Annotated in this window: 34 protein-coding genes; 23 read left to right on the plus strand and 11 right to left on the minus strand. The window is 55.3% G+C overall.

The window, feature by feature from the left end:
- Positions 1 to 225: hypothetical protein (locus tag ABYP39_RS02310; protein WP_372780955.1), on the minus strand; the 225-nt coding region annotated here is incomplete at its 3' end.
- 386 nt (positions 226 to 611) lie between these two features.
- On the opposite strand from ABYP39_RS02310, the gene ABYP39_RS02315 reads away from it, so the two are divergent.
- From ABYP39_RS02315 to ABYP39_RS02350, 8 genes are all read left to right on the plus strand, one after another.
- On the plus strand, positions 612 to 2141 hold the full coding sequence (locus tag ABYP39_RS02315) for a nitric oxide reductase activation protein NorD (protein WP_372780957.1): 1530 nt from the start codon (positions 612 to 614) through the stop codon (positions 2139 to 2141).
- Between the two features lie 19 nt (positions 2142 to 2160).
- On the plus strand, positions 2161 to 2952 hold the full coding sequence (locus ABYP39_RS02320; RefSeq protein WP_372747347.1) for a CbbQ/NirQ/NorQ/GpvN family protein: 792 nt from the start codon (positions 2161 to 2163) through the stop codon (positions 2950 to 2952).
- Positions 2953 to 2987: 35 nt separating this feature from the next.
- Entirely contained in the window at positions 2988 to 3125 is a 138-nt protein-coding gene (locus ABYP39_RS02325) for a hypothetical protein (RefSeq protein WP_372747346.1), read from the plus strand.
- A gap of 6 nt (positions 3126 to 3131) precedes the next feature.
- Positions 3132 to 3845: a hypothetical protein gene (locus ABYP39_RS02330; protein ID WP_372758263.1), complete on the plus strand. Its 714-nt coding sequence runs from the start codon at positions 3132 to 3134 to the stop codon at positions 3843 to 3845.
- Positions 3846 to 3870: 25 nt separating this feature from the next.
- The gene (locus ABYP39_RS02335; RefSeq protein WP_372747344.1) at positions 3871 to 4305 is read left to right on the plus strand and encodes a hypothetical protein; all 435 of its coding nucleotides are present in this window, start codon (positions 3871 to 3873) and stop codon (positions 4303 to 4305) included.
- Between the two features lie 107 nt (positions 4306 to 4412).
- Positions 4413 to 6884 carry a TonB-dependent receptor gene (locus ABYP39_RS02340; protein WP_372780959.1) on the plus strand — a complete coding sequence of 824 codons (2472 nt, stop codon included), beginning with the start codon at positions 4413 to 4415 and terminating at the stop codon, positions 6882 to 6884.
- 218 nt (positions 6885 to 7102) lie between these two features.
- Positions 7103 to 7885 (plus strand): spirocyclase AveC family protein, encoded by a 783-nt coding sequence (locus tag ABYP39_RS02345; protein ID WP_372747342.1) that lies wholly within the window; start codon positions 7103 to 7105, stop codon positions 7883 to 7885.
- Between the two features lie 102 nt (positions 7886 to 7987).
- The gene (locus tag ABYP39_RS02350) at positions 7988 to 10594 is read left to right on the plus strand and encodes an RND family transporter (RefSeq protein WP_372780961.1); all 2607 of its coding nucleotides are present in this window, start codon (positions 7988 to 7990) and stop codon (positions 10592 to 10594) included.
- A 59-nt stretch (positions 10595 to 10653) separates the two neighbouring features.
- Here the strand turns inward: ABYP39_RS02350 and ABYP39_RS02355 are convergent, their stop codons facing one another.
- The 6 genes from ABYP39_RS02355 to mnmC form a co-directional block, all read right to left on the minus strand.
- A complete protein-coding gene (locus ABYP39_RS02355; RefSeq protein ID WP_372780963.1) occupies positions 10654 to 11241 on the minus strand; it encodes a TetR/AcrR family transcriptional regulator in 588 nt (195 codons plus the stop codon).
- Positions 11231 to 12559 carry a hypothetical protein gene (locus tag ABYP39_RS02360; protein ID WP_372780965.1) on the minus strand — a complete coding sequence of 443 codons (1329 nt, stop codon included), beginning with the start codon at positions 12557 to 12559 and terminating at the stop codon, positions 11231 to 11233. Before ABYP39_RS02360 ends, ABYP39_RS02355 begins: the two co-directional genes overlap by 11 nt.
- 14 nt (positions 12560 to 12573) lie before the next feature.
- The gene (locus tag ABYP39_RS02365; protein ID WP_372780967.1) at positions 12574 to 13458 is read right to left on the minus strand and encodes an outer membrane lipoprotein-sorting protein; all 885 of its coding nucleotides are present in this window, start codon (positions 13456 to 13458) and stop codon (positions 12574 to 12576) included.
- A 25-nt stretch (positions 13459 to 13483) separates the two neighbouring features.
- The gene (locus tag ABYP39_RS02370; protein WP_372780969.1) at positions 13484 to 16045 is read right to left on the minus strand and encodes an RND family transporter; all 2562 of its coding nucleotides are present in this window, start codon (positions 16043 to 16045) and stop codon (positions 13484 to 13486) included.
- 114 nt (positions 16046 to 16159) lie between these two features.
- On the minus strand, positions 16160 to 16909 hold the full coding sequence (locus ABYP39_RS02375; protein ID WP_372765688.1) for an SDR family NAD(P)-dependent oxidoreductase: 750 nt from the start codon (positions 16907 to 16909) through the stop codon (positions 16160 to 16162).
- Between the two features lie 65 nt (positions 16910 to 16974).
- The gene (mnmC, locus tag ABYP39_RS02380) at positions 16975 to 18978 is read right to left on the minus strand and encodes a bifunctional tRNA (5-methylaminomethyl-2-thiouridine)(34)-methyltransferase MnmD/FAD-dependent 5-carboxymethylaminomethyl-2-thiouridine(34) oxidoreductase MnmC (protein ID WP_372780971.1); all 2004 of its coding nucleotides are present in this window, start codon (positions 18976 to 18978) and stop codon (positions 16975 to 16977) included.
- Between the two features lie 56 nt (positions 18979 to 19034).
- On the opposite strand from mnmC, the gene ABYP39_RS02385 reads away from it, so the two are divergent.
- From ABYP39_RS02385 to ABYP39_RS02405, 5 genes are read left to right on the plus strand one after another with little or no spacing between them, the layout of a single operon-like run.
- Positions 19035 to 20645: a peptide ABC transporter substrate-binding protein gene (locus tag ABYP39_RS02385; protein WP_372759420.1), complete on the plus strand. Its 1611-nt coding sequence runs from the start codon at positions 19035 to 19037 to the stop codon at positions 20643 to 20645.
- On the plus strand, positions 20645 to 21592 hold the full coding sequence (locus ABYP39_RS02390) for an ABC transporter permease (protein WP_372764197.1): 948 nt from the start codon (positions 20645 to 20647) through the stop codon (positions 21590 to 21592). The genes ABYP39_RS02385 and ABYP39_RS02390 overlap by 1 nt, the downstream gene beginning before the upstream one ends.
- Positions 21589 to 22899 (plus strand): ABC transporter permease subunit, encoded by a 1311-nt coding sequence (locus ABYP39_RS02395; protein WP_372764199.1) that lies wholly within the window; start codon positions 21589 to 21591, stop codon positions 22897 to 22899. The genes ABYP39_RS02390 and ABYP39_RS02395 overlap by 4 nt, the downstream gene beginning before the upstream one ends.
- Positions 22896 to 23867: an ABC transporter ATP-binding protein gene (locus tag ABYP39_RS02400; RefSeq protein WP_372780973.1), complete on the plus strand. Its 972-nt coding sequence runs from the start codon at positions 22896 to 22898 to the stop codon at positions 23865 to 23867. Before ABYP39_RS02395 ends, ABYP39_RS02400 begins: the two co-directional genes overlap by 4 nt.
- On the plus strand, positions 23864 to 24772 hold the full coding sequence (locus ABYP39_RS02405; RefSeq protein WP_372759653.1) for an ABC transporter ATP-binding protein: 909 nt from the start codon (positions 23864 to 23866) through the stop codon (positions 24770 to 24772). The genes ABYP39_RS02400 and ABYP39_RS02405 overlap by 4 nt, the downstream gene beginning before the upstream one ends.
- A gap of 1 nt (position 24773) precedes the next feature.
- Here ABYP39_RS02405 and ABYP39_RS02410 read toward each other — a convergent pair whose 3' ends face one another.
- Entirely contained in the window at positions 24774 to 25745 is a 972-nt protein-coding gene (locus ABYP39_RS02410; protein WP_372780975.1) for a hypothetical protein, read from the minus strand.
- A gap of 633 nt (positions 25746 to 26378) precedes the next feature.
- Between ABYP39_RS02410 and ABYP39_RS02415 the strand changes: the two genes are divergently transcribed.
- The 8 genes from ABYP39_RS02415 (at position 26379) to ABYP39_RS02450 (ending at position 36880) form a co-directional block, all read left to right on the plus strand.
- Positions 26379 to 28076 carry an AMP-binding protein gene (locus tag ABYP39_RS02415; RefSeq protein ID WP_372748887.1) on the plus strand — a complete coding sequence of 566 codons (1698 nt, stop codon included), beginning with the start codon at positions 26379 to 26381 and terminating at the stop codon, positions 28074 to 28076.
- A 62-nt stretch (positions 28077 to 28138) separates the two neighbouring features.
- On the plus strand, positions 28139 to 32038 hold the full coding sequence (hrpA, locus tag ABYP39_RS02420; RefSeq protein ID WP_372780977.1) for an ATP-dependent RNA helicase HrpA: 3900 nt from the start codon (positions 28139 to 28141) through the stop codon (positions 32036 to 32038).
- 201 nt (positions 32039 to 32239) lie between these two features.
- Positions 32240 to 32731: a hypothetical protein gene (locus tag ABYP39_RS02425; protein WP_372758162.1), complete on the plus strand. Its 492-nt coding sequence runs from the start codon at positions 32240 to 32242 to the stop codon at positions 32729 to 32731.
- Positions 32732 to 32743: 12 nt separating this feature from the next.
- Positions 32744 to 33577 (plus strand): DUF692 domain-containing protein, encoded by an 834-nt coding sequence (locus ABYP39_RS02430; RefSeq protein ID WP_372747274.1) that lies wholly within the window; start codon positions 32744 to 32746, stop codon positions 33575 to 33577.
- Positions 33574 to 34308 (plus strand): DUF2063 domain-containing protein, encoded by a 735-nt coding sequence (locus ABYP39_RS02435; RefSeq protein ID WP_372747273.1) that lies wholly within the window; start codon positions 33574 to 33576, stop codon positions 34306 to 34308. Before ABYP39_RS02430 ends, ABYP39_RS02435 begins: the two co-directional genes overlap by 4 nt.
- A gap of 83 nt (positions 34309 to 34391) precedes the next feature.
- Positions 34392 to 35117 carry a VacJ family lipoprotein gene (locus ABYP39_RS02440; RefSeq protein ID WP_372747272.1) on the plus strand — a complete coding sequence of 242 codons (726 nt, stop codon included), beginning with the start codon at positions 34392 to 34394 and terminating at the stop codon, positions 35115 to 35117.
- An 85-nt stretch (positions 35118 to 35202) separates the two neighbouring features.
- Positions 35203 to 36390, plus strand: coding sequence for a PP2C family protein-serine/threonine phosphatase (locus tag ABYP39_RS02445; RefSeq protein WP_372747271.1), 1188 nt, complete (start codon positions 35203 to 35205; stop codon positions 36388 to 36390).
- 4 nt (positions 36391 to 36394) lie between these two features.
- Positions 36395 to 36880, plus strand: coding sequence for an STAS domain-containing protein (locus tag ABYP39_RS02450; protein ID WP_372747270.1), 486 nt, complete (start codon positions 36395 to 36397; stop codon positions 36878 to 36880).
- A gap of 4 nt (positions 36881 to 36884) precedes the next feature.
- Here the strand turns inward: ABYP39_RS02450 and ABYP39_RS02455 are convergent, their stop codons facing one another.
- From ABYP39_RS02455 to ABYP39_RS02465, 3 genes are all read right to left on the minus strand, one after another.
- The gene (locus ABYP39_RS02455; RefSeq protein ID WP_372758161.1) at positions 36885 to 39389 is read right to left on the minus strand and encodes an acyl-CoA dehydrogenase; all 2505 of its coding nucleotides are present in this window, start codon (positions 39387 to 39389) and stop codon (positions 36885 to 36887) included.
- A 121-nt stretch (positions 39390 to 39510) separates the two neighbouring features.
- Entirely contained in the window at positions 39511 to 40734 is a 1224-nt protein-coding gene (locus ABYP39_RS02460; RefSeq protein WP_372747268.1) for an MFS transporter, read from the minus strand.
- An 85-nt stretch (positions 40735 to 40819) separates the two neighbouring features.
- Positions 40820 to 41590 carry an acetoacetate decarboxylase family protein gene (locus ABYP39_RS02465; protein WP_372780979.1) on the minus strand — a complete coding sequence of 257 codons (771 nt, stop codon included), beginning with the start codon at positions 41588 to 41590 and terminating at the stop codon, positions 40820 to 40822.
- A 226-nt stretch (positions 41591 to 41816) separates the two neighbouring features.
- Between ABYP39_RS02465 and ABYP39_RS02470 the strand changes: the two genes are divergently transcribed.
- Together ABYP39_RS02470 and ABYP39_RS02475 are read left to right on the plus strand one after the other, a co-directional pair.
- Positions 41817 to 42311, plus strand: coding sequence for a 6-pyruvoyl tetrahydropterin synthase family protein (locus tag ABYP39_RS02470; RefSeq protein WP_372747266.1), 495 nt, complete (start codon positions 41817 to 41819; stop codon positions 42309 to 42311).
- 11 nt (positions 42312 to 42322) lie between these two features.
- The gene (locus ABYP39_RS02475; RefSeq protein ID WP_372780981.1) at positions 42323 to 43027 is read left to right on the plus strand and encodes an SDR family NAD(P)-dependent oxidoreductase; all 705 of its coding nucleotides are present in this window, start codon (positions 42323 to 42325) and stop codon (positions 43025 to 43027) included.
- Positions 43028 to 43114: the final 87 nt, after the last annotated feature.

Genomic DNA, 43114 nt, shown 5'->3' on the forward strand with positions numbered 1-43114 from the left:
GCCGAATACCAGCAGGGCAAAGCTTATGGGACCTGCCATAAACAGCGAGAAAATGGCGGCGCCCTGAGGGGGGCTGTCGGTGGCAGCTGCAATACCTCGCTCGGTGCCGGCAACTCCAATATCTGCACTGCCAGCCACTATCGTACCCACCAGAAAAACCGCCAACGCAAAGTACAGCCAGCCGTTTCGGGCGAACGAGGAACGGAGTCTGTTGGCTAATGGCATTCCTAACTCTCTGTTATTAAATAATTTATCCCTTCCTGATCTTGCCGGCGCTCATCGCGGACAGATCTGCCCCTTTGATTATCCTTGCATGTGTGGTTACTGACTGGCAAGTAGAAAAAATACTTGCGAGTAAGTAAGCAAGTCGTTATCGTGATTTTGCTGAGGGTGATTTGCGCGTTTCAATGCATTGCCTGAACGCCAGTCAAGAACCTTTTTTATCGGTAAATGGAGTGCGAAGCATGTGGGACATCATCTGGACAGAGGCCGTGCGCCTCGGATTTGCCTTTGGTTGTACTGGCGTTGTGATCTGGTGCTGGTACTGGCTGATGGACAACACCGGCACGTTTTAACGCGAGTCTAACGCACGGATAAGGGAAGCAGAACTGATGGCGGGTGCAGGTCAAGCCCTGAAAATTGAGCGTAGTTGCACGATTGTGGCCTCGGCTTTTTCTGCTGGGCGCTGCGAGCGGGTGCGCCTGATGTCGGGTGAGCGGCGCCGTTTTGGCATGAACCCGCGCCGTACTGTGGTACATGTACCTTACCCGCCCAGCTCGCCCGGGTGGACCTTGCGGACATGGACTTGCGGTATCGCCCTGCAATGTTCGCCGTCTAAACAGCGCATCGCGGCATTCACTCTGAAAGCACTTTCTGCGAGACAGACGGTTGCGTTGTCGCTGGTGGAGGGGGGCGTAGCGCTGGGCTGGATCAGTGCTCGCTGGCCGGGGCTGGTGCCAGAAATTCGACGCTTTCTTCCAGCGCTTGAAATATTGGACGAAAACCTCGACGGCGAGTCTATTCTGCAGCGGGCTATCGCGTTAGCCGCGACAGACGCCGCGCTCGAATTGCATCCCATTCTGGGTGAGCTTCCTGTTGGTCTGGCAGCAAAAGAGGGTATTCTCGCTGCGCTCAAACGTGCGCAGGGGCGTATGCCCTGGTCCACCAACAAGCGCTACGTATCTCCGGGCTACGAATCCATTCCGGCCGGCGGCGAAAGCAATATCAAAAGCTCGCGCCTGCCGCCACCGAGCAACCCGGAAGAAGACGATATTGAAATCCGCGCCGATCAGCGCGCCGGCATTCCCTATCCTGAATGGAATATGTGGACGGAGAAGTTTCTGCCCGACCACGTGGCCGTGCTAGAGCGTAAAACCCAACCCGGTAAGAAGGCTGCCAAACCGGTGTCCGCCAACTTGCGTCGCTGGTTTGAGGAACATACTCACCGAGTGATGAAAAACCGTCTTGAAGATGGCTCTGATCTGGACATCGATCAGTACATTCAATTTCACGTAAATCGCCTGACCGGCAAGCAATCCGAAGCCCGCGTATTTCGCGATCTGCAGCCGGCTTTTCGCGACGTGACGACCGCGTTGCTGCTGGATGGCAGTGCGTCACTCAGTGTTGGTGGCGGCAGCGTTTTCAAGCTGGAGCTGGCCTGCGCCGATGCGCTGTGCCAAGCCATGGCACTGGCCCACGAGCGTCACGGACTTTTTGTTTTCAGCGGCAAAACACGTCATCGGGTCGATATTACCTGTCTGCGGGATTTTAACGACCGCCACTCGGTGGAACCCAGCGATCTGGGGTTGCGTACCGGTGGTTATACCCGACTGGGTGCGCCGCTGCGCCACTTGACCAGCCGCTTGCTAGAACAACCTTCGGAGCGCCGCCTGTTGATCATTATCGGTGATGGTCTGATTTCTGACGAGGGTTATGAAGGACGCTACGCCTGGGCTGATTCGGCGCATGCGGTGGAAGAGGCCGAAGCGGCGGGCGTGTCACTGTTTTATATCGGGGTGGGGCAGACCACTGTCGACCCCTTGCCGGATGTGTTTGGCGCGCGTCGCTCAACCCGAATCCGGCGTGTTAACGAATTACCTCAGGTGCTGGCCCGCGTTCATCGCGAGCTGGTGGCTGCCTGATAGATGATGTGGGGAGACCATGACCGATAACCTTTACTACAGCAATGGCAATGAAGTGGCGATGTTCACGCTGGCGGCCCAGCAGAAAGTTCCGTTGATGCTCACCGGCCCAACAGGCTGCGGCAAAACCCGCTTGATTGAACATATGGGGGCGGTATTGCAGCGAGATGTGGTCACCATCAGTTGCCACGATGACCTGACCAGCTCCGATCTGGTGGGCCGTTTTATGGTGACCGGCGGTGATGTGGTGTGGAGTGATGGTCCGCTGACCCGTGCGGTAAAGGAAGGCGCCATTTGCTATCTCGATGAAGTGGTTGAAGCGCGCCACGATTCACTGGCGGTGTTGCACTCCCTTACCGATCACCGTCGCACGCTGTTTCTGGATCGCTCCGGGGAGGTAATTCAGGCGCCGGATTCTTTCATGCTGGTGTGTTCCTACAACCCTGCTTATCGCAGTTCTCTCAAAGAGCTGAAGCCGTCTTTTCGCCAGCGCTTTGTCACCGTCGCCATGGATTACCTGCCGCCCGAGCGAGAGGTTGATGTGCTGGTGAGCGAGGCCGGTGTCGATAGCAAAGTGGCCGAGCGCCTGGTGCAGTGTGCCACCAGTATTCGCAACGCCGACGATGTTTTTCATTTCGAGCCGCCTTCCACTCGCGCACTGGTCACCGCAGCCAAGATGGTTGCCGCGGGCGCCAGCGAGCTGGATGCGGCCGAAGTGTGCATCCTCGCGCCCTTGAGCAACGACGGCGCCATTACTGACGGATTGAGTGAAATTGCCGCAGCGAGTCTGCTTGGCGACAAGGCCGCATAAATACCAACACCACCGTATAACGAGGGAGTTTAGCTATGAGTAAAAAGCCCGTGATTTCCGATCAGGACCGACGCCGCCGCAAAGCCATGGTGGCTTTTCAGATCGTGCTGTATTCCTACCTGATAGGTCTTTTCCTGTATCAAATGCATATGTATTCCAACAGCAATTGGTGATTCATCATGACAACAACAGCAAATAGCTCCGGCCCTTTTGGCGGCTACGACGTTCACCAGACGGACAGCAAAGCGGCCCAGTGGCAGGCCGATAAATGGATGATTGGCGGCACCCTGCTGATGGGTACCGGTGTACTTGGTGTTTTCGGGTTGCCGCTGTTTTTCTACGGTCTGCACTTGCAGCACATGGCGGCGAAATCCGGCCTCTCCATGCGCCCCTTGATTGTGACCCTGATCGGCTATCTGGTGATTATCGACTCATCGCTTAACAGTTTGGGCTGGTCTATGGATTTGCTCGCCAATCACTCGCTGATTAACCGCGTACTGACGGCAGGCTGGGGCGCGGTATTTGATGGTGGCTATTTCTGGCACTACAACGAGCTGATGCTAGGTGACACCCCCATTGGCGGTGCCGGCGCGCCGGGCGAAAAAGCCTGGGAAATATCCCTGATTATCGGCTGTTTTGCGCCGCGAATGGCGGCCGCGATTGGTCTGTTGCAGATGAAGCGCTGGGGCCAGCAGTGGCTGATCGTAACCTGCTGGATGGGTGTCATCGTATGGCTGGGCTACAACCTGAACATGACCTTCTACGCAGATATCCGCTATTCCGGCGTTACCTTCCCGGTACTGGGCTGGTGGATTTACGATATTTTCTACATCACACCCTTTCTGGCGCTGCCGTATCTGCATACGGTCAATCGCGAAATTTTTTCCGAATAAACCGGCGTGAGACGAGGACAAGAGCATGAGTGAGAAAGACAAGGAATTACCGGTAGGAACCACCGAACCCTTTGCGCGAATGCACCGCTGGTTGCAGCGCGGCCTGTTTGTGTGCTTGGTGGCATTGGTAATCGAAGCCTCTTTAAGCCTGCCGGGGCTGCTGATCTGGTTCGGCTGGCCCACGCTGTCAGTCACTGAGGTGTGTCACGAGTTGATGAAAGTGCGCTGGCACAACGACGACGCCGAGTGTCTGGTGCCGCATCCCTTGTGGGGCGACAACGAAGGCACAATCTATCGTGACACGGCTTACGATGAGTGGGGTATTCAACCGCGACCCAAGTATCGCGGCATTCACTACCGTGATCTGGTGACCTTTCGTGACGAACGACTGGCGCGGGAAGCAGCCGCGCGGGAAGCGGCCGAGGCGCAAGGGATTGATGTGAGCGCAGTTGCGCCCTAGGGCGGCAATTCGCGGGCGCGGCAAGCTTTGCCCTGCCCGCGAATGATCTGTGAAAGGGCCTCGGGGGGAGGGCAGTTCGCCAGTTGTTATCAACGAGACTGAATGTCATGAGAGTTATCGCAGTACACAATAACGACAAAAATAAGATGTTAGTGAAAAGCCTGCTTGTTCTGTCGTGCGTGGTTTTTGGCTCCCGGACAGTATTAGCACAACAGACCCCGGCAGACAGCGCCCAAGCGTCCGTCAGCAGCAGCGCAGTGATCGAAGAAGTTATTGTCAGTGCGCGTCGAACCCAGGAAAGCCAACAGGATGTTCCCATCGCTGTCACCACGATGAACTCGGATGTGCTGCAGCGCGAATCCATCGGCACCTTGCAGGATCTGCAGGGCAGAGTTCCATCATTGATCATGTCGACCGGTGGTCAGCAGCGAAACACTGAGGCGCCGACCTTACGCGGACAGGGTGGAACCTACGGCGGCGGTTCGGGTGTTGCTCAGTACTATGCGGAAGTGCCGCTCCCGGCTGATACCACCGAAAGCAACGTCGGTGGCCCCGGAAAGTTTTTCGACATAGCCGATATTCAGATATTGAAAGGCGCGCAAGGCACGCTGTTCGGAAAAAACACCACCGGCGGAGCCTTGTTGCTGACACCCAACAAACCGAATGAAAATTTTTCTATAGATGTCGGGGTGGAAAGCGGTAACTACCATCTGAATGGATACGAAGTGGTGGTCAACCTGCCGCTGCTGTCGGAGACTTTAATGCTGCGCCTTGGCGCCAAGTATCAGGATCGCGACGGTTTTACAGAAGACGTTGCCAACGGCACCCGTTATGACGACCGTCACTATAAAACCTACCGTTTTGGCTTGTTGTGGCGACCCACCGACCGCTTGGAAAATTACCTCTTGGCGTACGATACCGAGAGCCGTACCAATGGTACCGGCACGGTGATCAAGGCGGCTCGGCCGGAGCTGCTGAACGCCCTGATTATTGCGCAGGGCGGGTTGAGTCCGCTGCCTATACTGCCGGCTGAGGCCCAGCCGGGCTGTCTGGCGTGGGATGCATTGCTCACAATGGAGAATTCCCGCTGCGGGCAACTCTACCCGGAAGAACAAAGCCAGCGCGACAATCGACACGTTGAGCTGAGTGCAGATCCGACCGATTTCACTGCTACCGGCGCGGTGATCAACACGCTCACCTACGAGTTCACCGACAGTCTTTCGTTGCGTTATATCGCGAGCTACTCCTATCTGGAGCACCAGTATCGCTGGGATACGGATGGCTCTCGTGCCGAGTGGACCGAGTTTGTGACATCAGATGACGATCGGCAAACCGATATCACGGTTCACACCGAAGAGCTGCAGCTACAGGGGCTGGTTCTGGACGGCAATATGGAATTTTCCACTGGTCTTTACTATGAAATCCAGAAACCGGATGGCCCTGAAGGCACCCAGATCCGCGCACTGTACAACGATATTTCCGTCGACTGGGAGATAGAGAAGGAGTCTTATGCTGCGTACGCCCAGTCTACCTATAACTTGGCTCATGTCGCGGAGGGGCTGGATCGTTGGGAGATTACCGCCGGCGTCCGCAAAACCTATGACCGCGTGGAAGGTGAGTCGGTATTTGTTCAGTCAATCTTCGGCGTGCCCTCAGAGCCTGCGCTACTCGACGGTGAACTCAGGGATTCGGCGATTACCTGGACGCTGGGAGTGGACTATAAAGGTGACCATTCCCTGCTTTATGCCAAAGTCAGTCGTGGCTACAAGGTAGGTGGCTTTACGATAACGGCAGCCAACCCGGATAACGCCCAGTATGAATCCGAGTATGTTTTTAACTATGAAATAGGTAATAAACTGGATTTCTCTGTCGGTGAAGTTCCCATTCGTCTGAACACGGCCGCCTATTACACCGACTATACGGATATGCAGCGCCATGGCGTGGACGTGTTCGTTGACTCCAGCAATACCTCGGTAGCGCCACGCCTTGGTGCGGCTGTTTTTAATGCAGGGGAGGCTTCCATAGCCGGTGTGGAGATGGAAGCAACAATCATTCCTTTGCCACGTCTAATGCTGCTGATTGCCTACAGCTATACGGATGCGCAATACGACGAATACTTTCTGAAAAACGGGTCGAGCCTGCCGGTGCCGAGTTGTACCGGCGAACACGTGGGTCAGGGTGAAATGGTCGATCTGTCGTGCATGCCGTTTCTCTATACCCCGGAGCATCAGTACAGCGTGACGGCGATCTATGACGTTGTGCAGAGTATCGATTGGGGTAACGTCAGCGCTTCGCTCACTTGGGCATGGACGGACGAAAACTATACCTCCGCAACCACCCTGCCGGAAACCGAACCCGGTGCCTGGCTTGATCCGATTGGCCTGCTTACCGCTAGCCTGAGTTGGGACAACATGTTTAATCAGGATCTCAGCTTGCAGTTGTTCGGCACAAATCTGTTGGACAAGGAATACATTATGAGCAACCAAAACGTGTGGAATACGCTGGGTTATCGCACCGTTACCTATGGTGAGCCGCGGATGTTTGGTGCGCGTTTGAGTTATCACTGGGGTAGCCAGTAGTTCGCCGACAGGGCAAAACTCGCCGCTCCCGCTCCCCCCCCGTTGCTACAAAACCACGTGGGAGCGAGTTCGGCTCGCGAATGTCGCGATCAGAAAGTTAACGAGGATAGAATTGTGGGCGCAGTGATCATGCTAGGCACGCTGTTCAGCGTATTGTTTATTATTGTCGGATTAGTTCTAAAGTTTGATCCGGAAGCTAAAGCCGGAGGGCGCAAGTAATGTCTGACCTCCCGCTGGTATTGAAAGTCGGCGTATATTTCGCCTATCTCGGTGGCTTTTCCTTTATCGCTGCCGGATTGTATTTAAGCTATCGCCAGGGCCGCATTCACCCCTTAATGCTGGTGTGCATTTCAGCAATGGCTACCTCATGGATAGAAGCCCCCTATGACTGGGCTGTGTATGCGCAGTTCCCCCCAGAACTGCCACGCATGCCCGCGTGGTGGCCGTTGAATATGACTTGGGGCGGCTTGCCCTCAGCGGTACCGCCAGGCTATATCGCCTACTTTATTCTGCCAGCGATTATTGGGTCGGTGCTCGCCCGCAAGCTGTATCTCAAACACGGTTGGCGTCGGCCGCAAACCTTACTGTGCGTCGGTTTTGCTGTTGGCAGCAGTTGGGCCTTTTTCTTTAATGCCTATTTTGGTGCGCAGTTCGGTGTTTTCTATTACGGCTACGTGATTGAAGGTCTTGCGATTTGGGAGGGCACGCGCCACCAATACCCCTTGTACGATACTCTGGCGATGGGCATCCAGATGATGACTTTTACCTATATTCTTGGTCGGGTGGATGCGCAAGGCAGAACCGTTATCGATATCTGGGCGGACTCGCAAACCCGCAGTCGTTTGAAATCTTCGCTGCTGTCGGTCGCGGGTATTGTGGTAATTGGGCATGCGGTGTATCTGTCGGTCTTTGCGCCACACTACGTCACTAAAGTGATGGGGTTGGTGAATGTGGGGGTGGGCGAACAATTGTTTGAAGGTGTGCCGAACCAGCCGCTGTAGAGTGGTGGCGCACGCTATCGTGGGGCGGAATTTCTGGCTATTTCGCGGTGAGATCTCAACTGGCTGGGCTGCCAGAAATTTTCTTTTGTCAGGAGTGCGTCTGTGCAGTCTCTGCTCTTTAGTATGAATCATTATTTTGAAAAGTTGCCTGCATTTCTGCGTCGCTGGCGCTGGCCGGTTATGCTGGCGCTTTTTAGTTTCACGGTATTTGTCGGCGCAGGTTTGGTAACACGCTTGCAGATCGATATGTCGCAGGATATCTGGTTTAAAGACGATGCTCCGGCACTCAAGAACCGGGCGCAGTTTCGTGCTCAGTTTGGCAGTGATGAAAGCGTATTTATTGTCTACCGCCCAGAATCCGGTGACGTGTTTTCAGCGTCTGCACTGCGCACCCTAGCTCAGTTGCATCAGGATATAGAGCAGACGTCGTACCGTGCCACTGCTATGAGTGATGGCGCCAGAAACCTGTTATCACGTATTGAGCGTGTAAACAGCCTCTTCAATGCCCGCTACCAGATTGCCGATGGAGATACCCTGATTGCCAGAAAACTAATTGGCGCAGAATATCCCCGAACTGATGCAGCACGTGAGGAACGGCGTGCGATAGCGGCCTCGCAGGAGAGTTTTCGGCATGTTTTTTTCTCCGACGATTTCCGGTACGGCGTACTGCAACTGAAAACCGATTTCGGTGCCGTTCCCCTTGATACGACGGCATCCTCGGTGGTTATGGCCGACGAAGGTGCGCTGCTGGATGATTCTCTGACCCTGGGCACTCTAAGTAGCGACCCCTTCGCGGTAAATCTAGAGGTTACGCCTCTGGCTGCAGATCAGTCGGATGAGACGCCAGTATTCGCAGAGGATACCGTGGACGAATACGATCGATTTATGAAAGCGCTCAAGGCGCTGACCGATCAGCCAGCCTACAGCAATTTCGAATTCTACTTCGCTGGCAATCCGGTCATGATGGAGTCTCAATTGGCGGCGGTTATGGAAGCCAGCTCGGCGCTGCTGATCATGCTTGTCATGATTATGGTGGTATTAAGGGTACTACTACGATCCTTCAGTGCAGTCGTGTGGTCGATGTTAGGGATTGTATTGTCGTTATGCTGGGCGATGGGTTTTGGAGCTTGGCTGGGTGCATCTTACTCAACGATGCTGGTATTGACCACGATGCTGGCGATCGCCGTCGGTATTGCCAGCATCGTGCACGTTTTGAGTGCTTATCTGTTCTTTCGCCGGGCAGGTGAGGATCACGTGCAGGCTATTGCCTCGGCATACCGGAAAACGGGTTTTGCTATCTTGTTGACCGTAGTAACGACGATGGTAGGGATGTTGTCGCTAACGCTCGCGGATATGCCGGCAGTGAGTTCCTTCGGCTTTGTCTCGGCGCTTGTGGTGGCCTTTATATTTGTGTACATCGCCTTTTTGCTGCCACTGTTGCTTGACCTTTGGCACCCGGAATCTGCGCCAGCGGCCAAGACAAGTCGCCCACTGTTCAGGTCAAAACTACCTAGCCTGCAGCCATTCTTGCGTGCGGTTGCAAACGTCTGTCAATGTCATGCTAGGAAAATTGTGGTCAGCTACGTGGTCATCTTTGTTGCGCTACTGGTTGGCGCCGTACAGGTAAAAACCAATTCCAACTTTGTCGACCTGTACAAGGATGGTCACCCGGTTCGCGTAACCACCCAGCTGGTCGATGAAAAATTGATGGGTGCGCTCAGTCTGGAAGTGTATCTGGACTTTAACCAAGCTGATGCCCTGAAAGACCCGCAGGTACTGAAACAGATTGATCAGTTTCAACAGCACCTTAAGGCCGCATACTCAGACAAGTTGATCAAGTCACTCTCGTTGGCGGATGTGGTCAAGGATACCCACCGGGTGATGAATGAAGGCAAGGCTACCTTTCATTCCATACCTGATGATCCGCGCCTTACGGCGCAATTGCTTTACCTGTTTAACAATGCGAATGCCAGCGACCGCCGCAGTTTGGTGAGTGACGATTACAGTCGCAGTCATATTACGCTATTCCTGCGCAACGGCGGCAGCCATGAATACATTGAGATGTTCGAGAGTTTGCAGGGTGATATCTCGACCTATTTTGATCCGTTGATATCCAGCTATCCGGCGATGGAGCCAAAGTTGACCGGTGTGTTTCATCTGATGATGGAGCTGATTCGCCATATCGCCGTAACCCAACTGAAAAGTTTTGGCGCAGCATTATTGATTATTACGGCACTGATGATGGTGACGCTGGGGTCAAAGCAGGCAGGCGTTATTTCCATTCTTCCCAATCTTATTCCCGCGGTTTTTACCTTCGGGGTGATGGGCTATCTGAATATACCGCTGAATACGGATATGCTAATCATCGCGCCGATTATCATCGGTATCGCGGTGGATGACACCATTCACTTCCTAACGCACTATCGAAATGCCTGGTATGAATATGGTGATGTAGACAAAGCCATTCGTAGTACGTTGAGCGAAGTAGGACAAGCTGTGATACTGACTACCGCGGTATTGGCCATCGGCTTTGGAGTGCTGGGCTTTTCTGACTATCTGGGGTTGGCGAAACCGGGGATCGCGGGTGCGGTGGCAATTGTGGTGGCGCTTCTGTCTGACTTGCTGTTTTTACCGGCGTTGATTTACTGGGTTAAACCGGAGCTGGGACGTAAGCAGGCATTGGAAAAGATGCCGGTGGGAGCGGTCTAACGTTTCTTTGTTGGTGATCGCAGGCAGGGGCGCTGTATTCCGGGTCTTGAACACGGGGCTCAGTGCTGGCGAATCCCTTCTATCATCGCCGTCGCGCAGTCAATTGCATAGCCGGGGAAGGTGATTTTTTCGGGGACAATCAACCGCGCTATGCCCATACCATCAAACAGTCCGAGCAAGCCTGAAGCGATCGCATCGGAGTGTGTGTTTTTTCTGAACTCTCTCTGTTTAACTCCAAGCTTGACCAACTCGGAAAGTGCTCCGTGAAACATCTCATAGTGCTGCCGCATCAGTTTGCGAAAATGGGGCAGATACGGTGCCTGGGAGAAAAAGTCCAGAAAAAGCTGGTTGTATTTGCCGAGCTCAGCCATGAGCTCTTCGTGGTTGCGCAAAATGGCCATGAGCTGGTCGTATGCAGATTGATTCGGATCGATAGACAGGTGAATGCGATCCAGGTTGTTTTCCAGAAAGCTATTCAGTACCCCGATCAGCAGATCTTCCTTGCTGTCGAAATGGTGATAGACACCGCCCTTGCTCAGGCCCGAGGCTTCCACAAAATCATTCATGCGACTGGCCGCGACACCCTTTTCCAGTAGTACGGTGATGGCGGCTTCAAGAATTTTCTGCCGGCGTTCGTCAGAATTCATACGTGATACTCACAGTGGCTGATTCTTCGGCCGGAATGATGGGGAGGGGAGTATCCAGCTCGCTCAGGTCTGCAACACTCAGCGCCAGTGAAGTTTTCCAGAAGTCGTTCCACCGGTACTCTGCGAGAACCGTAACCATGCCAAAGCGTGGACTTGAAGCCCAGTTGCCAAGCAGGCTCATCACAAGGTCGTCGTTGAGGTAGGTTTTCCGCCAGCCGACACTGACAACCTGAATGTCGTCGTCCTCGGCAGCATCGTTTGATAAGTGCATGCCCCAAACGCCGGCATTAAACAGATGATTGCCGCTGGTGGTGTATTCGAAGCCCACCGCAGCATCAATTCGTTCGCTGGTTGCACCACTGATAGGGAGTAGCTGATTGTCCCGGTGAGCCACTTCAGCTTTCAGTAACAGTCTTCCTAGCGCGATGGAAGTCGCCATACCCACCAGATCAAATCGCGCGAGTTCCGGACGAATGCCAAAATCCGGCATCCCGTTTATTGCGACAAACGCGGGTGTCAGCAGGGCTGTTATCGGATTGGCGGAATTGTTGCCGGAAAAGTCCGGGCCGAAATAGACCGGTGTCGGGGTGTTGTCGTAGAGCCTTGCGTACATGAAACTCCAATCTACCCGGCTGCCGTGGAGTTTGTAGCGCAGCCCCCATTCTTCATCCGGTTCGATGCTCAGATCGACGGGCGGGAAACCGGGCGCCACGTCGAACACTAGCCGGTGATGCTGGTAAACATCGGTGCGCGCTTCGGGTGTGTAGAATGCCTGTAACTGGCCAGCGGGCAAAAAGCATTCAGCCACCAGCATGTCCTGCGGCAGGCGCACGTTGCCATAGTCGGTCAGAAGCTGCTCGGTGTAGTCGAAGGGTGTCACAATGTCGGTTACGAAGGTACCTTCTACAGCGCCCCAGATCAGCGTTTGCCGGCCGGCTGTGGCTGTGCACGAACCTTTGCTGTACTGGAGCCAGGCGCGCTGCCATTTGTTTTTGCCGTAGGCGCCGCCGCGACGTTCTGCCAGATCATCGTCTTCCCAGAAATAGCGGTAGCGGGTATCCAGCTTCAGATACCAGCCTTCGGCCAAATTGCCTTCGTAGATAAGTTGCACACTGCTTTGCGAGCGGTTGGGGTCGCCGGGGATCTGGGTGTGGGCGTGCTCTAACGCAGTTTTAAAACCGTCCGTCCAATGGGGTTCGCTGACCTCGATAGCCGAAGAATCGAATGCGAAATCGTCGCTGCCGAGAAAGTCCTCGGCATTGGCGGACGGTGTGCCCACCAGCAAGAGGGTGAGTAAAACCGGGGTGTTGTGCTTCATTGGGCTTCCGGGTGTCATTGAATATGTTTGCGCAGCGCTTCCAGCGTTTTTTCCCGGTAAGCAAAATCAGTGAGGGTACGCTGGGTGAGAAACTCATCTTCAACCTCGACATTCATCGCGATCGCTTCGGTTTTCATATTGGAAAGACGCTGGGATTGCAGATTGATAAGGGTCACATCGCGCGCAATCCAGAGATCGTTGATTTGCTCGATGTCGGCAAACGCAATCTGCTTGAAGGGCTTGCCGCGTTTGTCGTAGGTTTGGGCTTTGAGCAATGTATAGCGCTCCTTGTCGACCCAGTACAGAACCTTGCTGTATTCGGTTTTTGCTGCCCGTACGGGTTTGGGGATGGCTTCAATTACCCACACCTCGCGCCCGCCGAAGGGGCCTTCCTGGAGAATCTTGTAGGTGTATTCGTCTACGGTGCCGGTTTCCATGTCTTCAGTGGTAAATTCCGAACCAAAAACAGACACCGGCTCCCGGTCTTCACCGGTGCCACTGGCCATCCGCTTTACTTTTCCGAGGGCGGACAGATACAGCCAGGATTCCATGTCTTTGCTGGGGTCGTCATAGTCATAGGTGAGCATGCCAATGCCGCGTTCGCTGGCGGGCTCCAGTAGGATCGCAACGCCTTTGCTGTCCTTTTTATTTTCGCCGTACTGCTTCGAAACCGATTCGAGGACCTTGACTCGGGGGTTTTCGACGCAGCTGATCTTGCCGTTTTTCTGGCCGAATTTGCAGGTCGAAAGCTGGGCGCGAGTGAATGTGCCATCTGCAGTTTCGCGCTGCTGGAGATCCATTTTCTCCATAATGGCGCGTGCCTTGTCTTCACTGGCAAGCGCTCCGGCGGCCAGCGCGCTCAGCAGGATTGTGGTAAGCAGGGGCTTGAAATTGAGCATATGATTGTCTCCGTGAGGAATAGGGCTAGCGCTGAGGATCGGGGGTGAGATTGCGCAACACTTTGTCGCGTCCCATATTCGGTTTCAGCCAGTGCATCAGTGCGGGCAGAAACAGTAGATCCGACAGCAGGGCGACGATTATGGCCATTGCACCAAAGATGCCGGGCTTGGCAAGACCGAGATAGCCGGCGAAGCCCAATACAGCAAACCCCAGTCCGAGGATCAGACTGGTAAAGGCTACTGCCTGCCCGACTTCGCGCAGGGTCTGGCGAACCGCGATGCCGACATCGCCGTGTTCAATCCAGGTATAGCGATAGTGGGTGAGGAAGTGGATGGTATCGTCCACCGCAATACCAATGATGATGGGGGCCACGATCAGGGTGTCGGTGTCCAGGGCAATACCGAACCAGCCCATAATGCCAAAGGTAAACACCGCTGGCAGCAGGTTTGGGATCATAGAGATAAAACCGGCTTGCTTGGATCCGAGGGTCAGGATCATGACAACGGTAATGATGATCAGCGCAAAACTGAAGCTTTTCAGCTGCGTCCAGGCCACATGATCCATCAGCTCCATCATCAGCGGGAAGGTGCCGGTGGTCTCCAGTGACAGTCCCGGATAGTCAGTTTTCAGCGGGCCGAAAATGCGCTCGAAGTCCTGATCAAGCTTCTCAAAAAGTGCAATGTATTCGTTGGTGCCGGCGTTCCTGAGCATGAAAGAGATATGGCTGACACGGTAGTCATCGCTGACGATGTCCCGCCGATCCGCTGAACTGGCATTGTTAAACAGGTACAGAAGCTGTGCTGTGAGCCGTGGACTATCCGGCACCCGATGATAGGTCGGGTCGTCATTGTGCATGACCTGATTGGTGTCTTGCACAATATCGGCCAGCGACAGGGTTTTGATCACTTTGTCGCTGTAGTTTTGTGCTACATGGTCCTGCAGTTCGCTGATGGCCTGCAGAATCCGTGGGTCTTTCAGACCGTCGGGCTGATCCATGCGGATCAGCACTTCAAGGCTCATCCCGCCCATCATTTCGTGATCGACCAGTTTCATGGCGATATTTAGCGGGGTGTCTTCACGAGCCAGTTTGGAAAAGTTGGTATCGATTTCCAGATCAAAGGCGCCGTAGATCAGCAGTGCGAAAACGGCAATGTAACTGACCACAATGGCTTTGGCGCGTCGCTCGGTAAAATCGGCGAGACGCGACAGCAGCGGCTGCAGGTCGACAAGCGGTTTTTTGCCTTGGCAATCGGGGTCGTTGTCCCGCCGCAGTTTGGGGTGCCAGAATTCCAGCAAAATGGGCAGCAAACCGAAAATAAGCAGAAAGGCAAAAGCCACTGCCATTGCTGAGGTAACACCAAACACGGTGATAATTGGCATGTCAGTCAGTGTCAGAGCCAGCATGCCGATCATGGTGGTTATGGAGGTGAGCAATATTGGCATCCCGGTTTTTCGGTATGCCAGTGCCATGGCGCGAGCATGATCCTTGCCTTCGCGACTGAACAGCGTGTAGGCGCTCAGTACATGGACGCAACTGGCAATGCCCACTGCGAGTACCAGCATGAAGGTCAATGCAAGCATGCTGGTGTAAGTCATGCCGAGCCAGGTGCCGACGCCGATCGCCCAGAAACCCGCAAACAGCACAATCAGTATTGGCCAGACAACAGCGCTGAGTGAGCGGAATAAGACCCACAGCAGAATAATGACCAGTGCCACCATGACCAGCAGTAGGCCGACGGCTTCGATTATGCTGTGCATAACGAATTCCATGGTCACCGGGTTGCCGACGTAGTGGAATTCAAAGTCGCTGTACTTTGGCTGGTCGGTTATCTTACGCAGGGCATTCATGAACGTCAGGTATTCGTCCAGCTGGACTGAGCCAAATTCCACCTCGGCTACTTCGGCACTGGCGTCCACATCCAGTGCGCTGCCGGCGTCGAGACCGAAACCGAAAGGGTCGTCCGCAAGCAGATTGTCTTCGGCGTTGGTAACTGATGTTGATCCAACCGGCAGGGTGCCGAAATTGGTTTTCAGGGCGATGCCGCCATACTGGAAGTCGCGGGAATAAAACAGTCGTTCAAAGTTTTCCTGGCCGCGTGCAATTTCGCGGCGGCGCTCGCGTTCGGCGTCGGTCTCCGGAAAGTCTGCACCGATTAGTTTCTTTGCAATCAGGGTGTCGCCATCGGCGATCTGATAGCGGGCATTGAACAGGCTGTCGACCTGTATCACCCGTTCCATGCCGCCGGAATCATCTTTGAGGCTGGCTTGTTCAATGTCGTTGTGCAACTGGGCAAGGGTGCGCAGGGCGTTTTCGGAAAACACATCGCCGGAAGATGGTCGGTAAATTAGGTAAACGCCTTCGTCACTGCCAAACTGACGGCGGAATGCATTGCGAATCTGAAGCGGTTCCGCATCGTCTTCGAACCAGACCTCTGGCGACATATTGATGGCGAAGTGATTGACAATGCCTTGACCGGCAAACAGCGACATGGCCAGAAACAGCAGCAGACAAAGCCAGCGATACGGCAGAATTGCGGTAGGCACACGCTCAAACAGGTTGTTGATAGTAAACAGCAGTTGCTGCACAAAGCACTCCATAAACGACAAAGAAAGCGGAGTGTGGATGGTACAAACCGACCAGTTGGTCTGCAAGCTGTTTTGATCAAGATGACCAGTCTGTCATGTGTAGAAGGCAGTCGGTCACACTTTCATTGAAGGCTGGCTGCTCACCAGTTTAAAGACCCAGCCCGGGGGCAGCAGGTTCATCAGCCAGCGCACGATACGGCCTTCGCCAACCCAGACTTCTTCCGCGCCGGCGGCCAACCCTTTCAGGATGGCCGGCAGACAGTCGGCGGTACTCATTTTTTTTCGATTCAGCGCGCCTGTCATTGCCGTGTCTACAGTGGGCGGGAACACTTCAACTACGGTTGCTTTACCTTTAAGGTGCAGTCGCAGTATCTGGGTAAACGTGTGCAGGCCGGCTTTGCTGGCACTGTAGATCGGGGTGGGAGAGACCGGCACCACACCGCCCGGTGAGCCGATATTGATAATCACAGGGTTTGTGGTGTTGAGCAGCTGCGGCAGCATCGCCATCGTCAGTGTGATTGGGGCGGTTAAATTGGCATGCAATTCTGTGGTTGCTTGTATCGCGTCAAAGTCTTCGGGCTTACCCAGATGATAGTGATTGAGAATGGCGGCGTTGTTTATCAGCATGTTGACGTGGAGCTCGTCCGCCTGCAGTTTGCGACGCAGGGTCTCCACATCGTCGGCGTTGGTGATATCGCAGGGGTAAGCTTTGATCCGGCAATCGCGTTCAACGGTTTCGTTGAGCGGTTGCGGCCTGCGACCGCATATCACGACTTGATTATTCTCCGCCAGTGCCAGAGCGAGGGCTTGTCCAATGCCAGTACCACCGCCGGTAATCAGAATCGTATTGCCGCTTAGTTGCATTGCCAGATCCCTTTGCTGTCATTGTTTATCGTGCATATTCTCAGGCAGCCCTTCGCCGTGCGTGATTACGGTTTGGTTATGCCGCGGATGATATCGCGGATAAGAAAACGCGACGGTGACAGTGCGCGCAGCAATTCTCGCGGCAGCGGCGGTACTTCACCACAAATCTGGCTGGCAAGAATTTCTGCAGCCAGCGGTGTTGAGGTGAGGCCGCGCGAGCCATGGGCAACATTCAGATAGAGATTGACGTAGCAGGCTGGACTTTCGTCGATACGGCGCCGTGCGTTACTGCCCAGTGCGGCGAAACGCTGACGCTGGGTATGCGCATCGGGCGCAGGGCCGACGACAGGCAGGTAATCCGGACTGGTGCAGCGCAGGGCAGCGCGGCCGCCGCTAGGGCTGCCGCCAATCTTCAGTTCGGAAATTGCCGCGCGCAACTTCTCCAGATTGGTGTCGTGCTCTCGCGGGTCGATTGCCAGTGACTCTGAGTGTGTGTTGTAGCTGGCACCGATGACCAGCGTATCGTCAACTGGCGGTGCCAGATAGCCTTCATGGCAGATCACCGTTTTGGGGGTCGGCCGAATCGCGCTCGCGTCGAAATAGCTGAGCTGGCCACGCACCGGTTTGAGCGGCAGATGGGCACATTGGGTTAATTTTCGCGCTTCGTTGCTCGCAGCTATAACAACGTATGTTGCACTCTTTCCGCCTTGTGAGGTCTCGAGATGCCAGCCTCCTGCCTGCTGGTTCAGTGAATCAATCCGGGTATTGAGCTGGAGTGTGACGCCGGGACAGTTTAACAGCTGTCGGCAGAGTTCGACCGGACGCAACCAGCCGGCACCGGGATAGAATACGCCGGGCTGACGCAGTGGCGTGCCGGTGAGGGTGCTTGCTTCGGCGGCGTTCGGGAATCGGCACCATGTTTGATGCTGTCCGAACACGGTTTTGAGCTGCTGCCATTTGTCATCGTTGAGTAATTGAAAGACACCGCACAGTTCGCCCGGTAAGGCATCGCCGTATTGTCGGTAAAAGCGTAGGGCATGCAGAAAACTGCTGAGTGCAAAGCGATTCAGCAGACCGGCCTGGTGAGACAGCTTGGTATACAGGATTCCCTGAGGATTGCCAGAAGCACCAGCCGCCACTGAATCAGCCTGTTCGTAGACATCCACGGTAATGCCGCGTCGAGCGAGGGCATAAGCGGTGTGGGCGCCGGCCAGCCCGGCGCCAATGACCGCCACGCGCTCCGGTCGGTCAGTGGTCTTGGGGCTTACATGCCAGGCAGCGTTGTCCGGTGATTTGCCGGGCGCAAGGGGCTGACTGTCGTCGGCAAGCTCGCCGCGCAGCATTTCCCGTTTGCGGCCAAAGCCAGGCACCTTTTCCGCAGCGAAGCCGCGCGCCATCAACGCCCGTCGAACAAACCCGGCCGCGGTAAATGTGGCAAACGTTGTACCGCTATGACTCAGTGCGGCAACTTGATCAAACAGGGCTTCGGTCCACATGCCGGGGTTGGTGCCCGGCGCGAAACCGTCGAGAAACCAGGCATCAACGGTGGCGCCGCTGCGCAAAAACGCTGGATGGGAACTCGCCAGCAGTTCGCTGAAACCGGCTTGAGCATCGTCAAACACCAGATCGAGAATCACACTGCCGTGGTCGAACTGCAGTCGGTGATGCCCCCGTATCAGCGGTGGATACTGGGCGATCAGCTGGCGGGAATAGGGCGCCAGTTCGGGCCACTGCTGCAGGGCTTTTTCGAGATCCTGTCGCGCGATCGGATGCTTTTCCACGCTGACAAACTGTAGGGTTTTTGGCTGTGGGGCAGTGGCTTGTGTTTCACGCCAGAGTTGCCATGCCGCAAGAAAATTGAGGCCGGTACCAAATCCGGTTTCTGCGATGGCGAAGTACGGCTGACGCAGCGTACGCCAGCGCTGTTCAAGGTGGTTATTGTGAAGAAAGACGTGGCGGGTTTCGTCCAGACCATGTTCACGTGAATAGTAGACATCGCCGTAAGCGCTTGAGACTGGTACATTATCGTCTCCCCAGTCGATGCGGGCGGGTTCCAGAAAATAGGGCACGTTGGGTATGGGCTGCAAAAATTAAAGAGGCGGTATTGTAGCAACGCGAAATACGAATGCGAAACCAGCGAATTTTTAGGGGATGGCAATTTTTACTTGTCGTACTGCTCGCATCAGTCGGCCCGTTATGGGGCAAGGCGGTTGATGCCCAGCAGCAATCCATTACCCTCAGTTTGGCCACCGAGCCACCAACCCTCGACAGTACGCTGGCCACAGATCAGATTGGCAGTTTCCTGCTGTCTCACCTTATGGAAGGGCTTACCCAGTATGGCGCAGACGGGTCATTGGCCCCCGGCATTGCCGAGCGCTGGGAAGTGCGCGCGGATGGCGCCACCTTCTGGTTGCGCAGTGACGCGCGCTGGAGCGACGGCAAACTTGTTACCGCTCAGGATTTTGTTTACGCCTGGCAGCGGGCGGTAAAACCGGAAACGGCATCCCAGTATGCTTTCATACTTTTTCCCATCAAAAATGCCGAGGCAGTCAACCGTGGCGATATGCCGGAAGGCGCCCTAGGGGTAGAGGCTGCAGGCGCCCATCGGCTTGAGGTTCGCTTTGAACAGCCGTGCCCGTACTTCGATAAGCTCACAGCGTTTATGACCTACTATCCGGTTCGGCGCGATGTTGTTGAACAGTGGGGCAGAGCCTACGCTGCTGATGCCGACAAAATGATGTTTAACGGTCCGTTCGTGCTCAGCCGTTGGGTGCACGGTGCGCATTTGGAGCTGATCAAAAACCCGCGCTACTGGAATGCGGACGCAATAAGCCTGCAACGCATCAGCATGCCTTATATCACCACTGACCCGGGCACCCATTACAACCTGTTCAAGGATAACCGGATTGCCTTATCGCCACTGGATGCGAGCACCCTGCAGGATGCGGTGGGCCGCGGTTATGAGACCCACTTGTTTGAATTTGGCACGTTGTATTTTCTGGAACCCAATATGCGGCCGGGACGGCCCACCCGGAACCTGGCCCTGCGGCGCGCAATTCAGCACGTGTTGAAACCTTCGTTGCTTGTCCACAAGGTGTTGGGATTGCCTGGTATCAAGCCAGCTTACAGTCTGTTTCCCTCTACGATGCGTGCTGGCAGCGGCGTTTTCTCCGAACAGTTTCCGCCGCCCCAGGTCCATTACAGTCTGACAAAAGCCAGAGCCTACATGGCACAGGCTAAGCGCGAGCTGGGTGACATTCCACCCCTTACCCTGCTGGTTGGGGACAGCCCGCGGGCAGTCAATGAGGCCGAGTTCTATCAGTATGTACTCAAGCAGGCTCTGGGGCTGGAGACCAAGCTGGATCAGCAGACCTTCAAGCAGCGTATTGCGAAAATGCAGCAGGGTGATTTCGATATCGCTGCTGCTGGTTGGGGCCCGGATTTTGACGATCCGATCACTTTTGGTGATCTGTTCGCCTCCTGGAACGAAAATAATCGCGGGCGTTTTTCTGACAGTCGCTACGATGGCTGGGTGCGAACGGCGCAACAATCACTTGATCCGGATGTGCGCCTGGAGGCGTTTGACCAGATGCAGCACATCATTAACGAGCAGGTCGTGATTATCCCCACCTACGAAAACGTCGGGCTGTATGTGCAGCATCCGAAACTCATCGGCGTGCGTCGCTCTATCTTTGGCGGTGACCCGAATTACCGCTATGCCCGGGTGCTGAAGTAATGCTGCGTTATGTGCTCAAACGGCTGGCTTATGGCGTGGTAACCATCTGGTTTATAGCCACCGCAACCTTTTTTGCGATGCATGCAGTACCGGGCGATCCCTTTAACAGCGCCAAGGCGGCCACGCCTCAGCTGCGGGAAAACCTGCGGGCGCGCTACGGTTTGGACAAGCCAGTTGCACAGCAGTATGTGTTGTACCTAAAAAGCATGTTGCAGGGTGATTTCGGTATTTCTTTCACTCAGGAAAACCGGCGGGTGAACGACATTATTCGCGAGCACTTTCCCGTGTCGGCGCTGTTGGGGGTGTGCGCGCTGTTGATTGCAACTATCGGTGGTGTTTGCGGAGGCGCTGTGGCGGCCTACTGGCAAAACCGCTGGCCGGATCGCGCGCTGATGATCGCGGTGGTGTTGGCCATTTCCGTGCCGAGTTTCGTTATTGCGGCATTGGCTCAGCTCGGCATTGTGCAGTTGAACAGTGCGCTGGGTTACCCGCTGATTCCTGTGGCCGGTTGGGGCGGTGTCAGCCAGATCTGGGTGCCGGCACTGGTGCTGGGGTTGGGCACCATGGCGTACCTTGCGCGACTGATGCGCTCGTCCCTGCTAGCGGTGATGCAATCGGACTATGTGTTGACAGCGCGTGCCAAAGGGTTGAGCACGGGGCAGATATTCTGGCGCCACCAATTGCGCAATGCCATCTTGCCGGTGGTTACGGAGTTGGGGCCAACCATTGCCGCCATTACCACCGGTGGTTTTGTCGTGGAGCTGATTTTTGCGATACCGGGACTCGGGCGCTATTTCGTTCAGGCGGTTCAGCAGCTTGATTACACGGTTATTATGGGTACCACGGTTTTCTACGGTGCTTTTTTGGTGCTGGTGGTGGTTCTGGTGGATATTCTCTACGGCTGGATCGATCCCCGTATACGGCTACACGCGGAGGCGAGCTCATGAGCCGCTTTACGGCCGCCGATTTCGAGCCTTTGCCACCCCAGCCTGCCGCAGCCGCCGAAAGTTTTTCTGAAGCCCCCCCGTTGTGGAGGGTGTTGTTTGCAGATATTCGCGCCTGTCTTGCTTTGTTAGTTGTGGTGTCAGTATTGCTGGGTGCGTTTATGGGCCCGCTATTGTGGCCGCAAAGCCCTGCCACGCAGTGGCTGTCGCAGATATCCAGTGGCCCCACGCCAGCGCGCTCAGTGGAGCTGGTCGATGACGAAACTGTCTGGCGGGGACCGGCGCGGCCACCACATACGCTAGTAGTTCTTCAGGCTACAACGACGCAGGTCCGGCTTGGCTGGCCAGTGCTACCGGCGGCACACCGTTATCGGGTATATCGCAGCGACGGTGGCGTAGGGTTGGGGATTCCGCTGGCCGAGGTTAATCACCATTGGTATGTCGACCGTCTGCAGCTGCGGGAGCAGGACTATCGTTATGTGGTCGTACCGGTTACCGCTGCAGGTGACACATTGGAGCCGATGCAGGTTACTGCGGTTCCCACATTGACATTGGGGCGTTTTGAGGCTGAGTTGCTGGGGCTGCCAGTGGTTGAGAATCGCGTGGAGTTGCCGGCCCATCCACTGGGTACTGACGCACTGGGGCGCGATATGCTCGCGCGCGTGCTGCACGGCGCACGCACATCCATGCTGGTGGGCCTGTCGGCGCCCTTGTTGTTTATTACACTGGGCGCATTTTACGGTGCCGCAGCCGGTCTGCTCGGTGGCTGGGTAGACAATGTGCTGATGCGTTTTGCCGATTTTGTGGTGGCCTTGCCCTTCCTGCTGTTTATGATTCTGTTCCGCGTGGCGATGGGAATAGAATCCGGTGAAAGCGGGCTTTTCCCCATGGTGCTGGCAATGGTTCTGCTGAGCTGGCCGTCGGCCGCACGGCTAGTTCGCGGTCAGGTGTTGCAGTTACGCGGCAGTGCCTTTGTGTTATCGGCGCGGATGGCCGGTGCGGGCAATTTTTATCTGATACGCCGTCACTTGTTACCCAATGTTGTACCTCTACTGCTGGTGAGCCTGAGTTTTGCGATACCGCAGGCGATTTTTACCGAGGCACTGTTGTCGTTTATCGGCATGGGCGTGGTACCGCCAACGCCCTCCTGGGGCTCCATGTGCAATGAAGGCATTCGCAGCATGCTCACTCACCCTCACGAATTACTGGTGCCGGCGCTGGCAATCAGTATGACTGTGCTGGCCTTTAACATGCTGGGGGATGCGTTGCGCGACGCGATGGATGTACAGGTGCGAAGGGGCGAGCGATGAGTTTATTGGAAGTACGCGATCTGCATATCCGCATCGATGGTCACCATTTGGTTCGCGGTGTGGATCTGCAGATTGAACGTGGTGAATGTCTGGCCTTAGTCGGCGAATCAGGTTCCGGTAAGAGCCTGACTGCGCTGTCGTTAATGCAATTATTGCCGCGCCATGCACGCTGTGACTTTGAACGTTGGCAGTTTGACGGACAGTCGCTGCTGGGCACCACCGAAGCGCAATGGCGGCGACTGCGCGCCAGCCGTATTGGCATGGTTTTTCAGAATCCGATGACCGCACTAAACCCTACCATGCGGGTGGGTGACCAGATTGGCGAAGTGTTGCGGGAGCACAGTCGCTGTTCTGCGCGCGAAGCGCGGCGCCACGCGCTTGAGTTGCTGGAGCGTCTCGGTATCGTCAATGCGGCCAAGCGGGCGCGACAGTATCCCTTCGAATTGTCTGGCGGCATGTTGCAACGAGCGGTTATTGCCATGGCAGTGGCCTGTAAACCCGCGCTGTTGATTGCCGATGAGCCGACCACTGCGCTAGATGTTACGGTGCAGGCCGAGGTGCTGGCACTGTTGCGGGAATTGTGTCGTGACCAACATGTGGGCCTATTGTTGATTACCCATGATTTGGGCGTGGTTGAGGCGATGGCCGAACAGGTGGCGGTGATGTATGCCGGGCGGATTGTTGAGGCAGGTCCCTGTCAGGCAGTGTTGAGCGAACCCGCCCATCCCTACACCCGCGCTTTGCAGCAAGCGATGCCGCGTCTCGATGACAGGCGCGATTCGCTGTTGGCAATCAGCGGCACGCCGCCAGATTTATCTCAGCAGCTTAATGGCTGTGCGTTCACGCCGCGCTGCGAACGCGCTATGCAAATCTGTCCAGTCCGGCAGCCAGCGGTATATGCGCCGAGCAAGGCGAGACGCTGTGAGTGTTGGCTTTGGGAGCCCCAAGCGCAGGGGGCAGGTCGATGAGTCAACTGTTGCAGATCGACAATCTCAGCTGCCGATTTGGTGAAACGGTGGCGGTGGATCAGGTGAGCCTGTCTTTGGGCGCCGGTGAAGTATTGGGGCTGGTGGGCGAAAGCGGGTCGGGTAAATCGACCTTGGGCCGCGCGGTGTGTGGTTTGGTCAGCCCGGCAGCAGGTCGTATTGTCCTGGCTGGAGAAGTGTTGCCGCGTCACTTTAGTGCCCGCGATTTCCGGCGGCAGGCTGCGCGTGTTCAGATGGTGTTTCAGGATGCCTACAGTGCGATGAATCCGCGCATGAATGTGCTCAACAGCCTGATAGAGCCCTTGCAGTTGCAAGGTAAGCACCGGGGGCAGGAGCGCACATGTGCGATGCAGTGGCTGGAGCGAATTGGTTTGCCGCGTCGTTTCGCCGGTCGATATCCGCACGAGTTATCGGGCGGTCAGCGCCAGCGTCTGGGCATTGCGCGAGCGTTTATCACATCGCCCCAGCTGGTGATTTGTGATGAGCCAGTGTCAGCGCTCGACGTGTCCGTTCAGGCCCAGATTATCAATCTGCTGCATGAACTGCAGCGCGATACCGGTGTGGCAATGATATTTATCGCACACGATCTGGCGGTAGTCAGCCATCTGGCCAATCGCACGCTGGTGATGTATCACGGGAGGTTGGTGGAAGAGGGCGATGCGGCTCTATTTACAAGCCCTCAACATCCCTATACCCAGGCTTTGATTGCAGCAAATCCTGCTGCGGGCAAGGCTCTGGCGAATTCGGGGAGTCTGCGCCCCCCTGCGGCGACGGGGTGCGCCTACCGGTTGCGTTGCCCAAAGGCCATTAATGATTGTGGACAGCATAGGCCCGTGGTAGAGGAAAAGTCGGGAGGCCGGCGAGTTGCCTGCCTCCGGCTAGACTAACTCAGGGGTCGAGTGCGCTAGGGTAGCAGACAATCTTGGGCGAGTTACGGTCGCTGGCGTCCATCAGAATCACCAGTTCCTGGCCGGCAAAATCGGCAGGCATATCAATGTTCCAGCGCGAGAACGATACCCGAATCCGGTTCTCACCTTCATGCAATACCGCAGTGGCGCGGTATTGGTAATTGCCTAGTCCTTTGAAGCGGTGGCTATTTTTCTCGGCTTCTTTACCGTCGACAAAATGCCGCACATTCAAAATCTTGTTGCTGCGGATTTTCAGGCTGTCGCCACCGATACGCAATTGCAGGTTTGCCAGTTCGGTTAATACTTGCGCTTTGTTGGTCAGTAGTACAAAGCCCTTATCCAGCTCAACGGGTTCAGCAAGTGCTGCCGTTTTGGCCGGTGCAGTGTTTTGATGCTGCGGGCCAGCGGGGGCAGGTGCTGGTTGCGGTGCGTCAGCCTGTTGTGTGGCTTTACTTTCGTTACGCGCCTGGGCAGCCGCTGCCCGTCGAGCGGCTTCTGCCTGTTCGCGTTCGCGGGCTCGCTGCACTGCGACCTGTTGCTCCAGTCGCGGGATGCGCTCGGCAATCGTATCGAGTTCGCGTCGAACAGCAATCAATTCGGTTTCCACTGCATCCTGGCGGGCCTCCAGCTTGCGCAATTCTTCGCTGCCGGAGCGGTATTTGCGTTCTGCAAGATGGAGTTTGAATTCGGCGTTGCGAAGACGGCTCTTGTTGGTGGAGGTGGGCTCGGCTTCGTAAGTTTCACTGGCCTCCTCGAAGATCGCGACAGCTTCTTCGTAGGCGGTTTTTTCGGGACCATCTGCTGGTTCGGTGTTGGCCATCGTCTCACTGAGATCTTGAGACTCTTGCCGCAGTTGCTGCATTTTGCCCAGCAGGGCACTTTGGCGAGATTCCAGTTTGGCCAGTTCCTGTGCAGCTCCCTGAGCGAGTGTGTGTCCAGAAAACAGACACACAAGGGTCAGGCACGCAGCGCTGAGGCGAACTAAATAGCTGAAAGTCATAAGTGAGGTGGAAGCTCTACAGTTAAAAAGTGCAATAAAGTCCAGAAATCTGGTGATTCTTTCTTAAAATTAAGTATCCGGGCACGGTTTGTGCGTGTATGGCGCCGCCAGATAGCGGCAAATTGTACAGATTTCGGCGCCAGCGTCAAAATTGTTACGTCTTTCTTACCCGATCGTAATTTCGGGGTCTGAAAGATCGCTAAGCTCGATTTTTGAATGCAGGCAGTGACTTGAGGCGTATCGCCCGTTGTGCTCGCTATATAAAGCCTGCGGGCTATTGGGCGAGGGCCCTTCGCCGGAGTGATAGGTGGTGATCGAGTCTGGTCAGTGGTGGAGCGGCGGGGAATGGATTGGCTGAGGGTGTGTTGTTTCGAGAGCCTGATCTGGCCGCTTCGAGTGCAAGATTTTAGTGCGGCGTCGGGGTGTATTTCCATTGATCGGATGAATAGCGGATATAGCTGATCTAATCCTGTGGGCCCGCGTTGACAGGGCCTGTAAACACGGTTAGTTTCACGAGGATTTATAATCCCGCGCCGCTTTTCCTGCGGGCGATAACAAAGTCTTAGTCAAGTCTGAGGAAGGAACGTGTCAGAACAAGCCATATCTGTAAGTGAGGCGATTGCTGCCGGTCAAAAGCGTGCCGGCGTGCCGGAAACCATAAATCCGGATCAGTTTAAAAACCTGGTTGAGTTATTTGATTTCTGCATCAAAAGCTACCGCGACCGCGATGCGGTAACCAGCGTCGGCCATACTCTGACCTACGGCCAACTGGAAGAGCAATCTGCGGCGTTAGGCGCCTACCTTCAACAAAAGACGGATTTGCAACCGGGCGATCGCGTAGCGATACAGATGCCCAACATCATTCAGTACCCTGTCACTTTGTTTGCTGTACTGCGAGCAGGCTTTGTGGTGGTGAATACCAATCCGTTGTACAGCCCACGGGAAATCAAGCACCAGTTGAATGACTCTGGTGCGAAAGCCCTGATCCTGCTCGCCAACGTGGGGGAAGCCGCAGCCGAAGTTCTGTCCGAGACACCCGTTAAGACGGTGATCATGACCGAGATTGCGGATCTGCACCCGCCGTTGAAAGGTCGGCTGATCAATTTTGCCGCCAAGCATGTCAAGAAAATGATCCCCGAATACTCCATGCCGGGCACCATTCCTTTCCGCAAGGCGATTGCTCAGGGGCGTAAACTGAAACTGAAGGTTGCTGATCCTGCAGCAAACGATGTGGCATTGCTGCAATACACCGGCGGTACCACCGGGGTTTCCAAGGGAGCAATGATTTCCCATCGCAACCTCATAGCCAATGTGCTGCAGGCTGCCAGTATTTTTGATACCTACGGGTTTAAAGAGGGCCCTCAAACCTTTATCGGTCCGCTGCCGCTCTATCATATTTATTCATTTACTCTTGGCTTTATTGTGATGATGCAGGGTAACCATACCGTGCTGATTCCTAATCCGCGTGATATGGACGCTTTCATCAAGGAGATGAAAAAGTGGAAATTCAGCGGCATGAGCGGGCTCAATACCCTGTTCGTTGGCCTGATGAAGCATCCGGAGTTCAAGGAAATCGATTTCTCAGAGCTTAAAATGACGCTGTCTGGCGGCATGGCACTGACTTCTGCGGCGGCCAAAAACTGGCATGAGATGACTGGTTGCGAAATCTATGAGGGCTACGGTCTAACCGAAACCTCTCCTGTGGTGTCAACCAATCCGGGTGGCGCCAACCAGATTGGCTGCATTGGTGTGCCGGTGCCGAACACTGAAATCAAGATTGTTGGTGACGATGGCTCGGCGCAACCAGTGGGAGAGCGCGGTGAGCTGTGTGTTCGTGGCCCGCAGGTCATGCTGGGTTACTGGCAGCGCGATGATGAAACCGCCAAAATGATCGATGAAGACGGTTGGCTGCACACCGGTGACGTGGCTGTCGTGCAGGCAGATGGTTACATGAAGATTGTTGACCGGATGAAAGACATGATTCTGGTGTCCGGTTTCAACGTGTACCCGAATGAAATTGAAGATGTGGTCTGCAGCCACCCAGAAGTGGCGGAATGCGCCGCGATCGGCGTGCCGGATGACAAATCAGGTGAAGTGGTCAAGATCTTCGTAGTGGGCAAAAACGGCGCGGTGAATGAAGATTCCCTTAAGGCCCACCTGCGTGAACAGTTGACTGGCTACAAAATTCCTAAGTACATCGAGCAGCGCGAAGAACTGCCCAAATCCAATGTGGGCAAAGTTTTACGTCGCGAATTGCGCGATGAGGAATTAAAATCGGCCTGATCGATTTCTCCGCAATGTTGTAGAGAAACGCCCTGCGGGGCGTTTTTTCGTTTTGGATGGGTATGAAAGAGGAAAGCCTCGACACGTCATGGCTGGCTGAGTGCTGCAGCGGTGATTGGCCGAAATTACAAAAACTGGCTCGGGATCTGGCGCGCCGCCAGCAGCTGGGAAAGCCCTGCGATCGGTTGCAGCAGCGTCTCGACGCGGTGCTTGAATCATCGCGCCAGCGCTATGCACAGCGACGTGCCGCGGTGCCCGCTATTCATTACCCGGATCTGCCGGTAGCGCGAGAGATAGGTCGGCTCAGAGAGGCTTTTGATCAGAACCAGGTTATTATTGTCGCCGGCGAAACCGGTTCGGGCAAAACGACCCAGTTACCCAAGCTCTGTCTCGAGGCGGGTCGTGGCGTACGCGGCCTGATTGGCCACACTCAACCCCGGCGTCTCGCCGCGCGCACCGTTGCCCAACGGATTGCCAGTGAGCTGAAAACTGAGTTGGGCGCGTCGGTAGGCTTTCAGGTGCGTTTTCAGGACCAGGTTTCCGCACTCAGTCATATCAAATTGATGACCGACGGTATTCTGCTGGCAGAAATACAAAATGACCCGCTGCTGTACCGCTACGATACCCTGATTATTGATGAGGCCCACGAGCGCAGTCTCAACATCGATTTTTTACTGGGCTATCTAAAGCTGCTGCTACCCAAACGCACAGATCTCAAGGTGGTCATTACGTCGGCCACGATTGATGTAGAGCGTTTTTCCCGACATTTCGATAATGCGCCGGTGATTGAAGTTTCGGGGCGGACCTACCCGGTGGAAACCCGTTATCGGCCGCTGGAGGAATTGAGCCCGGAGCTGGATCAGGCAGAAGCCATAGAACAGGCCTTATGGGAGTTGCATGACGAGGGTGGTCGTCAGCAGGGAGACGTGCTGGTCTTTCTCAGTGGTGAGCGGGAGATTCGTGCGGCTGCGCTGCAGCTGCGCAAATCATCCCTGTTGGGTTTGGAAGTTTTGCCACTCTACGCGCGCCTTAGCGGCAGTGAGCAGCAACGTATTTTCGACGAGGGGTCGCGGCGTGGGTGGCGCGTGGTGCTCGCGACCAATGTGGCGGAAACCTCGCTGACAGTGCCTGGCATTCGCTATGTGATCGACACCGGTACCGCCCGGATCAGTCGTTACAGCTATCGCAGTAAAGTACAACGCCTTCCGATTGAACCGATTTCTCAAGCCAGCGCCAATCAGCGAGCAGGTCGCTGCGGCCGGATAGCGCCGGGTGTCTGTGTGCGCTTGTATTCGCAAGAGGATTTCAACGCTCGCCCCGAATTCACTGAACCGGAAATCCAGCGAACCAATCTTGCATCGGTCATTCTGCAGATGCTGAATATGCGGCTGGGTGGTATTGAAAAGTTTCCCTTTGTCGACGCACCTGATCGCCGTTTTATCAACGATGGGTACAAGTTGTTGGAGGAGCTCGGCGCAGTTGAATCGGGCGAGCTTACCGGACTCGGGCGAAAGCTGGTGCGATTACCGGTTGATCCGCGGATGGCGCGCATCCTGGAAGCCGCCAGTGCGTCGGGCTGCCTTAGCGAAGCGCTGATCATCGTCAGCGCCCTGAGTATTCAGGACCCGCGGGAGCGGCCTGCGGACAAGCAGCAGGCTGCTGACGAAAAACACCGTCGTTTCGCGGACAAGGAGTCAGACTTTGTCGCCTTCGTGAATCTCTGGAATTATCTGGAAGAACAACGCCAGGCGCTTTCCGGGAACCAGTTCCGCAAGCTGTGTCAGCGAGAATTTATAGCCTTTACGCGTGCACAGGAATGGCGAGAGCTGCACTGGCAACTCAAGTTGTTGTGTCGTGAAAACGGTTGGAAACTGAACGCGGAGCCGGCTGACTACCTTTCGTTGCACAGGGCCTTACTAGCAGGTTTCCTCAGCCATGTGGCTAAAAAAGATGAAGAGCATCTCTATTTGGGTACCCGTAACCGCAAAATGCGTATCTTTCCGGGTTCAGCCTTATTCCGAAAAAATCCAGCCTGGATTGTGGCTGCAGAACTGGCAGAAACCACCCAACTTTATGCCCGCTGCGTTGCGAAAATTGATCCGCAGTGGATTTTAGGAATCAACGACGCGGTACTGAAATACCAATACTTCGAACCACACTGGCAGGCGCGTGCGGGTCGCGTTTCTGCATTCCAGCAAACCAGTCTATACGGTTTGGTCATTCAGGATCGAAAACGCATCAACTACAGTGTTATAGACCCGGCTCTGTCGCGCGAGATATTGATTCGCAGCGCACTGGTGGAAGGCCAGTACCGCGGCAAGGCGACGTTCTTTCACCATAATAAGCGCGTAATTGCCGAGGTTCTTGCTTTGGAAAGCAAGCTGCGTCGCCGCGATTTGCTGCTCAGTGACGATGGTCTCTTCGCCTTATATGATGCGCGGTTACCAGCGGACATCGTCAGCAGTCGCCATCTGGAGAGCTGGCTGAAGCAAGCTTCAGAAGCCGAGCGCAGTAGTCTGAATATGTCGGCAAATGATGTGTTGGCTGTGTCAACGGATCAGCAGACGGTCGACCAGTTTCCTGATACCTGGCGCTGGCAGGAATTGCGTCTTCCGTTGAAATATAGATTTGAGCCAGGGCATGAGGCCGACGGTGTCAGTCTGGATATCCCGTTGGTATTGCTCAACCGCGTGCCGGATCATCTGCCGGAATGGTTGGTGCCGGGGCTGTTGCAGGAAAAATGCGTGGCCTTGGTGAAAGCGCTGCCGAAGCAGTGGCGCAAGAAATTCATGCCCATACCGGTTACGGTGGGCAAGGCGTTAGCGGCGATGCAGGCGGACGATCGTCCCCTGAGTCTGGCACTTGGCGAGGCGATCAAGCGCGTTACCGGTGAGGACATTCCTTCATCACTGTGGAGTGCTGAGCCGCTGGATGCCTATTATCAAATGAACTTCAGGGTGCTGGGTGACAATGGTCAGCTTCTCGCGCAGGGGCGCGATTTGCACGCCCTGAAAAGCCGCTTCTCCGATCAGGCTACAGCCAGTTTGCAAGCCAAAGGCTCTGTAGACTTTGAATCGCAACGGGCAAGCAGTTGGCAGTTTGATTCCTTGCCCACCTCCCGACGCATCCGTCAGGCTGGCGCTGAAGTAACCGTGTATCCAGCGCTGGTAGATCGTGGCGATAGTGTAGAAAGCCGCCTACTGGATACGGCTGTGGAAGCCGAAATATCGAGTCGTCAGGCGGTGGTGCGGTTATTAATGCTGGGTTTGGCAAAACAATTAAAGCCGCTGCGCGATCGCATGCTTAAATCCAATGCCGCGCAGTTGCAGTTTGCGGCGTTGAAAGTGCAGCGCCGCGATTGGCTTGAGGCCTTGCTGGAAGCGGCGGTTGAGCAGGCGTATTTACAGGGACAACCATTGCCGCGCTCTAAAGAAGACTATGATCAGCTGCTGGCGCGAGGCCGCAGTGAGTTATTGCCTGCGGTTGAGCTCAGAGAGGCGCTGGCGGAGTCGATATTGGCAGGTGCAGCGGCGGTGCAGCGCCAACTGAAATCGCTGACCCAGCTGACCTGGATTGAAACGGTAGCGGATGTTCGTGCTCAACTTGACGGGTTGTTGTTCCCGCGTTTCCTTCGGCTGTTGCCACTTGACAGGTTACAGCACTATCCGCGTTATCTAACAGCGCTGGAGTGGCGCCTCGATAAGCTGGAAGGCCAATATCAACGCGAGCGTCAGCTAAACATCACATTGAAGACGGTTACCGAGCCTTTGTGGCAGCAAACAACACCGGAGCAATTGGCGCAGGGCCCTGAAGACGCGCCGCTTAATACCTATCGCTGGTTGTTGGAAGAGTTTAGGGTGTCTTTATATGCCCAGAAGTTGGGCACAGACAGTCCTGTATCCGAAAAACGTCTGAAAACCCTGTGGCGTGACATTCAGGCGGCACAGGCTCCCCGGGTATGATGTCAAGTTGCCAGGGTTCGTTCGTGTCTGGGGGAGTAATTACTGCTTGACGGCGTCGTTACATTTGCCCATAACAACAGGGTTAAGGCCGGACACCTTCGGGACCTTGTTGTGTACATTGATGAAATTTTGATGCCGGGTTGTAACATCTGCCGGTGTGCTGCATCCAAGTAGCGTAATACCTTTTAGGAGAGTAATTCCATGGCGAAACTAAGCAAAAAACCTCTGGCAGCCGCATTGAGTGCAGCTTTTCTGGCGAGTACCGGCAGCGCCGTTGTCAGTGCCGAAACTAACCCCTTTGCTGCGAACCACTTAAGCGCGGGTTACGATCTTGCTTCTTACGGCAAGCATGCGGAAGGCAAGTGTGGAGAGGGCAAATGTGGCGAAGGTAAGTGTGGCGCCAAGTCGAAAGCCAAGGCTGAAGGCAAGTGCGGTGAAGGTAAATGCGGCGAAGGCAAATGCGGAGCCGAGTCTAAAGCCAAAGCGAAAGCTGAGGGCAAATGTGGTGAAGGCAAGTGTGGCGAAGGCAAATGCGGCGCTGAGTCTAAAGCCAAAGCTGAAGGCAAATGCGGTGAAGGTAAGTGTGGCGCCAGCTCTAAAGCCAAAGAGGGTAAGTGTGGCGAAGGTAAGTGTGGTGCCAGCTCTAAAGCTAAAGAGGGCAAATGTGGCGAAGGTAAGTGCGGTAGCCACTAAGCGGAGCGTTCCGTGGCTGATGTAAAAGCCGGCCTGGGTTTGCGGCGCGCCATAAGTGGCGCGCTAAAAGCCATCGCGCCCGGGGATGTCGATTTTATGGAAGTGGCGCCCGAGAACTGGATGCACCTCGGTGGGCGCTTGCGCAAGGATTTTGACTACTTCGCTGATCGCTATCCCATCTATCTTCACGGCCTGTCACTCAATATAGGTGGCGTTGCGCCATTAGATCGCGAGTTGCTGCTTTCAATTCGCGAATTCATGCGCGACTACCAGTGCCCTTTGTATACCGAACACCTGACCTATTGTGCTGATGAAGGTCAGCTCTACGATCTGATGCCGATCCCTTTTACTGAAGCTGCGGTACGCCATGTGTCGGATCGGGTGAAGGAAGTTCAGGATGTATTGGGTCAGCAGATTGCCTTGGAAAATGCGTCCTATTACGCCGCACCGGGGCAGGAAATGTCGGAGAGCGACTTTATTCGCGCAGTCTTGGAAAGTGCCGACTGTAAATTGCTGCTGGACGTAAATAATATTTACGTTAATAGCATTAACCATCGCTATGATCCCCTCGTATTTATGGATGCATTGCCGCTGGAGCGTGCCTGTTACCTGCATATTGCAGGACACTACGAGGAGGCAGAAGATCTTCGTGTGGACACCCACGGGGCCGATGTCATTGAGCCGGTATGGGCCTTGCTGGATGCCGCATACGATAGGCTGGGCGTGTTGCCCACGCTGGTGGAAAGGGATTTTAACTTTCCACCCATGGCCGAGCTGCTGGGCGAAGTGGCGCGTGTTAGGGCAGCACAGCGGCGTGTACAAGCCCCTGTGGAAGCGACCCCATGACGACGTTCCAGCAGCTACAGGGCGATCTAACCCGTCACATTCGTGACCCTGAGCGCCATGCCGGCCCCTCCGGGATTGAGGGGCGGCGGCTCAAGATATACCGGGAATTGTTTTACAACAATATCGAAGGGTTCCTGAGTAGTGGCTTTCCCGTGTTGCGGTCGATCTTCAGCGATGAGGCTTGGCATGCCATGGTGCGGGATTTCATGCGTAGTCACTTGTGTCGTAGCCCCTATTTTCTTGAGATCAGTGAAGAGTTTCTTGCCTATCTTGAGCACGAGCGAGGGGAGCGTCCGGGTGATCCGCCCTTTATGCAGGAGCTGGCCCACTATGAGTGGGTGGAACTGGCACTTGATGTGGCTCCAGATGACGATTTGGCTGCTTGCTGTGACGATGTTCTGGCCGGATTGCCGGCAGTGTCATCGCTGGCTTGGCCGCTGGCTTACCGCTTTCCCGTGCATCAGCTCGGCCCGGCTTTTCAGCCCGATCAGCCGCCAATCCAGCCGACCTATCTGGTGGTTTATCGTACGCCGGATGACGACGTGGAATTTATGGAAATTAATGCTGTGACGTTTCGTCTGCTGGCGCTGTTGCAGGAAGGGTCGGCAAGCTCAGGCGCAGAGGTACTGCAGCAACTGGCGGTTGAGATGAGTCATCCGGATCCCGGGCAATTGCTCCATTTTGGCGCAGATTTGATGGCGCAGTTACAGGCTGCGTCTATTCTGCGCTGATTCCCGGCGGGAATCCGCTGGATTTAGCATCCAAACCGCTATATCGTTGCGTATCAATAATAAATCTGGCGATTCTATCTGGAATGTTCATCCGTTTATCCCCACTGAAAGCCCTCTTAGCTGTTTTATTGGCCGTGCTTACCGGTTGTGCGAGTCAGCCTGAAAATCCAGATCCCTGGGAGGGGATGAATCGTCAGGTTTTCGCCTTTAACGAGGTGGCAGACAAGTATGTTGCCAAACCCATTGCCAAGGGCTATCAGGCGGTATTGCCGAGTTTTGCTGAAACCGGAATAGACAATATGTTCAACAACCTTCACGAGTTGCTGAATATCGTTGCTGATCTGGGTCAGTTCAAGTTTAAGGCGGCGGCCACCGACGCTACCCGCTTTGTGGTGAACAGCACCGTCGGTGTCGCTGGCTTCTTTGAGGTCGCGGCCCATATCGGCTTGCCCCGGCGCACCGAAGATTTTGGCCAGACCCTGGGTTACTGGGGGGTTGGGCCCGGTCCGTATGTCGTACTGCCGATTCTCGGCCCCTCCACTGTGCGCGACGCGGGCGCCGCGGTCATCGACGCTCAGGTCGATGCAGTCAGCCAGGTTGATCATGTGCGCACACGCAATCAACTGCGTTTTCTGGATTTGGTGAACACACGCGCTAACCTGCTGAAAACTGAAAGCCTGCTATCCGGTGACCGCTACACGTTTATGCGAGACGCTTATCTGCAGCGACGCGAATATTTGATAAGCGATGGTGCGCCAGTGGAAGATAGTTTTGGCGAGGAAGAATTCGAGGAATGGGACGACTTCTAGTGGGTAGCTCCGGCCGGGGCAGTGCGCGCCAGCAGTCTATACTGAGTTATGAAGTCAGATTTGACGAGGTTATAAGTAGCCAACAATGGCCACTGCCAAATGTGCTAAACGGCTGATTATCATTCAGCGAGCCGATGCCCAACGTGACGAGTTGCAGGCGGCGCTCGAACGTCAAGGCTATGAGGTTGACGCCTACGGTAGCGGTGAAGAGGGCGTCCAGGCCTTTATGGAAAATACCGTGTCGGCTGTTCTGCTGGACCTGTATGTCAGCGATAACGGGCGCGGTATTTTGGAAATCCTCACTAGCGATAGACGCGAGATTCCGGTTATCGTTATTTCCCGGCGCCGGCTGATGGCTGACGTTGTTGAGGCTCTGCGCAAAGGGGCCTGCGACTACCTGATGATTACCAGCAACATTGGTGATGACAAGCTGCTGGGGCACGCCATGGAACGGGCCATGCAGCAGGGTGCGCTGCGGCGTGAAAACCGCGAATATCGGGATAAACTGGAAGCCGCGAACCGCGAGTTGCTGGAAAGCTTGAGTCACCTTAAGAAGGATCAGCAGGCGGGGCGCCATATCCAGCTTAAAATGCTGCCGGAAACGCCCAAAATTATTGGTAACTACCGTTTTCACCAGCATATTCTTCCCTCGCTCTATCTCAGTGGCGATTTCATCGACTATTTTATTGTAGGGGATCGCTATGCGGTCTTTTTCGTGGCCGATGTGTCGGGCCACGGCGCCAGTTCCGCCTTTGTTACCGTGATGTTGAAAAACCTGTTCGCCCGCAAGCGCAGTGATTTTCACCACCGCCACAACAGCGCGATCCTGTCGCCTGCGCATATGCTGGACAAGGCAAACCGTGAGTTGCTGGGTATGGAGATCGACAAGCACGTGACCATGTGTGTCGGGGTGATTGATCTTCACAGTGACGAACTTTGCTACAGTATCGCCGGGCACTTGCCAGCGCCAATCATCAGTGTCGACGGTGTGGCGCGTTATCTGGAAGGTCACGACCTGCCGGTGGGCCTGTTTCCGGAGGTCACCTATTCAGAACACCGCATGGCGCTGCCGCCCAAGGCTGTTCTCACCTTGTTCTCGGATGGTATATTAGAGGTGTTAAACCCTAAGGGGGTTATCGCCAAAGAGCAGTATCTGCTTGAGGCGCTTGAGGACGGCCCGCAGACGGCCGATGATGTGGTTAACACCTTCAAACTGGATACCATCGAGGAAGCTCCCGATGATATTGCAGTGCTGGTAGTGTCGCGAGTTTAGACCTATGCAACCAGGTAGAATCATGGTTGCTGAACATCACGGATCAAATGTTATCAAGCTGGTGGGCGATGTACGCCTGACCCTGTGCAATGTGCTTGATGACTATTTTGAAGAAATGTTCAGCAGCACCGATTTTTCCAGCGTGATTGTCGACCTGACGGAAGCCGACAACGTGGACAGTACTACGCTGGGGCTTTTGGCTAAACTGGCGCTGATGACCCGTAATCGGTTTAACTTTGTGCCGGTTATACTCTCCACGAATCCCGATATTACCCGTGTATTGCAAAGCATGGGTTTTGACCGCGTTTTCAAAATTCGTCAGCACCCGCTGAGCACAGACCAGGATTTGGGTGAATTGCCCCAGGTTGAGGGCTCAGAAGGGCAGGTGAAACAGAAAGTGCTGGAGGCCCACCGTGTGTTGATGGGCCTGAACGACACTAATAAAGCCCGCTTTCGAGAGCTTGTCAGTATGTTGGAAAAAAAGTACTGAAATCTCAGTACTGATCTGCCGGGCGTTCTACCACCTTGCGTTTGCCCTTGGCATCGGCGGCGATATCCTTTAGCCCGTCGGCATCAAAAGCGTCAACGCGAATCACGTCATAAAGCGCGGTCAGCGCGTCCAGTAGCTGTTTGCGATCACTCTCTTCAATAACGCCATTGCTAACCGCCCAGTCCACCAGTTCACGCCGTTCATGTCCCATCAGCAGGGCGATGCCATCGAGCTCATTGACATCGCGCTGGCGCACCGCTTTATGTAATTGATCACGCAACGCTTGGGTGTCGTTGGCTAGCTGCCAGGCGTTGAGCACCCGGCCGATGGGATCGCTTGGGTGATTGTTGAAGTAGGTGCCTTCGATCAGGCGATCGCGCAGAGGGGTATCGGCGGTGATAGCATTGGCCAGTGTGGTACCAAGTTCGCTGCTTGGTTTGCGCAGGCCAATCGGGCCCAGAGGGAAAATCATCAGGCGCAATGGCCAGCGCAGCGCTTTCACCGGAAAATCGTCAATTACGCGGCGCATATGTTCCTGCAGATCGTGAAGGCAGGATTGCAGTCCCCATTCCACCGCTGCGCGGTGGGTTTCGGGATAACCGTCTTCGTGCCATTGCTTGATAATGGCAGAGGCATAATAGAGCTGTACCAGACAATCCGTCATATGGCCGGATAGCCGCTGACGTGCCTTCAGTGCGCCGCCCTGGGTTAGCAGGGCAACATCGGTCAGGAGCGCGAAACCGGCAGAAAATCGGGTAAGTTGTCGGTAGTATCGCTTCAATTCGCCCCGAGTCGGGACACTTGCCAGCGTGCCAAAGGTAAGGCCCAGTGCGGCGGCGCGCAACGCGTTGCCGGAAGTGTGTGCTATATGACGGAAGAATACGCCGTCGAGTTTATCCACGGCGGCTGCCGCGTCATCCATATTGGCTGCTTCGATTTCTTCCACAATGTAGGGGTGGCAGCGGATAGCGCCCTGACCAAACACCATCAGGCTGCGGGTCAGAATATTTGCCCCTTCTACCGTAATGGCGATGGGCACCGCCTGATAGATTCGCGCCATAAAATTGCGAGGGCCGGTGATCACACCGCGCCCGGCAACTACATCCATGGAGTGATTCACCACGGTGCGCATTAAATCGGTATTGCGGTATTTAAGTAGGGCTGAGGGCACTGACGGACGCACCCCGCGATCAAGCATGGAGGCTGTAAATACTCGCGCCGCGTCCATCATGTAGGTATAGCCAGCGATCTGCTCCAGCGCTTCCTGCACGCCTTCAAACTCGCTGATACTGCGGCCGAACTGCTCGCGCACGCTGGCGTAAGCACCGGTCGTGAGAGTGGCAAGTTTGCCGGCACCGGCGGCAAGACCGGGCAGCGATATCGAACGACCAATAGACAGGCACTCAAGGAGCATGGTCCAACCACGCCCAAGCATGGCTTCACCGCCAATAATCTGGCTCAGTGGGATGAAGACATCGTTGCCCCAGGTGGGGCCGTTCATGAAAACGGTATTCATGGGCAAATGCCGGGCGCCAGCATTTACGCCGTCGGTATCGCGCGGCACCATCACGCAGGTTACACCAATCACATCGTCGTCACCGATCAGGTGGTCCGGGTCGTAAACCTTGATAGCCAGCCCGATCAAAGTGGCAACCGGTGCCAGCGTGATGTAACGCTTGTTCCAGGTGACTTTCAGGCCGAGCACTTCTTCACCCTGCCACTGGCCCATGCAGACAATGCCCCGATCGGGAATGGCGCCTGCGTCGGAGCCCGCCATGGGTGAGGTAAGCGCAAAGCACGGAATGTCTTCTCCGGCCGCGAGTCGGGGAAGATAATGCGATTTCTGTTCGTCGGTGCCGTATTCCATGAGCAATTCGGCGGGGCCCAGGGAGTTGGGCACCATCACGGTGACGGCGGCGGAAACGCTGCGGGTGGACAGCTTCATGACGATTTCGGAGTGGGCGCGTTGGGAGAAGCCTTTGCCCCCATAAGCTTTCGGGGTGACCAGCCCAAAGAAACCGTGCTCGCGAATATACTGCCAGGCAGTTTCTGGCAGATCGTAATCTTCATGGGTCATGGCCCAGTCGTCGAGCATTGCGCAGAGTTCTTCTACGGGGCCGTCGAGAAAGGCCTGTTCCTCTGCGCTGAGTTGGCTGTGTTTTACGCTGAGCAGATAGCTCCAGTCGGGGCGGCCGGAAAATAGCTCGCCGTCCCAGTCGACCGTGCCGGACTTCAATGCTTCAGATTCTGTGTCGGAAAGCGTGGGCAACATGCCTCGAACCCAGCCCAACAGGGGGCGGCTGAGTTCCTGCTTGCGCAACTTTGATGGAATGACTAGAAACAGAGCCATGGCCAGCCCCAGGCCGCCAAACAGAATGCTGGCAAAATGCCAGTCGTCGGCGTGTATGCCCAACAGCGTGGCGAGAGACAGGGCGATGACCGCCGTATTTCCCCCCGCGCCAAGATAGAGCAGAACCAGAGCGCTGATGATTAGCAGTAACACACTCATTGCGTAAACCCCCGTTGCAGACTGTCTCCCAAGGCCAGCATCAAACAAATGCGGTTTAACTACAAGGCTGGCCGGAATGTGAATATTACCTTTGCGTTACGGGGCCGATAGGTACTCTGGATCAATTGTCCTGTTTGAGTTGAATGGCTGCGGTGAGGCAAATCGCTACGCACAACAGGCCGGCAAAGAGCAGAAACGTCATTTGATAGGAACCCGTTTGGTCATAGATGGCGCCGGCCAGCGGGGGAGATAGCAGGTTGAAGGGCATGATCACCGGGTTCATGGCGCCCATGACGCGGCCATAATTAGCGACGCCAAATGCCTGCGCCATTAATGCGCCCCAAACCGGCAGCATTCCGCCGGCGGCGATACCGAGCAGTACGGCTCCGGCGACCAGAAAGTGGAAGTTGTCGTTGTTAAGAAAGCTCAATAGCCCGAGCGTTAGGAGCAGGGAAGACCCCGCCAGACCGGCGCGCAGATCAACCTTATCGGCAATGGTGCCAAACAGCAGTTTTCCCATCAGGCCAAACAGGGCGATAAGGGAAATAAGCCCCGCGGCCTGCTCAGCAGTTGCGCCACTGTCCAGGGCGAATGGTGCAAGATTGCTCAGCAGCATGCTGTAGCTGGAGAACATGGCACCCATTACCAGCGCGATCACCCAGAAATTGCGTTCTTTTAAAACGTCTTTCGTTGAGGCAAAACGATTTGCGGCGCCAGCGGTTGTTGTGGGAGGCGCGTCGTCACCGTCGGGGTGCAACCCTTTGCTCTCTGGCCGATCACAGGCCAGCAGGGAAATTAATGGCAGCAAAATCAACAGTACGACGCCGCCCTGTAGCCGAAAGGCCATGCGCCACTCGAAACTGTCGATCATCCACTGCAGCAGCGGCGGAAACAGAAAGCCGCCGATGGAGGTACCCATAGCTGCCAGCCCCATCGCCAGCCCGCGGCGTTTGCTGAACCAGCGCGCCAGCAGGGTGGAGACCGCAAGCGGGCCAAGCGCTAAGCTGCTCAATGCCATGAACAGGGCATAAATGACTGGCATCTGCCAGATTTGTGTGATGTAAGACAGTGCGATGAAGCCTGTTCCCAGTGACGCAGCGCCTAGCAGCATGAAGCGCTTGATGGAATAGGCGTCCAGTTTGGCGCCGAGCCAGGGTGATAACAGACCGCTGGCCAGTGTCATGGTGGTGATGCCGAGCATCAGCAGCATGCGACTGCTTTGAAACTCTGTCGCTAGCGGAACCACCATTACGCTATAGGCATATACCAAGGTGCCGGTAGCAACGGCCTGAACCAGCAGGGTAACCACCACCTGCCACCAACCAAAAAATAGCGGCTGCTTCATGGGCCGTCCTCAGTTGTAAAAAAGGCGAACCGGAGTTCGCCAATAAATGGCCTGGATGGCCAGCTCGTTGATACTCCGCGAGGTGTCAGCCCTTGGGCGGCGCACCGCTTTCGCCGATCCAGCGCGTGCCACTGATGGTATCGGCGAAGGGCCAGTACTGTTTGCCATCCAGCTCCCCGGCAAGGGTAATACTGCGATCTTTGAAGATCGGCGTCCACAGGCACGCTGAAATCTGCTCAACCATTGGTAGTTTGGTGGCAATAGGATCCCAAGCGCTTTCGCGCAGGGTGATTTTGCCTTTCAGCTCCTGCAAGTAAGCAGTACCGTATTTGGTATGCACGTCGACAACGTGTGGCGGGAAGTCGTACTTTTCGGGTTGCATGTCCACCGAACGCATGCATTTAACCCACCATTCATGTTCTTCGTGGTCCTCCGGGTTGGCCAGGGTTTCAACCACGTCGCCAGAAAATTCGATGAATGTAGTGCCCTGATGCTCCACTTTGGCTTCTACGTGATCCATCAGTCTGAAGTAGGTGGTCTTTACCGGATACTTAGGTTGCCCCCACAGTTCCTGGCAGAGAAACAGCGGCGCCTCCTGATCGATACCAAGGGCGAGCGTGTAGTCACCGGGGGTTCCGTTGTAGTCGGCTGCCACATTGAGCACGTAGCCCAGTTCCGGCTCATTCTGGACGGGGAAATTATAAATTGTGATGGTCACAATTGGCTCTTTGCCGGGCTGGATGCCCGGCGGGAGCAATGCCGCGAGTTTGGCGGGGTCAGTGCGATACTTCAGCTTCAGCATCGGCCAATTGAGAATGTCGCCGGGATTGCCCTGAGGGGCTGCAGGTGTCGTCATGGTGTGTTTCCTTCATACAGGCCGTTGGAGGTGTTCCCCGGCCAAATTATCGTTATGGTTACGTCAATTATCAGGCTAGCACAGTCTGGCGTCGGCGGAATGCCTCGCCAGCAATTGTAATGTGGTGTTCATGTAGGGCTTTGACCAGCGGACGCTTTGCATTTTTTTCTTACAAACAGTACTTTGTGCGGCTGCGTTATTTCGCCCTGACCGTGAATTGAGACCGATGCCTGTAGATACTCTGACAACAATTGAGATCACCAAGGAAGACCTGAAATTTTCCGCCGCCCACTTCACCATATTCTCTGCGACAGAGCGCGAGCGCCTGCACGGACACAATTTTCGGGTGTCGCTGGATATCACCGCAGAAGTGGGTGGCAATGGCATGTGTTTCAGCTACGTGGAAATCAAACAGCGTCTGCGCAAGCTGGTTGCACAGTACGATGAATATCTGATTCTTCCGGCGCAGTCTCCCTACCTGGATATTGTCGAAGACGGGACTAACTACCGGGTGACCTTTAACGGCGAGGTGATGACCTTTGTGCAGGCCGACACGTTGTTATTGCCAATTCGCAATACCACCGTTGAAGAATTTGCGCGCTTGTTGTTGGAGCGTTTGTTGGAGGATGGAGATTTTATTCAGGGTAATGCAGTGCGCAGCCTGATCATGAAGGTTTCCTCCGGGCCGGGGCAGTCGGGCTCTGCCAGTTGGCAGCAATAATTGAGGTAGAGATGAAAAAAATTCTGGTTATTACCGGTGGTAGCAAAGGGATTGGCCGCGCCACTATCGCACAATTTATGGAACAGGATTACCGGGTTGTGAACCTGTCGCGCAGTGCGCCCGATATCGATGGGGTGGTGCAGATTACCGCTGACATGGTCAACCCGGGCTGGGCGGATGCCTGCGCCGAGCCGCTGGCCGCTGAGTTGAATGCGGCAGACAACATCTGCGTAATTCACAATGCAGCGGTGCTTAAAAAAGACAGTGTGCGTGATACCAGTGCAGACAGCCTGCAGCAGGTGTTTCAGCTGAACGTGATTGCGGCTCTGCAGCTAAACCAGCTGGTGTTGCCGCATATGAAGGGTGGCTCTTCGATTATCTATGTAGGGTCAACGCTGAGTGAGAAAGCGGTCGCGGGTAGCTGTTCCTATGTGACCTCCAAGCACGCGTTGGTTGGCCTGATGCGTGCCACCTGTCAGGATTTGGCCGGTAGTGGTATTCACACGGCGTGCGTGTGTCCGGGCTTCACCGATACCGAAATGCTGCGCGAGCATTTGGGGCATGATCCGGCGATTTTGGATGCCATTGCTGGAGGTGTTACGCAAGGGCGTTTGATTCAACCCCAGGAGATCGCCAATACGCTGTGGTTTGCAGCGCAGAACGCGGTAATTAATGGCGCTGTTTTACACGCCAATCTGGGGCAAATAGAACACTGATAGGTTGTTTGCCGCAGGGACTTATCGGTCAATAATACCTGGCCTGACGTGCAGGCCGCAGGTCAGGCATTGATGTGTAGATACCGA

The sequence above is a fragment of the Litorivivens sp. genome, from assembly GCF_041625495.1.
Lineage (GTDB): Bacteria > Pseudomonadota > Gammaproteobacteria > Pseudomonadales > Spongiibacteraceae > Litorivivens.

What these genes read in the sequence shown, in the direction of transcription:
- ABYP39_RS02385 (WP_372759420.1), top strand. Translation starts at nt 19,035, where the DNA reads ATGCGAAACCAGCGAATTTTTAGGGGATGGCAATTTTTACTTGTCGTA.
- ABYP39_RS02355 (WP_372780963.1), bottom strand. Translation starts at nt 11,241, where the DNA reads ATGAATTCTGACGAACGCCGGCAGAAAATTCTTGAAGCCGCCATCACC.
- ABYP39_RS02340 (WP_372780959.1), top strand. Translation starts at nt 4,413, where the DNA reads ATGAGAGTTATCGCAGTACACAATAACGACAAAAATAAGATGTTAGTG.
- ABYP39_RS02335 (WP_372747344.1), top strand. Translation starts at nt 3,871, where the DNA reads ATGAGTGAGAAAGACAAGGAATTACCGGTAGGAACCACCGAACCCTTT.
- ABYP39_RS02315 (WP_372780957.1), top strand. Translation starts at nt 612, where the DNA reads ATGGCGGGTGCAGGTCAAGCCCTGAAAATTGAGCGTAGTTGCACGATT.
- ABYP39_RS02360 (WP_372780965.1), bottom strand. Translation starts at nt 12,559, where the DNA reads ATGAAGCACAACACCCCGGTTTTACTCACCCTCTTGCTGGTGGGCACA.
- ABYP39_RS02400 (WP_372780973.1), top strand. Translation starts at nt 22,896, where the DNA reads ATGAGTTTATTGGAAGTACGCGATCTGCATATCCGCATCGATGGTCAC.
- hrpA (WP_372780977.1), top strand. Translation starts at nt 28,139, where the DNA reads ATGAAAGAGGAAAGCCTCGACACGTCATGGCTGGCTGAGTGCTGCAGC.
- ABYP39_RS02345 (WP_372747342.1), top strand. Translation starts at nt 7,103, where the DNA reads ATGTCTGACCTCCCGCTGGTATTGAAAGTCGGCGTATATTTCGCCTAT.
- ABYP39_RS02460 (WP_372747268.1), bottom strand. Translation starts at nt 40,734, where the DNA reads ATGAAGCAGCCGCTATTTTTTGGTTGGTGGCAGGTGGTGGTTACCCTG.
- ABYP39_RS02365 (WP_372780967.1), bottom strand. Translation starts at nt 13,458, where the DNA reads ATGCTCAATTTCAAGCCCCTGCTTACCACAATCCTGCTGAGCGCGCTG.
- ABYP39_RS02465 (WP_372780979.1), bottom strand. Translation starts at nt 41,590, where the DNA reads ATGACGACACCTGCAGCCCCTCAGGGCAATCCCGGCGACATTCTCAAT.
- ABYP39_RS02325 (WP_372747346.1), top strand. Translation starts at nt 2,988, where the DNA reads ATGAGTAAAAAGCCCGTGATTTCCGATCAGGACCGACGCCGCCGCAAA.
- ABYP39_RS02445 (WP_372747271.1), top strand. Translation starts at nt 35,203, where the DNA reads ATGGCCACTGCCAAATGTGCTAAACGGCTGATTATCATTCAGCGAGCC.
- ABYP39_RS02330 (WP_372758263.1), top strand. Translation starts at nt 3,132, where the DNA reads ATGACAACAACAGCAAATAGCTCCGGCCCTTTTGGCGGCTACGACGTT.
- ABYP39_RS02440 (WP_372747272.1), top strand. Translation starts at nt 34,392, where the DNA reads ATGTTCATCCGTTTATCCCCACTGAAAGCCCTCTTAGCTGTTTTATTG.
- ABYP39_RS02390 (WP_372764197.1), top strand. Translation starts at nt 20,645, where the DNA reads ATGCTGCGTTATGTGCTCAAACGGCTGGCTTATGGCGTGGTAACCATC.
- ABYP39_RS02395 (WP_372764199.1), top strand. Translation starts at nt 21,589, where the DNA reads ATGAGCCGCTTTACGGCCGCCGATTTCGAGCCTTTGCCACCCCAGCCT.
- ABYP39_RS02455 (WP_372758161.1), bottom strand. Translation starts at nt 39,389, where the DNA reads ATGAGTGTGTTACTGCTAATCATCAGCGCTCTGGTTCTGCTCTATCTT.
- ABYP39_RS02425 (WP_372758162.1), top strand. Translation starts at nt 32,240, where the DNA reads ATGGCGAAACTAAGCAAAAAACCTCTGGCAGCCGCATTGAGTGCAGCT.
- ABYP39_RS02435 (WP_372747273.1), top strand. Translation starts at nt 33,574, where the DNA reads ATGACGACGTTCCAGCAGCTACAGGGCGATCTAACCCGTCACATTCGT.
- ABYP39_RS02470 (WP_372747266.1), top strand. Translation starts at nt 41,817, where the DNA reads ATGCCTGTAGATACTCTGACAACAATTGAGATCACCAAGGAAGACCTG.
- ABYP39_RS02475 (WP_372780981.1), top strand. Translation starts at nt 42,323, where the DNA reads ATGAAAAAAATTCTGGTTATTACCGGTGGTAGCAAAGGGATTGGCCGC.
- ABYP39_RS02320 (WP_372747347.1), top strand. Translation starts at nt 2,161, where the DNA reads ATGACCGATAACCTTTACTACAGCAATGGCAATGAAGTGGCGATGTTC.
- ABYP39_RS02450 (WP_372747270.1), top strand. Translation starts at nt 36,395, where the DNA reads ATGCAACCAGGTAGAATCATGGTTGCTGAACATCACGGATCAAATGTT.
- ABYP39_RS02405 (WP_372759653.1), top strand. Translation starts at nt 23,864, where the DNA reads ATGAGTCAACTGTTGCAGATCGACAATCTCAGCTGCCGATTTGGTGAA.
- ABYP39_RS02375 (WP_372765688.1), bottom strand. Translation starts at nt 16,909, where the DNA reads ATGCAACTAAGCGGCAATACGATTCTGATTACCGGCGGTGGTACTGGC.